This window comes from Gemmatimonadaceae bacterium (genome assembly GCA_035533015.1).
GTDB lineage: Bacteria > Gemmatimonadota > Gemmatimonadetes > Gemmatimonadales > Gemmatimonadaceae > JAGWRI01.
Window position 1 is genome coordinate 114,644 of record DATLUQ010000029.1, and the last position, 57,671, is coordinate 172,314.

The window sequence follows — 57,671 nt, forward strand, 5'->3', positions numbered from 1 at the left end:
CGGCGCCGACAGCCTCGACATCGTCGAACTCGTGATGGAATTCGAGAAGGAGTTCAACATCGACATCCCCGACGAGGACGCCGAGAAGCTGCGCACCGTGGGTGATGCGGTCGCGTACCTGAACCAGAAGGTTGGCGGCTGATGAAGCGTCGGGTCGTCGTCACCGGCATCGGGGCGATCACGCCCGTCGGCAATGACGTGGCGACGACGTGGCGGGGGCTCGTGGACGGCCTGTCGGGCGCGGCCCCGATCACGAAGTTCGACGCCTCCACCTTTCCCGTGCGTTTCGCATGCGAGGTGAAGGGGTTCGATCCGCTGACGTACATGGACCGCAAGGAAGCCAAACGCTCCGATCAGTACTCGCAGTACGCCATCGCCAGCGCCTTCCAGGCGATGACCGACGCGGGGCTGGGAGACGTGTTGAGCGGTGAACTCTCCGAGCGCACCGGCGTGATCCTCGGGAGTGGCATCGGCGGCCTCAAGAGCTTCGAGGAACAGCACGACCAGTACCGGGAGCGGGGCGCGAGCAAGATCAGCCCGTTCTTCATTCCGATGTTCATCGCCGACATCGCTGCGGGCTTGGTGTCCATGCGCTTCAAGGCCCGCGGCCCGAACTACGCCACGGTGAGCGCGTGCTCCACCGGTGCGCACGCGATCGGCGAAGCCTATCGGACCATCCAGTACGGCGACGCCGATGTGATGCTGAGCGGCGGCACCGAGGCCACGGTGACCCCGATGGCGATCGGCGGATTCGCCAACATGAAGGCGCTTTCCGAACGCAATGATTCCCCGGCCACGGCGTCGCGCCCGTTCGACCTCACGCGCGACGGATTCGTGATGGGTGAGGGATGCGGCATCGTCGTCCTGGAGGAGCTGGAGCACGCCCGGCGCCGCGGCGCCAGGATCTACGGTGAGATCGTCGGCTACGGCGCCACCGCCGACGCCCACCACCTCACGGCGCCCGCGCCCGACGGCGAAGGAGCGCAACGGGCCATGCGACGCGCCCTCGCCGATGCCGGCCTCACCACCGCCGACATCCAATACATCAACGCGCACGGCACCTCCACCCCAGCCGGCGACATCGCCGAGACGTCGGCCATCGAGAAGGTCTTCGGCTCGCATGCGGCCGGGCTCAACGTCAGCTCCACGAAGTCAGCCACCGGGCACATGCTCGGCGCGGCCGGCGCCGTGGAGTTCATCATCACCACCCTCGCCGTGCGCGACGGCATCGTGCCGCCGACGATCAATTATCAAACGCCCGACCCGGACATCAGGCTCAACATCACGCCCAACACAGCGGTGAAGCGTCCGATGACCGCGGCCCTCAGTAACAACTTCGGATTCGGCGGCCACAACGTCACGCTCGCCGTTCGCAATTGGGAGGAATGAGCCCGTGCCAGCCGACTCCGACCTCGTCATCGATCGCCACCGCATCACCGATCGCGCGCTGCTGCCCATTGCCGATAAGGTGGAGCAGGGCGCGCGGCTCACCCCGAACGACGGGCTGACCCTTTTCCGCACGCCCGATCTCCTCGGGCTCGGAACCCTCGCTGACGCACGTAATCGCGCGCTCCACGGCGACCGCGTGATGTTCGCCGCCAACCAGCACATCAACCCCACCAACGTCTGCATCCTCCGCAAGACGTGCGTGTTCTGCTCCTACGCCCGGCTTCCCAAGGAGGACGGCGCGTACCGCTACACGCTGGAGCAGGTGCTGGCCGAGTCGGACGACGCCAACAGCACGCTCACGCGAGAGTTCCACATCGTGGGCGGCCTCGACATGCAGGCGGGCCTCGCGTACTACGCCGACATGTTCCGCGCCCTCAAGGCGCGCCACCCGCACGTGCACATCAAGGCGCTCACCGCCGTGGAGATCGCCCACATCGCGCGCATCGAGAAGATGTCGGTGCAAGACGTGCTCATCGCCCTGCGCGAGGCCGGCCTCGACACCATGCCGGGCGGCGGCGCCGAAGTGTTCAGCCCCGGCGTGCGAGCGACGATCGCCGACAAGAAGCTGGCCGGCGAGGAATGGATCGGCGTGCACCGCGAGGCGCACCAACTCGGCATCCGCACCAACTGCACGATGCTCTACGGCCACGTCGAAACGCTCGAGGACCGGATCCACCACCTGTCCATGCTGCGTGAACTGCAGAGTGAGACCGGCGGGTTTCTGGCCTACATCCCCCTCGCCTACCACCCGGACAACAACGAACTGGGCGAGACGCTCCACCGCCAAGGCACCGCGACGTCGGGGTTCGACGACCTCCGCAACCTCGCCGTCGGCCGCCTGTTCCTCGACAACATCCCGCATATCAAGACGCACTGGGTGATGGTCACCCCATTCCTTTCCCAGACCGCGCTCGCCTTTGGCGTGAACGACATGGAAGGAACGATGGTCCGCGAAAAGGTCTACCACGAGGCAGGCGCCCATACGGCGCAGGCCATGCCCCTCGAGGGTCTGCTGCGCCTCATTCGAGGCGCCGGCAAAGTGCCGGTGGAGCGGGACTCGCTCTACAATGTGGTGCGCACCTTCGACGACGACCGCGTCCCCTCGGCCCACCAGGCGGCGTAGATGCGCATCGGCCGCATTCCCTACATCAACTGCTACCCGGTCTACGGGGCGATCGATCGCGGCATCGTCCCCCTGGACGGCGAATTGGTGGACGGCGTCCCCACGGTGCTCAATCGTGGCATGCGCGACGGAACGCTCGACGTGAGCGTGATCTCGGCGGTGGAATACGCCGCCGACGCATCACGCTACCTGCTGCTCCCCGATCTTGGCATCACGAGCGACGGTCCGGTGCGCAGCGTCGTCATGTTCTCCAAGCGGCCGGCCGAGGCACTCTCCGGGCAACGCGTGCTCGTGAGCCGCAGTTCCATGACCAGCGTTGCGCTCCTCGAACTGCTGTTCGAGCACGTGTGGCACGCCACCCCCCAGTTCGTACCCGCCGACGCCGAGATGTCCGACGTCGAGTCATTCGAGCGCGACCCGCACGAGGCGCGACTCGTGATCGGCGACGCCGCGCTCCTGCTCCATACCAGGCTCCACGCGCCCGGCGACGCGCCGCTCGCCCGGCCCAGCGACTACCAGCACGCCTACGACCTGGGCGCCGAATGGAAGCGGTGGACCGGCCTCCCGTTCGTGTTTGCCGTGTGGGTGGCGCAACGCACTGCCGATGTGCAACAGGCGCTGGCCGCGCACGGCCGCCTCATCACCTCACGCGACTGGGGGCTGGCCCACCTCGATACGCTCGCCGCCCAGGCCTCGCTCGCCACCGGGGTGGCGCGTTCGGTGTGCCTCGAATACCTCTCCGGCCTCGACTACCGGCTGTCGTACAGCCACCTGGCCGGCCTCACGGAATTCTTCCGCCGGCTGGTGGCGGCGGGCCGCGTCCCCGATGGCTCGCTCCGTTTCCTCCCCGCGGCCTAGACGGTACCGCTATGCGCGATCTTCTGGACTTCTATACCAATGCCCCGCTGCTCGAACTCGGCGCCGAAGCCGATCGCGTGCGGCGCCAGCAACATCCCGACGACATCGTCACCTTCATCGTCGACCGCAATATCAATTACACCAACGTGTGCGTGGCCGACTGCGGGTTCTGCGCGTTCTACCGCCGCCCCAAGCACGCCGAAGGATGGACGCTGTCGTACGAGCAGATCGGCGCCAAGATCGAGGAGGCCAAAGCCCTCGGCGCGGTGCAGATCCTCATGCAGGGCGGGCACAACCCGTACATCCCGTTCGAGTGGTACCTCGACCTGCTGCGCTACATCAAGCGGAATCACCCCATCCACATCCACGGCTTCAGCCCGAGTGAGGTGGATTTCTTCGCCAAGCTGTTCCGGCTCGACGCGCGCGACGTGATCCGCGAACTGATGAAGGCGGGACTCGACTCCATCCCCGGCGGCGGCGGCGAGATCCTCGTCCAACGGGTGCGCGACCAGGTGGCCCGCAAGAAGGCCGGCGCCGACCGCTGGCTCGAAATCATGGAGATGGCCCACGAGGCGGGGATGAGAACCTCGGTCACCATGATGTACGGCATCGGCGAGACCCTGGCCGAGCGCATCGAGCACCTGGAACGCGTGCGCGACGTGCAGTCGCGCACCCACGGCTTCACGGCGTTCATTTGCTGGCCGCTCCAGCCGGAGAACACGCCCCAGATGTCCCACATGCCCAAAACGGACGCCGTGGACTACCTGCGCACGGTAGCCATGGCGCGCGTTGTGCTCGACAACGTGCCCAACCTGCAGGCCAGTTGGGTCACGATGGGAATGAAGGTCGGCCAGATCGCCCTCCGGTTCGGCTGCAATGATTTCGGATCGCTCATGATCGAGGAGAACGTCGTCTCGGCAGCCAATACCACCTTCCGGACGACCACCGACGAAATGGAACGGCTGATCCGTGACGCCGGCTTCACTCCCGCACGACGGCGCCAGGACTACTCGATCATCCCCCTGCGTGCGGATGCCGCGGCGTAGCCGGCGCGGCCGCACCCCGCGGCCGGCCGGCCGCCGCTCCCGCTCCGTGGTCGCCGCATGACCCGCACCGGCATCGGATACGATTCGCACCGCTTCGCCCCCCCGGGACCGATGGTCCTCGGCGGGGTCACGATCGAGAGCGACGTGCGCCTCGCCGGCCACTCCGATGGCGACGCCGTGGCCCACGCCGTGACCGACGCCGTGCTCGGCGCCGCCTCGCTCGGCGACATCGGGCACCTCTTTCCCGATCACGATCCGGCCAACGAGAACCGTGACTCGATCGAGATGCTTCGCATCGCCGTCGACCGTATACACCAGGCTGGCTGGCGCGTCCAACAGGTCGACGTCGTCGTCGTCGCGGAATATCCGCGGGTAGGCCCGCACCGCGACGCCATGCGCACCTGCCTGGCCGACGCGCTCGGCGTCACCCTCGCCGACGTCAGCGTCAAGGGCAAGTCCAACGAGGGGATGGGCTGGATCGGCCGCGGCGAGGGGCTCGCCTGCATCGCGACCGCAAGCATCGTCCGCGCGGCCTGAGGCCGTGAACCCCTCGACGGTGCTCGATTGGCTCGGGGCATTGCCCCTCGGGACGTTGTACGTCGTGCTCGCCGCCTTTGCCGCCGCTGAGAACGTCTTTCCACCGCTCCCCGCCGATTCGGTGGTCGCAATAGGCAGTTTTCTCGCTGCCCGAGGTCAGGGCACCGCGTTCGCCGCCTTTGCCGCCGTCCTCGCCGGGAATCTCGCGGGCGCTATGGCCACGTACGCCGTGGGCCGGCGGTACGGAGCCGACCGGCTCGAGCGGCGGATGTTCGGCAACCGGGCGGCGGAAGTCGACGCGCAGCTCGATGCCTATTACGGGCGGTACGGGCTGGCGGCGCTCTTTCTCGGGCGGTTCATACCGGGGGTGCGCGCCCTCGTGCCTCCATTCGCGGGCGCGCTTCGCGTTCCGCCGCTCACTGCGGCGCTGCTCATCGGCCTCGCGTCCGCCATCTGGTACGGCACGGTGAGCTACGTCGGATTCACGCTCGGCGCCGACTGGCCAACCGTGGCCCGCGCCCTGTCGCGCGAGGGCAGGACCGTGGCCGCCATCGCGGCCGTGCTCGCGCTCGGACTGGCCACCATGTGGTACCTGCGGTGGAGGAAGCAGTGACGGACGAGGGCATCGCTCGAGCGTTCTTGCTGGAGCGGTTCACCGACTATCTGTCGCTGGAGCAGGGGGCCTCGCCACGCACGCAGGAGGCGTACGCCCGTGATGTGGGCCGAATGGCCGAATTCGCCACTGCCAGCGGGGCCAAACAGCCGGCCGATGTCACCCCCAAGTTGCTCCGCGAGTTCATGTACCACCTCAAGGACCTCGGGCTCGCGCCCGCATCCATCCGCCGCGGTGTGTCCGGCGTTCGCACCTACTTCCGGTTCCTGCTCGCCGACGGGCTGCTGCTCCAGGACCCCAGCGAGCGGCTGGAGACACCCAAGAAGTGGCGCACGCTTCCCGACGTGCTCACCGTGGCGGACGTCGCCAGCCTGCTCGCCGCTCCGACGATGGACGATCCGCTCTACTTCCGCGACCGCGCGATGCTCGAACTCGCGTACGGGGCGGGGCTGCGTGTTTCGGAGTGGATCACGATCGGGATCAAGGATCTGCTGTTCGACCAGGGAGTGGTGCGCGTCCTGGGCAAGGGGAACAAGGAGCGCCTCGTGCCCCTGGGCCGGAACGCGATCGCCACGCTCGCGATCTACCTCCGCGAGCTACGGCCCAAGTTGGAGCGCGGCGCCGGCAAAGGAGCGCTTTTTCTGAACGCGCGCGGCGAACCGCTCACCCGCATGGGTGCCTGGAAGATTCTCCGGAAATACGTCGAGCGGGCGGGCATAGAGAAACACGTGTCGCCCCACACGCTGCGTCACTCGTTCGCCACGCACCTGCTGGAAGGGGGGGCCGACCTGCGCGCCGTCCAGGAAATGCTCGGCCATTCCGATATCTCCACCACACAGATCTATACGCACGTCGACCGGGAGTACCTGCGGAGCGTGCACCGGCAGTATCATCCCCGGGCATGATCTCGCTCTCACCGCTGCGCCCATGATTCTCGTCATCGACAACTACGACTCGTTCACCTACAACCTCGTCCAGTATCTGGGCGAGCTGGGCGCCGACCTCGTGGTCCGCCGCAACGACGCGATCACGGTGGACGAGGTGGGCACGCTGGCGCCCACGGCCATCGTCCTGTCGCCCGGACCCTGCGCCCCCGCGCAGGCCGGCATCACGGTGGACACCGTCCGCCGCTGGGGATCGTCGATTCCGATGCTCGGCGTCTGCCTGGGCCATCAGGCGATCGGCGAGGCGTATGGGGGGCGCGTGGTGCGGGCCAGCCACGTCATGCACGGAAAGACATCGCAGGTGATTCATACCGGCACGGGAGTGTTCGTCGGACTGCCCAGTCCGTTCGAGGTCATGCGCTACCACTCGTTGGTCGTCGAGTCGGCGTCGCTCCCGGCGTCCCTCGAAGTTGTGGCCCGATCGGCCAGCGACCCGACCGAGATCCAGGGGATGCGCCACCGCGAGCACCCCGTATTCGGGGTCCAGTTCCACCCGGAATCGATCAAGACGGAGCAGGGCAAGGCGATCCTGCGCAACTTCCTCGAGCTGGCCATCGGTCGCGTGTAGAACGGAGCGCGACCGGGCCCGCGGATCGTCCAAAGTGGCGGTCCGGCCCACATTTGCGTTGCGTCGGGCGAATCGATATCTTAGCTGGCGTGAATCTTGCGGCTGATCGCGCGGTCTTGCGCCGCCCATGAGGACGCTTGCCGTCATCCCAGCTCGTCTGGGCGCGACGCGCCTCCCCCGCAAACCCCTCCGCCTCCTCGCCGGTCTCCCCCTCGTGGTCCGCGTCTGGGAGCGCGTGCGCGACACGGGATTGGCCGAGCGGTGCGTGGTCGCCACCGACAGCGACGAGGTGGCCCAGGCCGTTCAGCGGCACGGCGGTGACGCCGTGATGACTTCGCCCGACCACCTGTCGGGCACCGACCGGGTGGCCGAGGTGGCGGCGCGGGCGGAATTCGCCGCCTACGACACCGTGCTCAACGTACAAGGAGATGAGCCGTTCGTGGCCGTGGAGGCCCTGAACGGCGCGGTGGACATGGTGGAGGTGCACGGATTCCCGCTGGGGACGGCGGCGGCCATGGCGGGCCTCGAGGTTCTCCAGGATCCGAATGTGGTCAAAGTCGTCGCGGCCGACGACGGGCGGGCCATGTATTTTTCACGTGCGGCCATTCCCTTCCTTCGCGACCGCAGCGATGCCGCGCTGCTCCGCGATCGGATCTGGCGGCACGTCGGCGTCTACGCCTACTCTCGCGATGCGTTGGCGCGATGGGTGGCCCTGCCGCCGCACCCGTTGGAGCGTGTCGAACGTCTGGAGCAGTTGCGGCCTCTGGCTGCGGGGCTGGCCATGGGGGTGGCACGCATCGCCGATGCGGCATCGAGCGGTATCGATACGGAAGACGACCTGACGAGAGCGAACGTCGAGTGGACGAACACACACCCGGGGACGACCTGATGCCAGCAATCGCGACCCAGCACACCACGAAGTTCATCTTCGTCACGGGCGGAGTCGTATCGTCGTTGGGCAAGGGCATCGCGGCCGCGTCGCTCGGCCGGTTGCTCGTGGAACGCGGCCTGCGCGTGTCGATGATGAAGTTCGATCCCTATATCAACGTCGACCCCGGCACGATGTCGCCGTTCCAGCATGGCGAGGTGTTCGTCACCGACGACGGCGCCGAGACGGACCTCGACCTCGGCCATTACGAGCGGTTCATCGATCGCGCCCTCTCGCAGGCAAATAACGTCACCACCGGACGCATCTATCTCAACGTGATCACCAAGGAACGCCGCGGGGAGTATCTCGGCTCCACGGTGCAGGTCATTCCGCACATCACCGATGAGATCAAGGCCGCGATGCGGCGCATCGCCCCCGACAACGACGTGGTCATCGTCGAGATCGGCGGTACGGTGGGCGATATCGAGTCGCTGCCCTTCCTCGAGGCCATCCGCCAGTTCCGGCACGATGTGGGGCGCGAGAACGCCATCTTCGTCCACCTCACGCTCATTCCCTACATCGCGGCCGCCGGCGAACTCAAGACCAAGCCCACGCAGCACTCGGTGCGCGAGCTGATGGAGATCGGGATCCAGCCGGATCTGCTCATCGTCCGCACCGAGCGCCCCATCTCCGACGAACTCAAACGCAAGATCGCGCTGTTCTGCAACGTCGAGTTCGGCTGTGTGATCGAGAGTCCCGACGTGCGCACGATCTACCAGATTCCACTCTCTTTTCACGATCAGGGCTTCGACGAGATGGTCCTGCAGAAGCTCGGCATCGAGCGCCCCGAGCCCGACCTCTCGGCGTGGCGCGGCATGGTCGAGCGCATCCTCGCGCCGCGCGAGCGCGTGCGCATCGCCGTCGTCGGCAAGTACACCGAGTTCGTGGACAGCTACAAGAGCGTGCAGGAAGCGCTCATTCACGGCGGCATCGCCAACGACGTCGGCGTGGACATCCACTGGGTCTCCAGCGATGCCTTCACGTCGCAGGAACGCGCCGCCGAACTGCTCCACGGCTACGACGGGGTGCTCGTGCCGGGCGGGTTCGGGGTGCGCGGCGTCGAGGGCATGGTCGAGGCCATTCGGTACGCCCGCGAGTCCGGACTCCCGTTCTTCGGCATCTGCCTGGGCATGCAGGTGGCGATCATCGAGTTCGCGCGCAACGTGTGCGCGTTGGACGACAGCCATTCGTCCGAGTTCGCCCCGCAGTGCGACAACCCCGTGATCGCGCTCATGGAATCGCAGCAGCACCTCACCGACATGGGCGGTACGATGCGCCTCGGCGCCTATCCCTGCCGGCTCACGCGCGGTTCCAGGACGGCCGAGATCTATGGCGTAGCCGAGGTGAGCGAACGGCACCGGCACCGCTACGAAGTCGCGAACGCGTACCGCGACCTGTTCACGCAGAAGGGCCTCCGGCTCTCGGGGCTCAGCCCCGACGGCCAACTCGTCGAGATCGTGGAGTTGCCGTCGCACCCGTGGTTCGTCGGCTGCCAGTTCCATCCGGAGCTCAAGTCGCGGCCCATGCGTCCGCATCCGTTGTTCGCCGGATTCATCGCGGCCGCGTACCGCGCCAAACATGGCGGCGCCCAGAACACCGAGCACGGCAGGCTCGTCGAGGCGACGGACTGACGTGACGCGAGCATTCCCCGCCGACGCGTTCTTTCTCATCGCCGGTCCCTGCGTGCTCGAGGACGACGCGCTCAACCTGCGCGTCGCCGACCACCTCGCGGCGCTCGCCGAACGCGTGCCGGGCGGCATCATCTACAAGGCCTCATTCGACAAGGCCAACCGGTCCAACGCCGCGGCGCATCGCGGCCCCGGGCTCGACGAGGGCCTGGCGGCCCTCGACCGCGTGCGCCGCGCCACCGGGCTGCGTATCCTCACCGACGTCCACCTGCCGGAGCAGTGCGGCGCCGCCGCCCAGGTGGCCGACGTGCTGCAGATCCCCGCATTCCTCTGCCGCCAGACCGACTTGCTCGTGGCCGCTGGTGCTACCGGCAAGCCCGTGAACATCAAGAAGGGCCAGTGGATGCATCCCGAGGGGATGCGCGGCGCCGTGGACAAGGTCCGCGGCGCGAGCACCCCGGTGCCTGAGGTCGCGGTCACCGAGCGCGGCACCTTTTTCGGATACGGCGACCTCGTGGTAGACATGCGCGACTTCAAGCGCATGCGCGAAGCCTGCGATGCGCCCACGATCTTCGACGCCACCCACAGCGTGCAGCAGCCGGGCCGTGGGGAGGGAGGCGCCAGCGGCGGCGCCCGCGAATTCGTGCCGCCCCTCGCCCTCGCCGCCGTCGCGGCCGGCGCCAACGGGATGTTCATGGAAACCCACCCCGATCCCGATCACGCCCCAAGCGACGGCCCCAACATGATGCCCCTCGAGCAGCTCGACGCCCTCGTCGAGCGCGCCGTGGCGCTCTGGGCGCTGGTCCGCGCATGATCGACCGTGCCCTCGCGCGCCGCATCAAGCTCGTCGCCCTCGACGTCGACGGCGTGCTCACCGACGGCGGCATCTACCTCGGCGCGGTGCAGGGACAGCCCCTGGAGTTCAAGCGCTACGACATCCAGGACGGACTCGGCATCCACCTCATGCGCCGGGCCGGCCTGCACGTGGTCATCGTCACCGGCCGCGTGTCGGAGAGCGTGCGCCTGCGCGCCGCCGAGATGGAGATCGATGACGTGGCCCAAGTGGTCGACGCGCACAAGCTCCCCGCGCTCACCACGATCCTCCAGCGGCGCGCGGTCGCGCCCGCCGACGTGGCGTTCGTGGGTGACGACTTTCCCGACCTGGCCGCGATGCGTACGGTGGGCCTCGCCGTGGCCGTCGGCAATGCGGTGCCGGAGGTGAAGCGCGAGGCCGCCTTCGTCCTCGCCTGCCGCGGCGGCCACGGCGCCGTGCGCGAATTCGCCGAGGTGCTGCTCCGCGCGCGCGGCGAATGGGACGCATTGTGGGGCACCTACGTCGAAGAGCGCTCGACGCAGGGAGCCGAGGTCCCATGACGCGCGACGAGATCGTCGCCATGGGGCGGCGCGTCCTGCGCCTCGAATCGGAGGCTCTGGCGGTTGCCGAGTCCCGGCTGGGCGACACCTTCGCCGGCGCCGTGGCACTCATCGCCGGTTCCCGTGGCCGCGTGATCGTGGCCGGCGTCGGGAAGTCCGGACTCATCGGACGCAAGATCGCCGCCACGCTCACCTCGACCGGCACGCCGGCCAGCTTCCTCCATCCGGTGGACAGCGTCCATGGCGACCTCGGCATCGTCGGCGCCGACGACGTGGCCATACTGATTTCCAAAAGCGGCGAGTCCGACGAACTGCTCGGCCTGCTCGAGCACCTCAAGGGACTCGGCGTGGGGCTGATCGCCATCACCGCCGATGGCACGTCCACGTTGGCCACCCTCTCGGACCTCTGGCTCGATGGCTGGGTAAAGGAGGAAGCGTGCCCGCACGATCTGGCGCCGACCACCAGCACCACGGTGGCGTTGGCGCTCGGCGACGCGCTCGCCGTGGCGCTGCTCGACGTCAAGGGATTCCGCCGGGAGGACTTCGCGCGGCTCCATCCCGGCGGCCCGCTGGGGCGCAAGCTGCTCACGCGGGTGCAGGATGTGATGCTGCGGGACGACCTTCCGATATTACGGAATGGTGATACGATGCGGCAGGCCATCGTGATGCTGGCCGAGCGGCGCGGCATCGCGCTGCGGCTGGACGACCGCGACCAACTGGAAGGACTCATGACGGCGGGGGACCTGACGCGAATGATGGAGCGAGAAACCGACATCCTCGCGCTGCCGATCGACCGTGTGCTCACCCGCGCGCCGAAGACGGCGCATGCCGATGAACTCGCCAGCGCTGTGGTATTTCGCATGGAGCAGCACGGCATCATGGCCATGCCGGTCGTCGACGACGACCGCCGGGTGGTGGGCGTCGTCCATCTGCACGACCTCATGCGGGCCCGGGTCCGGTGAAGCGCGCCTCCGCCCTCGTCCTCATCGCGGCCGCGACCGCGGTGGTCGCCGCCGCGGGCTGCGCCCGCCCCGCCGCGCCTCCCCTCACCCACACCCCCTCGCTCGTCGACAGCGCCGAACAGGTCCTGTTCGGCGTCTCGGGCGTGCTTACCAACGAAGGCGTCGCGCGCGGCACCATGACCGCCGACACGGCGTTCGTGTTCCACGATCAGACCCAATTCGACTTCCGGAACGTCAAGGTCAACTTCCGCGATACGACCGGCAAACCCAGTGGCACCATGCGCGCCGACAGCGGGCGCTACGACATGCGCACGCAGGTGCTCGAAGGGTGGGGCCACGTCGTCATCACCAGCACCGACGGGAAGCAGCTCGACACGCCTCAGCTGCGCTACAACCAGGCGACCGACGTCATCACCAGCGATACGTCCTTCGTCCTCACCCAGGCCGACCGGGTGCAGCGCGGGATCGGTCTCGTCACCGACCCCAATCTCAACCACATCCGCATCCTCCGCGCCGCGACCCAGTCGGGCACCGTCACCAGCTTCCCCGACCATTGATGCCCGCCGTTCGGTTCGCCCTGGTCGCGGCCGCCCTCCTGTTCCCGGCCGCTGCCGCCGCACAGAATACCGGCGGTACCCGGTGCAATGCCGTGAACACGGCGAATACGCGCCAAGTCATGGATAAGCAGCCCAGCGGCAAGTACAACACGTACATGGGCGGCGGCGTGGTCGTGCACTGTCCGGCCAAGCAGATCACGCTCCGCGCCGACAGCATGGAGCAGTACGGTGACGAAGAGCGTTTCTACTTCGTCGGCCACGTGTACTACCGGGAACCGCGGTTCAACCTTCATTCCGATTTTCTCAACTACTACATGACCGAGGAGCGGATCGTCGCCACCGGAAACGTCGACGCCACCATGCCCAACGGGTCCCGGCTCCGGGGACCGGTGGCGACCTACCTGCGGCCGATCCCCAAACGGCGCCCCCTGGCGCAACTGAGCGCCGACCAACGCCCGACCATCACGCTCGTCCAGCAGGATTCCTTGGGCCGCCCGCAGCCGCCCATGCAGGTCGTGGCCAACAACGTGTTCATGAATGGCGACAGCCTCGTCTACGCCGGCGGCCACGTCGTGATCACGCGCCAGGAGTTCACCGCCAGTGGCGACTCGATGTTCCTGGACGGCCAGAAGGAGATCATGCACCTCATGCGCGATCCGAAGATCGAAGGCCGGAGCGGGACCAACCCGTTCACCCTCGTCGGGCTGCTCATCGATCTCTACTCGCGGAACCGCAAGCTCTACCGCGTCATCGCCCGGGGGAAAGGCGTGGCCACGAGTAAGGACATCGTCCTCCACGCCGACACCATCGATCTCCGCGTCACCGATGACGTGCTGCAGCGGGCCGTGGCCTGGGGCCCGGGGCGGGCCAGCGCCAAGAGCCCCGTCGACAGCCTGCGCGCCGACTCCATCAACGTCGTCATGCCCGGCCAGCAGGTGCGGGAGATCCACGCCGTGGGAACGGCGTATGCGGAGAGCAAGCCGGACACCGTGAAGTTCCGCACCAAGGAGATGGACTGGATGAAGGGCGACACGATCATCGCCTACTTCGATTCCCTCCCGCCCAAGGACACCACGCACTCACCCGCCATCCGGCGCCTCGTGGCCATCGATAGCGCGTCGGCGTACTACAACATGCCGCCGCGCGATACGACGATCTGCACGCCCGCCATCAACTACTCCAAGGGACAGCGCATCACCGTCACGTTCGGCGCCAAGGGCGTCAAGACGGTGGACGTCAGCGGCCAGACACAGGGCATCCTCGCCGAACCGGATGCTGCCGATACGCTCAACACCACCATGTGCGGCAAGCCGCCCATCAAGAAGCCGCCCGCCAAGAAGCCAGGCGGCGAGACGCCGAAACCCGCCGCCAAACGCGGGGGCGGCCGTGCGCTCGCCGCTCCCATTCCCGATCACCGCCGATGAGCGACTCCGCCACCCCCGACACCATCGCCGCGCTCGTCGAGCGCCTCGCGCACGGAGACCGCTCCACCGCGCTCGCCGTCCACGCATTGCTCAGCGCAGCCGACGATCGCGGTGCCGCCGTCTTCGACCGCGTCGCGATGGCGTACCGCGACGACCACCTGGCTGCGCTCCGCGCCGCGGGCCGCGACGCCGATCGCGAAGCCGGTCGCCTGAGCCTCGACGAGGTGCGCGAATATCTGGCCCACTCCCTCTTTCCCCGTCTGAGCGGAGAAGGGATCGTCCGCCTCCCGCCCGAAGGGCTGATCGACCCCGACGCGACGCTGCGATTCACCGACGCCGTCTGGCACGACATCGTCGCCAGCCGCGCTGAACTCACCGCCGCCATGCGACAGACGGGCGAGCAGCCAGCCGCGACCGGCGACAATGTCGCGATCCCCGTCGGTGAGCACGTCGTGCCCGGGGGGAGTCGACTCGCCGCCGAGGGACTGGTCAAGGTGTACCGCCGCCGCCGCGTCGTGAACGACGTCGCGGTGCACCTGCAGCAGGGCGAGATCGTCGGGCTGCTCGGCCCCAACGGGGCGGGGAAGACCACCACCTTCTACATGATCGTCGGCCTCATCCAGCCCCTCTCGGGACGCATCCTGTTCGACGGCGCCGACATCACCAACATGCCCATGTACAAGCGCGCGCGCTTGGGCATCGGCTACCTGTCGCAGGAGCCGTCCATCTTTCGCAAGCTGTCGGTGGAGGACAACATCCTGGCGATCCTCCAGACGCTCTCCATCTCCACCGCCGACCGCGAGCGGCGGCTCGAGACCCTGCTCGATGAACTGGGGATCAAGCACCTGCGAAAGCAGAAGGCCTACGCCCTGTCCGGCGGCGAGCGCCGCCGGCTGGAAATCACCCGCGCCCTGGTGACCGAACCCAAGTTCATGATGCTCGACGAGCCGTTCGCGGGCGTCGATCCAATCGCCGTCCACGACATCCAGACCATCGTCGCCCGCCTCCGGAACCGCAACATCGGGGTCCTCATCTCGGACCACAATGTGGAGCAGACCCTGGACATCGTCGACCGCGCGTACATCATGTTCGATGGACAGGTGAAGGTATCGGGCTCGGTCCGGGAGTTGGTGTTCGACGATACCGTGGCCGATATCTACCTGGGTCCCACCCTTACGGCGCGCCTCCGATCGCGCTTCGCCTCCGCCGGCGTTTGAGCCGCCTCCCCGAATGAAAGCAGGTCTTCACCAGAGCACGCATCTCCGGCAGGAACTGAAGATCAATCCGCGCCTCTACCAGGCGATGGACCTGCTGTACATGCCGTTGCTGGACCTGCAGCAGCACCTCAAGCAGGAACTGCTCAACAACCCGTTTCTCGACCTCGTCGAGCCCGAGGACGAGGAGAACGACGAGGTCGAGCCCGGAGAGGAACCGCCGGCGCTCGACGCCGGCGCCGAGGACGACACGGCCGAGCACGACGCCGCCAAAGACGACGCGATCGATTGGGAGGAGATCCTCCTCGACGGATTCGACCCCGGAGGCGCTCCGGTCGAATCCGAGATCCACGAGCACCGCGAGCCGGTGACCATCGCTCGCGGAGGACTTTCTGATTTCCTCATCGAGCAGATCTCCCTCCTCGACCTGAATTCCCGCCAGGAAGTGCTCGCCGCCGAATTCGTGGGCGACATCGCCGACGATGGCTACCTCACCTGCCCGGTGGACGACGTCATCCAGGGGGTCAACGACGCGATCGAGGCCGCCGCCGTCGAACAGGACCGCGACCCCGAGGCCGTGCCCCTGTTCACGCTCGAAGAGGGCGAGGCCACGCTCGACATCATCCAGCGGCTCGACCCGCCGGGCGTCGGCGCCCGCGACCTCCGCGAGTGCCTGCTCCTCCAGCTCCGCGACCAGGGCCGCGACGACAGCCTCGCCTTTCGCCTCGTGCACGACGCCTTCGACGACCTCATCGCGCATCGCTGGCCAGAACTGGCCCGCCGCTACGCCGTCTCGGCCCAGGAGGTGCAGACCGCCGCCGACGAGATCCAGAAGCTCGATCCCAAGCCGGGCCTGCGGTTCGGCGCTGCCGAAGAGAATTACATCATTGCCGACCTGATCGTCGAGAAGATCGACGCCACGTACCGCATCACCCTCAACGACTCCAACCTCCCGCGCCTGCGCCTCAGCCCGGCCTATCAGGCGATTGCCCGCGACAAGAACAAGTTCCAGGGCGAGAACAAGGACTTCATCTCCAGCAAGCTCAATTCGGCCACGTGGATGATCCAGGCCATCGAGCAGCGCCGCCAGACGATGCTCAAGGTCATGACCTACATCGTCGACCGGCAGCGCGAATTCTTCGAGAAGGGGGTTCAGTCCCTCCGGCCGTTGACCCTGCGCGAAGTGGCCGAAGCGATCGGCATGCACGAGTCCACGATCAGCCGCGTCACCAACGAAAAGTGGGTGCAGACGCCGCGCGGGGTGCTCCCCCTCAAGTTCTTCTTCTCGTCGGGCCTCACCACCACCGGCGGCGACGACGTGTCGGCGCGTGGCATCCGGGCCCAGATCGAGAAACTGATCAAGGACGAAGACGCCCGCCACCCGCTCACCGACCAGGAAATCGTGGACATCCTCACCCGCCAGGGCGTCCAGATCGCCCGCCGTACCGTGGCCAAGTACCGCGACCAGCTCGGCGTGCTGTCCGCGCGCATGAGAAAACGCGTATGACGCTCCCGCCAGCCACCCCGGCCGTGGACGTCTCGGTGCTCGTGCCGGCCAAGGACGAGGCCGACAACCTGCCGCTGTTCATGGAGCAGGCCGACGCCGTGTTCCGCACGGCCGGCCCCCGGTTCGAGGTCCTCGTGATCGACGACGGCAGCACCGACCGCACGTGGGCCGTCCTCCAGGAACTCCAGGCCCGCTACCCGTTCCTCCGCACCGTCCGCCACCGCACGCAACGCGGCATCGCCGACGCGCTCCGCACCGGCTACCTCAACGCCCGCGGCGACGTGCTCGTGTTCTATCCCGCCGACCTGCAGTTCAAACCCGAAGATATCCCGCGGCTCGTCGCGCCCATCCTCGCGGGCGACGCCGACATGGTCACCGGCTTCAAGCAGGGCAAGTACGAGAAGGCGTTCGTCTCCGGCATCTACAACGGCCTCAGCCGGCTGCTGTTCGACATTCCCGTCAAGGATCTCAATTCGGTCAAGGCCTACCGGCGCGAGATCATGGACCAACTGCCCATTCGCCCTGACTGGCACCGCTACATGATCGTCCTTGCCGCCGCTCAGGGATACACGGTCACCGAGATCCCGATCCCGGTATATCCCCGGCACGCCGGCAAATCGAAATTCGGGCTCTCTCGCATTCCCGTGGGCGTGCTCGACATGCTCTCCGTGTGGTTCGAGCTGCGGTTCGGCAAGAAGCCGCTCCTCGCCTTCGGCATGCTCGGCGCCGCCCTGTTCGGCGTCGGCGTGATCGCCGGACTCACGGCCCTCGGCTGGCTCCTCGTCAAGGGCGAGGGCGTGCGCTCGGTGTGGACCGTCATCCAGACCTGCCTCATCCTCGGCAGCGTCTTCTTTGCCACCGGACTGCTCGGCGAACAGATTGCCGGCCAGCGCGCCGAAGTGCGCGAACTGCGCCGACGTCTCGAAGAGATGGCCGCCGAGCGCGACGCCGGGGCGCCACGGTAACACGTGCGCGCCCTCTGGATCACCCATTCGTTTCCTCGAGCCGAAGGAGACCTGGCGGGCAGCTTCATCCTCCGCCTCGCTGCCGCCATGCGCGACGAGAACGTGGAGGTCCGCGTGCTCGCGCCGGCGGCGCGTGGACTCGCCAGCACGGCCACGATGGACGGCGTCCGGGTGTTCCGGTACCGCTACGCCCCACGGCGATGGGAGACGCTCGCCTACACGGGCACCATGGCCGAGCAGGTGAGCGGCTCCCTCACCGCCAAGGCCGGGCTGGCCGGCATGATCGCCGCCGGCGCCAGGGCCGCCGCCGCGCACTGCCGCACCGACCATCCCGATGTGGTGCACGCTCATTGGTGGTTTCCGTCGGGCATCTCCGCTGCGTGGGCCGCCTCGCGCGCCCACCGGCCCCTCGTCACGACCATGCACGGAACCGACGTGCGCATGGCCCGCGCCGTGCGCGCCTCGCGCGGCATGTTCGGCTTCGTCATGCGCAACTCGTCCGCGGTCACGACCGTGTCGCACTGGTTGGCGCGCGAGGTGCAGTCCCTCGCGCCGGCGGTGGAACCCATCGTCGCCCCCATGCCGGTGGCCACCGAGCTGTTCACGCCCGCGCCGCATCCCGCCGCCGGCAGCCGCCTGCTGTACGTGGGGCGGATCATGGCGCAGAAGGGAGTCGACCTCCTCATCGAAGCGCTGGCGCTCATGCGGCACCGCGTCATGCTCGACGTGGTGGGCGACGGGCCCATCCGGCCCCACCTCGAGAAGCTGGCCTCGGAGCTCGGCGTATCGGAGTCGATCACGTGGCATGGCGCGCTCCCCCAGGCCGAGATCGTTCGGTTCTACCGCGCGGCACTCACCCTCGTCGTGCCCTCGCATGACGAGGGGCTCGGCCTCGTTGCCGTCGAGGCCATGCTCTGCGGCACGCCCGTCGTCGCCTTCGACTCCGGGGGACTGCCCGACGTTGTCGTCGAGGGACGCACCGGATCCTTGGTCCGCGAGCGGAACCCGCGCGCCCTGGCCGCGGCCCTCGACCGCATGGCCCTGGCGCCCGAGCAGGCCCGGGGGATGGGCCTCCAGGCCCGGGAGATCATGATCGGGCGGTTCTCGCCGCGAGCCGTGGCTGCCCAATACGCCGATTTGTACCGAAGGGTGACGCGTGGCCCGTAAGATCTGGTTCCGCGCGGTCAGCGCCGCGCTCTCGGTGGCCGTGGTGGGCTACGTGGCCTGGGCCCTTTCGCGAAACTGGCACGCGTACGCCACGCAGCCGTTGGACGTCCACCCGCGGTGGGGCCTCGTGCTCGCGTCGGGCGCCGCCATCGTGGGAGCGTACGCGGTCCTCATCCAGACGTGGCGGATCATGCTGGTCGAGTGGGGCGGGCAGCTCCGGTTCTGGCGCGCGGCCCACATCTGGAGCGTGACCAATCTATACCGGTACGTGCCGGGATGGGTCTGGCAGATCGGAGCCATGGGCGTCATGGCGCAGCGCGAGGGGGTTTCGCCGGTGGCCGCCACCGGGTCGTCGATTCTCAGCACGATCGTGAACATCACCACCGGATTCGCCATCGCACTCGGCGCGGGTTCGGTGGCCCTCGACGCGCTGCACCCCGGCACCAGCCGGGTGGCGCTGGCGCTCACCGTGGTCGCCGTCGTGGGGCTCGTGATGCTGCCCGCGGCCATGCCGAGGGTACTGGCGCTGCTGCGGCGTGCTACGGGCCGGGAGATTCCGGACGCCACCGTGCCGCCACGTGTGATCGCCTACGCGATCGTCGGCAACCTCATCGCCTGGGTGCTGTATGGGCTCGCGCTCTATCTGCTCGTCGCCGGCGTGCTGGGCCACGCGGCTGGCGCGCTCTCGAGCTACGTCGCAGTTTACAGTGCGGCGTACGTGCTCGGGTACATCTGGGTGTTCCTCCCGGCGGGGCTCGGCGTTCGCGACGGCACCATGGCCGCGGCGCTGCCGGCGTTCAAGCTCATGACGCCGCCGCAGGCGCTCGTGATCGCGGTGTCGTCGCGACTCTGGACGTCGGTCCTGGAAGTCGTGCCCGGTGTGCTGTTTCTTGCGGTCGACGCGTGGCGTCGCCGCGCTTCTCTGTCCAAGAAATCGAATGCTTCGTCGCGATGAGACGCTCGCGGCGCCCGTGCTTCCGGCGCCGCGTTTCGCAGCCGGATGGGCCGCGCTCACCTACGCGCTGTGCACGCTCGTGCTCGCGTACCCGGTGTTCAGCGGCCAATTCCTGGTCAACCCCAACAGCGATCAGTATATCGCCGGGTACGCCTTCCGATTGTTCGGGGCCCAGTCCCTGCGGACAGGGCATGGGTTCCCGCTCTGGAACCCGTACATCATGGGTGGACTGCCCTACGTCGCCGCCATGCACGGCGACATCTTCTACCCGACGTTCCTGCTGCGGATGCTCATGCCGACCGACCTCGCCATGAGTTGGGGCTTCATCATCCATCTCTTCCTCGCCGGATGCTTCACCTACGGCTTCCTGCGCGCCTGGGGCTTCGGCTTCTTCCCGTCGCTGTTCGGCGGGGTCGGCTACATGCTGGCCGGCCAGGTGGCGTCGCTCGCGTCGCCCGGGCACGACGGCAAGCTGTTCGTGAGCGCGCTCCTGCCGCTCGCCCTCTGGATGCTGCTGCTGGGCATCCGCGACGGGCGCCAATGGGCGTGGGGCGGTCTCGCCGCGGTGATCGGGCTGGCGGTGCTGAGTCCGCACCCGCAGATGCTCCAGTACATGCTGCTCGGCTCGGGAGCATTCGCGCTGTTCGTGGCGTTCAGCGACCACGAGGGCAGGGGACGCCTGCCGCGCGACGTGGCCCTCCGGCGGCTGGCGTATGCGCTGGGCGCCGTGGTGCTGGGCCTCGTCGTCGGCGCCGTGCAGTTCCTGCCGGTCAAGGAATACGTGCCCTGGTCGCCGCGCGCCGGCGGGCGCGGCGGCTATGACTTCGCCACGCAATTCTCGATGCCGATCGAGGAATTCTTCAACACGTACCTCCCGCAATTCACCGGGATGCTCGACCACTACTGGGGCCGCAACCAGATCCACCTCCACAGCGAGTACCTCGGCGTCAGCATCCTGATCCTCGCGGGCGCGGCGTTCGGCGCCACCGCGCGGCGCGGGTTCCGCGCCTTCTGGCTTTCGACCGTGGTGGTGAGCGCGCTCTGGGCCATGGGGGGATACACCCCCTTCTACCACTTGGTGTATGCGACCGTGCCAGGCAGCAAGTTCTTCCGCGCGCCGAGCATCATCTTCTTCATGACCAGCTTCGCGATGGTCATGCTGGCCACGGTGGGGATCGAGCGCGCACTCGCGCGGCGCGTCGGCATGCGGTACATCACCGGCTGGGTCATTTTCGGAACGCTGATCGCGCTCCTGGCCAGCGGCGGCATGCTCACCAACGTGGCGCAGACTATCGCGGCCAGCTTCGCCGGCACGCAGCTCTACGAGCGCGTGCAGGCCAACAATGGCGCACTCATTCTGGGGGCGTGGCGTTCGTTTCTCGTCGTCGGGGTCACGTGCGGATTGCTGTTCGCCGTGCGGCGCGAGCGGATCTCGCTTCGCGCGGCTGCCATCTCGATCGTCGTCCTCAGTGCAGTTGATCTACTGAGCATCGACCACAACTACTGGATGTTCTCGCCGCCGGCGTCACAGCTCTTCGCGACCGATTCCGCGATCGCGTACGTGCAGCGCCAACCCCAACCGGGCCGCATCGCCCCACTCGACGTGGGAACGGACGGCATCGCGAGTTACCGGGACCCGTACTTCTACGGGGACGGATTCATGGTGGACCACATCCGGTCGATCACCGGCTATCACGGCAACGAACTCGGCGACTACGAGCAGCTCGGCGACAAGGTCGGCATGCGGTACAACAATACCGTGGCCCCGGAATTCTGGCGTCTGACCAATGTGCAGTACATCTACTCGAACATCGACGCCCCGCAGCTCGACACCCTCTACGCCACGCAGGCCAAGCGCCCCGACATCACGTTCACCCGCCTCGTCGGGCCGGTGCGCAACTCGGCCGGCTCGATGGTATTTCTCCTCAAGCCCTCGATGGACGACCCGTACGCGTGGGTCGCGCCGGCCATCGTCAAAGCCACCGAACAGCAAACGCTGCCCACGGTGCTCAACCCCAAGTTCAACCCGGCCACCGTCGCCGTGTTCGACACCGCCGCCAACGTCACCGCCGTGAAACTCACCGCCGTACCGGCACCGCTGCCCATCACCACTTCCGTGTCCACCTACGCGCCCGGCCACGTCGTGCTCGACCTCAGCGCGCCGGCCCCGCAGGGCTCGGCCCTCGTCGTGTCGGAGAATTACTACCCCGGCTGGCGCGCCACGGTGGACGGCAAGCCCGTGGCCGCCATCGGACGCGCCGACTACTCCCTGATCGGCATCGCGCTCCCCGCCGGCGCCCGGCACGTCGAATTGAACTTCGACGACGCCGCCTTCGAAACCGGCAAGAAGGTCACCCTCGTCGCGCTCGCCCTCGTGCTCCTCCTCACCGCCGGAGGCGTGGCCGCCGACCGGAGGATGCGTGGCTGAGCGCGCGCTCGTCGTCATCCCGACCTACAATGAGCGCGAGAACATCGCGCGCATCGTCGATGCCGTGCTGGGGCAGGACTCCCGGCTCGAACTCCTCATCGTGGACGACGGATCGCCCGACGGAACCGCCGACATCGTCAAAGGCATCATCGCCCGGAACCCCCGCGTCCACATCCTCGAACGGGCCAAGAAGCTCGGCCTCGGTACGGCGTACCTGGCTGGCTTCACGTGGGCCCTCACGCAGGACTTCAATTACGTGTTCGAGATGGACGCCGACTTCTCCCACGATCCGGCCCACCTTCCGCAGTTCCTCGTGGCCATCCAGAACGCCGACCTGGTCCTCGGCTCCCGCTACCTCCAGGGCCGGGTGAGCGTGGTCAACTGGCCCATCTCGCGCCTGCTGCTCAGCTACTTCGCCAACGTCTACGCTCGGTCCGTCACCGGGCTGCCGGTGTGGGACTCCACGGGCGGCTTCAAGTGCTTTCGCAGGGCCGTCCTCGAAGCGATCGACCTCGAACGCGTCCATTCCAATGGATACGCCTTCCAGATCGAGATGAGCTTCAAAGCCTGGAAGAAGGGCTTCCGCATCGCCGAGATCCCCATCGTGTTCGTGGACCGCACCGAGGGCACCAGCAAGATGTCCAAGGCTATCGTCCGCGAGGCCGTCTGGATGGTCTGGTGGCTGCGCATCAAGTCCATATTCCGCCGCCTGTGATCCCGGCCGGTCGCGAGTTCTACAAGATGAGCGGGTCGGGCAACGACTTCGTGTTCGTGGACGCCCGCACCGACCCGCCCGGCCGCCTAGGCGAGACGGCCACCATCCAGGCCATCTGCGCCCGCGGCACGGGGGTCGGGGCCGACGGCATCGTCTTCCTCGAGCCCACCACCAGCGCCTCGCTGCGCATGCGCTACCTAAACAGCGACGGCTCCGTGGCCGCCCTCTGCGGCAACGCCACCCTCTGCGCGGCCCGGCTGTTCGTCGAACTCGGAGGCGCGGCGGTAGGGCAGGCCTTCGCCATCGAGTCCGCCTCGGGCGTCCTGGGAGCCGTCGTCCACGCCAGGGGGCCGACGGTGGATATGCCCGTTGTCCAGGATCTGTCCATGGACCCGGGAACCATACTCCGTCCGGGCGAACGCCGGGCCGCGTTTGCCAAAGTCGGCATCCCTCACCTCGTTCTCCTGTGCGATGACCTCGAGGCGGTGGACGTGGTCGGCCGTGGCCGCCCCCTGCGGTTCGACCCGGCCTTTGCCGAAGGTACCAACGTAGACTTCATCGCCCGCGGCCCCGACGACCGATGGTACATGCGGACCTACGAACGCGGAGTGGAGGGCGAGACCCTGGCCTGCGGCACCGGGGCAGTGGCCAGCGCCGTGGCCCTGAACCAATGGGGCCTGGCGCCTGCGGGCGGCACGATTGTCACCAGATCTGGCCAGGAACTAGCCGTCGGAATCCGAACCCAGGACCAACGGATCAAGCCCACCTTATCCGGCGAAGCGCGCGTCGTCTACCGCGGATTCCTGGCCGAGATCTAACGCCGTTTCGGCGCGCTACACCACAACCGGCGGTCGATCGATCTGGTCAGACTGGCGTTGGAATCCTGCCTCTCTTCACAATCCAGATGACATCAAATCGCCTAAGTCGATTATGTGCAGTGGATTATATGCAAGACGGCCTTATGGAAATGCACACAGACACGGCTCTTATCCACACGTATAGTTTACATAATACATCTTATACGAACTAACTAGGCGACAGTCTGGCGCGCTCTGGACCCGATGATGGCGTCAGAACCGCCACCTTCCCAGGCCAGCGCCACTCAAACGGAAGCGCCGACCGCTACGTCCTATGCGGTCGGCGCTCCCCAATCGTCCTGCGGAATCGGCAGCCGGCCTAGCCGCCAAGGGCCCGTGGTGATGCCGGACCGGACAAGCGAACCCTACCCCTTGGCCGGCTTGGCCTCGATTTCTCCAAGCCGCACCTTGGCCTCGGCAGCCACACCCTGAGCCTTGGGATCATTGGCCAGCTTCTGCCAGATGGCCGCCGCCGAGGCCGTGTCGCCCGCCGCGAGCTGCGCCCTGGCAGCCTTGGACAGCTGGTACGCCTTGTCGGCGTCAGACCCGGATGCATCCGCGGCCTTTTGGTAGGACTTGGCGGCGTCCGCGGCCTTGTTCCCCTGCATCTGGCCGTCACCCATCAGGCTGTAGATCGAGGCCATGTCCAGCTTGGCGGAGCTCTGCAACGTCAACCCGTTCAGGAGGGTCACCCCGTCGGAAACCTTGCCGTTGTTGAAATCCATCTGGGCCAGCAGCAATCCCGCCTCGATCCCAGACTGCGTGTCGCCGTACCGGTCGACCACCTTCTGAAGGTCGCTCGCGGCCAGCGCCTGGTTCCCGGCCTGGATGGACTGGAGCGCCGTATTGAGCGCCCGCGCCGCGCTCTCGTTCTTCAATTGGACCGACCTGGCGTAGAACCAGTAGCCGCCGCCGGCGACGGCGATGACGACCACCGCGATCGTGAGGGTGCGCGCATTGCGCTGCAACCACTCGATAACGGTCTCTTCGGCACTGGGGCCGCGACTGATTGGTGCGACGGGTTCGCTCATGAGGGATTGAAAGTGGGATGCCCCTGGGGTGACTCGAACACCCGGCCAACGGTTTAGGAAACCGCTGCTCTATCCACCTGAGCTACAGGGGCAGGTGCCGACAGTCGTAACCAACTAGAACCTTTCAATTTACGAGCGGCGCCCCCTCAGGTAAAGCGCCAGGCCGCCGGTCGCGCCGACCGACCTAATGGATGTGCAGCGTGTGGATCAGCGTGACGGCAGCCACGACCAGGCCCACGAGCGAGCCGCTCACGGCCAGCGTCACCCGCGTTCCCACCGCGGCCAGCCCGCGAAGGTCCACCCCGAGACCAAGCGCCGCCATCGACAGAACCATCAGGAGCCCGGTGGTAACGCGCATGGGCTCCGCCACGACAGGCGGTACCAGGCCGGCCGACCGCGCCACGGCCAGCAGCACGAACCCGACGATGAACCAGGGCACGAACTGGCTGACCTTCAGCCGCTGCCCGCCCTCGCTTGACCGGTGCCCGATGGCCAGCACGAGCACGACGGGCCCGAGCAGCAGCACGCGGGCCAGCTTGACCAGGGTGCCCACCTGCCCCGACAGCTCGCTGACCGGAAACGTGGCAGCCATGACCTGCGGAACCGCATAGACCGTGAGCCCCGCTACCACGCCGTACTGATACAGCGAGAGCCCCATCATTCGGCCGGCGATCGGAAGCACCAGCACGAGCACCACGCCGAGGATGGCGGTGAAGGCGATGGACGACGCCACGTCCTTTCCATCGGCTCGGATCACCGGGGCCACGGCGGCGATGGCCGAGTTCCCGCAGATGGAATTTCCACACGCCACGAGCAGCGACATGCGGTGGGTGAGGCCCAGCGCCCGCGAGATGCCATAACTTGCAATGATGCCAATAGTCACGGTGAGGGCGATGCCCACGAGCAGCGTCGGTCCGGCATGCAGCAGGGCCGGGAGGTTCACCGAGGCACCGAGAAGCAGCACGGCCACCTCGAGCAGCGTCTTGGCGGCCAGGTGAATGCCCGGCGCCCACCGGGTGTCGAGCGGGCGCACGGCCCGTACGACGACGCCGAACAGGATGGCGAGCACGAGAGCTTCGAACAGGGCGTGCCCGAGCAGGCGGTTCTCGAGCGCCTGGCCGCCGTAGGCCGCGCCGGCGATGGCGACGCAGAGCGCGAGGCCGGGCGCGACGCCGGCGCCCCAGCGGACCGCCCTCGCAGGGCGCGAGGGAGCGGATCCGGCGACGGCCGGAGCGGACGGGTTGGCGGTAGGCATGGCGCGAAGTGTGCACGCGGGCCGCATCGCGGGCCATGGACCTTGCGACATAGATGCCATAACTTAATCCTATGGTTCGACCAGACGTGCCCGCCGCGCCTACAGCCAATCTCGACCTCCTCGTGGTGCTCGCCGTCATCGCCCGTGAGCGATCGTTCACCCGCGCCGCGTCGGTGCTCGGCATCTCACAGCCATCCATCTCGGCCCGCATGCGCCGCCTCGAGCAGCGCCTGGGTGAACCGGTATTCGAGCGCCTCGGCCGTGGCGTGCGCCTCACGCCTACCGGCGAGGCTCTCCGGCCCGCCGCCGAACGCGCCCTCGCGCTCGCCCAAGATGCCGACCAGCTCTGGATCGGGCTGGGCACCCGGCAGCGCGGGTTCGTCCGGGTGGCCGCCAGCACGACCGTGGCCGGATACGTGCTCCCTACCGCCATCGCTCGCTTTCGCCGCCGGCACCCAGACGTGGACCTCGACGTGCGCGTCGGCAATACGGCCGATGTGGCCCAGCAGGTGGCGACCGGCGAACTGCCCTGGGGGCTGGTCGAGGGCCCGGTGGACACGATCAACCTCGTGGCCCGCACCTTTCTCGAAGACGACGTGATCCTCGTCGTTCCTCCGCGGCACCCCTGGGCCCGACGACGCCGCATCGCTCCGCAGGAGTTGGAAGCCTCCGATTTTCTCGGGCGTGAAGCGGGTTCCGGCACCGGCGAGATCTACGAAGCGGCGCTGGCCGCGCACGGGGTGCGCCTTCGGCCCCGCGCGCGCATTGCCCATTCGCGCGCCATCGTAGCCGCCGTGGCCGCGGGCGCCGGCGTCGCCATCGTCTCGTCGCTCGTCACGCGGTCGTTCCTCGACGCAGGCCGCGTGGTGCACGTTCCCATAGACGGTGTGGAGATGCGGCGCGCGTTCGCCACGATCCACCGGCCCGGTCGCAGCCTGGCCACGCTCGATCGGGCGCTGCTCCAAGCGGTCGTGCCACCCGGGCGCCGGTAGCCCCTCGCATCGCGGTCCCCCGGCGGCGCTCCCGCCCTATACCGTCACGATCGTCTCGACGCGCCGCCCCTTCAGTTCGTTTGCTCCATGCAGGAACGCGAGCGCCATGAGGAAGCTCAGCCCGGCCACCTCCCCACCCACTCGCTCCACCAGCCGGCACGCGGCGGCCGCCGTGCCGCCCGTGGCGAGCACGTCGTCCACCACGAGTACGCGAGCGCCGGGCGGGATGGCGTCCGCGTGCACCTCGAGCGCGTCGCTTCCGTACTCCAGCGCGTATTCCTCGCGTTCGCACGCCGCGGGAAGCTTGCCCGGTTTGCGCACCGGCACCAGCGCGGCGCGGAGCCACTGGGCAACGGGCGCCCCGAGAATGAAGCCGCGGCTTTCGATGGCCACCACGTGACTTACCCCGCTCGCGGCGAACGGACTCGCCATGGCGTCGGTGACGCGCTGGAACAACGCGGCGTCGAGTAGCACCGGCGTGATGTCCTTGAACACGATGCCCGGCTTCGGAAAGTCGGGGACGTCGCGAATGGTGCGGCGGAGGTCTTCGGCGAGAGACATGGCGGGGCGCGGCGAAGGTTCGGTCACGGTCACGGAACCACGGTGAAACGATCGGGCAAGGGTGAGTGGTCCGTGCGTTCCCTCACCAGCACGTCCGCCACGGCGGCGCCGGGCGGGCCGACCCGCAACTCCGCGGTGAACTCGTCGACGATCGACTCGGGAGCCATGATCTCGAGCACCACCGTACCGTCGGGCATATTGCGCACCCATCCGACCACGCCCAGCATGCGGGCCACCTCGCGCGCGAACCAGCGGTACCCCACGCCCTGCACCCGCCCGGTGACGACGATGCGGCGCTCGGCGGACGCGCCCGACGGGTCTACGGTTTCCATCCGTGGATTCCGAGGAGCGGCACGAACCGTACGGCATCCAGTTCTTCGCGGTCGAATGCCTCGCCGCGACGCGTGAGAAGCACCAGCGTCTGCTCGGCGCGTCCGCCCACCGGGGCGAGCAGGCGGCCCCCGTCGGCCAGCTGTTCGAGCAACGGCGCCGGCACATCCGGAGACGCGGCACTCACGAGAATGGCGTCGTAGGGCGCGTATTCCCGCCAGCCCACCGTGCCGTCGCCGGTGAGCAGTGAGACGTTCTTCACGTCGAGGCGGTGGATGACCTGCCGGGCACCGTCCATGAGCGCGGCCACGCGCTCGATCGAGAACACCTGGTCCACGAGGTGCGACAGGAGCACCGTCTGGTAGCCAGAACCCGTGCCGACCTCGAGCACGCGCTCGCGGCCGGTGAGTTTGAGCAGTTGCAGGTAGCGGCCGTGGATGGACGGCTGCGAGATGGTCTGGCCATTGCCGATCGGCAGCGCCGTGTCTTCATAGGCGCGGTGCCGGACGCCGGTGGGCACGAACACGTGGCGCGGCGTGCGTTCGAACGCGCGCAGCACCGCGAGGTCGTTGATGCCCTTGTCGCGGAGCGTCTCGACCAGCCGCCCCCGCGGGCCACGCAGTTCCAGTTCTACGGGAGTTCGCGCCACCATTCGCTCGCCGTCCGGAGGATGTCGTAGTTGGTGACGTCCAGGTGCAGCGGCGTCACGGAGATGTAGCCGTCCTCGATGGCGCGGAAGTCTGAATCGTCTTCCCCGCTCCAACTGATCGAGCCGCCGCCGATCCAGTAGATCGGCCGGCCCCACGGATCCTGCATCGGCTTGAGCGAACCAGAATAGGCGCGGCGGCCGAGCCGCGTGAGCTGCACGCCCTTCACGCCGTCGGGCGCCAGTGGCGGCAGGTTCACGTTGAACAGCGTGTGGGCGGGAAACCGCGGCAGCGACGTGAGATGCCGCAGCAGCCGGGTGAGCCCCGGCACCTGCGCCTGGAGATGCGACAGGTCCGCGCGCAGGTCGCCCCCCGCGAACGACACGGCGATCGACGGGATGCCGAGCGACAGCCCTTCCATGGCGGCGGCCACCGTGCCCGAGTACAGCACGTCCTCACCCATATTGTGGCCGTGGTTGATGCCGCTGATCACGAAGTCCGGACGCTCGGGCAGCAGCGATTCCACGGCCAGCATCACGCAGTCGGTGGGCGTGCCGTCCACCTGGTACCGTCGCTCGGCGAGTCGCACCGGGCGCAACGGATGGTGCAACGTGAGCGAATGGCTGGTGGCGCTCTGTTCGCGATCCGGGGCCACGACGGTCACCTCGCCGATCGGCTCGGCCGCCTGCTGGAGGCAGTCCAGTCCGTGGGCCAGGATGCCGTCGTCGTTGGTGAGCAGCAGCCGCATTAGGCACTCCCCTCCACCCCATCCTCGTCGTGCAACAGGTCGTGCAGCTCGCGCAACGCGATTTCGAGGCCCGCCAGGGCCTCCACGTTCAGCGCCCCGAACGCGAGGTCGCGCAGTTCTCCGGCCTTGCGCTGTTCCTCCACCTTCCGGCGTGCCCCGTCGATCGTGTACTTCTCCTCGTACAAGAGATGCTTGACGAGCAACACCAGCTCGATCTCGCGGCGCTGATAGACGCGATTGCCCGACCGGTTCTTGGCCGGACTGAGAAACTTGAACTGGCTCTCCCAGTACCGGAGCACGTGCGGCTTGAGCCCGGTAAGTCCGCAGACTTCGCCGATGGAGAAGAATTCCTGGATCGGATCAGGTGTATTCATCGATCTTGCTCCGCGCGCAATTCGCGCGCCATGAGTTCGCGCACGGCCGCCTTGGCGGTCTCCCCCTCGAACAGAATGCGGTACACGCCGGCAGCGATCGGCATCTCCACTCCCTCGCGCTTGGCCAGCTCCACGGTACTGGCCGTGGTCTCCACGCCTTCGGCCACGGTCTGCTTGCCTTCCAGCACCTCGGCCAGCGACCGCCCGCGGCCAATCTCCACCCCCAACGCACGATTGCGGCTCAGCGCCCCGGTGCACGTGAGCACCAGATCGCCCAGCCCGGCCAAGCCGGAGAAGGTCGCGGGGTTCGCGCCCAGCGCCACGCCCAACCGGGTCATCTCGACCAACCCGCGCGTGATGAGCGCGGCGCGCGAGTTGTTCCCCAGCCCAACACCATCGTGGATGCCGGTGGCCACCGCCATCACGTTCTTGAGCGCGCCCCCCAACTCCACCCCTACGAGGTCGTCGTGCGTGTACACCCGGAAGGTCGCGCCCGCGAACGCCGCCTGCACGGCTGCCGCCGCTCGGGGGTTGCGTGCCGCCGCCACCACGGCCGTTGGCAGCCCGGCGGCAACCTCGGCGGCGAAGCTCGGCCCGGAAATCGCCACGACGTCGTGACCGGGTACTTCCTGCTCGATCACGTCCGACATCAGAGCGAGTGTGCCGCGCTCCACCCCTTTCGACGCCACGACCAGCGTGGCGCCCGGCTCCACGTAGCGTGCGCCCGCCGCCGCGATGCCGCGCAGGTGCTGAGCCGGCGTGGCATACACCACGAGCGCCGCGCCCTCCAGCGCCGCGCGGTGGGAGTTCGTGGCCACCACCCGCTCGGGCAGCGGCGCACCAGGCAGGAACCGCACGTTCTCGCGTTGATGGTTGATCGCCTCCACCACGTCGGACTCGTACGCCCACAGCCGAACGTCGTGCCCGTTGAATGCCAGCAGCCGCGCCAGCGCCGTACCCCAAGCGCCCGCGCCCACCACGGCGCACCGCATCAGCGCGCACTCCGCATGATCCACGCCAGGCCGCCGGCGGCGACGAGCGCGCCGATGAAGAGTCCGGATGGCACGCCCAAGGCACCCATCTTCGAGAACCGGTGCTCTTCCCTGCGCCACAGCCGCTGCATGTTGGGCCGGTGGGTCCAGAACACGAACGCCGCGATCAACACGGCCACCACGAATACCGGCTGCCGCCACCCGATGGCTGCTGCCACGAGCGGCGGCAGTGCCGCCGCCGCGGCCAGCGATCCGAGCGAGACGTACCCCGTGGCTCCGAACACAACCAGGAAAACGGCCAGGGCGAACAACGTCGGCTCCGGGGTCAGCGCCAGAAAGACGCCGCACGCCGTGGCCACGCCCTTGCCGCCCTTGCCGAACCTCAGCCACACCGGACGGACGTGGCCCAGAATTGCCGCGCCGCCGTAGATGATGGCCATCCACGGCCCCGCGGGCCCTCCGGTCGTGACCGCCGGCAGGAACCCCACGGGTACCGCCCCTTTCGCCATGTCCACTGCGAACACTACCAGTCCGACCTTCAGCCCGAGCACGCGCACCACGTTGGTCGCGCCGAGGTTGCCCGACCCCTTGGTCCGCAGATCCACCCCCGCCGCCCGGCCGGCCAGGTAGGCAGCGGGAATCGAGCCCGCCGCGTACGCGATCAGCACACCGAGAAGCGGATGCACGTCAACTCGCCTTGCGCCGCATCACGATCCGCAGCGGGTTGCCCGTGAATCCCCATGACTCACGGAATCCGTTGTGCAGGTAGCGGACGTAGTGCTCTTCCACGAGTTCCGGGTGGTTGCCGAACACGGCGATGGTCGGGGGCGCGACCTCCACCTGCGTGGCATAGTTCAACTTGATCTCGAACCCCGCCGCCTGCGGCGGCTGAAGCCGGGCCAGCAACTCCTGCAACCGCTGGTTCACCTGCGCGGTTGTCACGCGCTTGTTGCGCTCCTCGGCCACCGTGAGCAGCAGTTCGAGCAGCCGCTGTACGCGCTGCCCGGTGAGCGCCGACGTGAACACGAACGGCACGAAGGTGAGGTACGGCGCCTTCTCGCGACACGACTTCTCGAAGCGGGCGGTGGCCTTGTCGTCCTTCTCGGCCAGATCCCACTTGTTGACCACGATGACGAGGCCGCGACCGGCGTCCCAGGCCAACGTCGCGATCTTCAGGTCCTGATTGTGCAGGCCTTCCACCGCGTCGATGACGAGCACACAGATATCGGCGCGCTCGATCGCCCGCCGGCTGCGCAGCGACGAGTAGAACTCGATGCCATCCTCGATCTTGGTCTGCCGGCGGAGACCGGCCGTGTCGATGAAGACGAGCGTACGCCCGTGATACGTCATCGGCGTGTCGATGGCGTCGCGCGTCGTTCCCGCCTCTTCGGACACGACCAGACGCTCGGCGCCGAGCAGCCGGTTGACGAGCGACGATTTCCCGACGTTGGGCCGGCCGACCACGGCCACGTGCAACGCGTCGTCCGCGGCCTCGTCGCGCTGCGGGAGGTGCGACACCAGCACGTCGAGCAGGTCGCCCGACCCCTTGCCGTTGAGCGCCGACACCGGTACGGGCTCGCCCGCGCCGAGTTCGTAGAACTCGTAGTAGTCCGTGGCCCGCGGGTCGTCCACCTTGTTGACCACGAGCATCCACGGCTTACCGCTTCCGCGCAGCAACTCCGCCACGCGCGCGTCGTTGGGGTGGAGCCCGGCCTTGGCGTCCACCAGGAACACCAGCAAGTCGGCTTCTCCGATCGCTACCTCCACCTGGCGGCGGATCTCGCGGTCCATCGGCAAGCGGGGGTCGTCGGTGAGTCCCCCCGTATCGACCAACCAGAACTGTCGGCCGTTCCATTCCGCGCGCGCGAAGTGCCGGTCGCGCGTCGTGCCGGCCTCTTCGGACACGATGGCCGTGTTGGTGCCCACGATGCGATTGAACAGGTGCGACTTGCCGACGTTCGGTCGGCCCACCAGCGCCACCACGGGGATGCTCATGCGACGTGCGCTCCCCGCGACCGCGCGGTGCCTTCGGGCACCAGCGCATCAATGAAGTCGTATGACGGATAGACGGGAATGGGCAGTTCCTCGCGTACGGAGATGAACCGTTGGTCGTCCAGGAACAGGCCGTCGTCGTTGATCGTCTCGGCGGGAATCAACGCCAGGTCGAGGTCCCCGCGCCCCTGGAGCGTGCGGCGAATGTCGGCGCCCACGAGCAGCCCGGCGGTGGTCGTGGTGGGCCCGAACAGCGAATTCTCCGCCACGATCAGCTCGAACGCCGCTCCCGTCCGCGCCGAGAGCTGGTCGAGCAGCGGCGGCATGAGATCCCGCATCGAAACGCCGGTCACCACGCCGATGCGCCGGCCGTCGAGGCGCGGGAGCGAGTCCAATCCGTCCTGCACGCGCTGCCGCAGTGCGGCCACCGCCCCCACCCCATTCTCGATCTGCACGAAGTCTCCGTAGTGGTCGGGGCCCGGCAACGGACGCCCCGCCAGCAGGTACAACTCGTCCGACCCGAACACCCATGGATCGCCCCGCTCGGCCCCGGCACGCGTGGCCCACCGGGCCAGATGGTCGAGCAGGCCGGCGGCCGCGGCCGCGCCCATCGACTTCCCGGTGTACAGGTGGGAGAACCGGGTGAGCCCCACGGGCACCACGGCCACCGACATCACCGCCTCACCCAGCGCCCACAGATCGGCCAGCGATTGCTCGAGCACGTCGCCGTCGTTGAGCCCCGGCACGATCACCATCTGCGTGTGGAACTGGATGCCCCCGGCGGCGAGCCGCGTAAGCTGCTCCACCACGTTCGGCACGCGCGGGTTGTTGAGCATCACCTTGCGCGCGTCCCACGGCGTGGCGTGCACCGAAACGTAGAGCGGCGAGAGACGGTACTCGAGAATGCGCGCGATATCGCGGTCCTTGAGGTTGGACAGCGTCGCGAAGTTGCCGTAGGCGAACGACAACCGGTAGTCGTCGTCGCGCACATAGAGCGGCTTGCGCAGTCCCTTGGGCAACCCCTCGATGAAGCAGAACTCGCACCGGTTGGCGCACCGCCGTACGCTGGGCGGCTCCAACTGCACGCCCAGCACCTCGCCCTCGGGACGCTCGATTTCGTACACCACGTCCTGGCCATCTGGCTGCCGCGCTTCGATCACCAGTTCATCGTCCGCAGTCAGGAACTCCCAGTCCAGGAAGTCCCCCAGCTCGCGCCCGTTGACCGTGAGCAACTCGGTGCCGGGCGCGATGCCCAGCTCCTCAGCGACGCTACCGGATGTGACGTTGGAGACTCTGACCATCGGGGCACCATGACGGGCGGGGGGTGGGACCGTGAGCAGCCCACATCCCCGTCGACGGACCGCGCCGGCACGCGCTCGCGGCCAAGCTCATGCAACTTAGGAAGTCTGAACACGGAAATCAAGAAAACATCGTGACTTCCGCATGCAACATTCGCCGCAAAAACGAAGGGCCCGCCCTGCGGCGGACCCTTCACCCCGAACGCACTTCCGGAGGCTCAGTTGTCGAGCGGAGCGTACCGGAACGCGGTGATCCCAACCCCAGCGGCCGTCACGCTGAACGGGCCGCTTCCGTGGCCCGCCACCGGCCCAACGGTTGCCTGCTGCGACGCCACGACGTTCCCCTTGTTGTCCAGGAAGTCGACCTTGAGCGTGTACGTCTTGGCGGCATCCGTCCGGTTGTTGATCGTCCCGGCGAGCGTGACCTTGTTGTCGACGTTGCTGAACTGCGAGAATCGGACCATTACCGGCAGGCTGTCCGAGGCCAGGTTCGTGTTCACGGCCAGATCCGTGTACACCTTGTTGGAATCCGTGGTGAGCGCGGCGGAATCCGTGAGCACCTTCCGCAGCTTCGCGTCCTTGGACTTGTTGTAGCGCGCCACGATGCTGTGGTTCAGGTCCGCGAACTTCTTGGCCAGCCCGGCGTACGTGAACACGAACAACCGCGAGTTGTCGCCGTTGGGATCCACGGCCTTGAGCCGGTTGAGCAGGACGAGGGCGGTGTCGTACTTCTGCGCCTTCATCTCGATCAGCGCCAGGTTCGAGAGCGCATCCCGGTGATATGGGTTCATCTCGTACGCAGCGTGGAACAACTTGGTCGCGGCCACGGAGTCGCCGACGTTGGTGGCCCACACGCCGGCCTGGATGACGTCGTTGAACGGGAACGCCGACGGGTTATCGAGCTGGCCCTTGTACACCGCCCGGACCGCCGCCGAATCGCCCATCGCGAGTTCGACGTTCACGACCCCGTTCACGCCATCGATGTGGTACCCCGCTGACGCCGTCGAGTCGGCCGCCAGCGTCTGGTACGCACGCAACGCGATGGGGTTGTACTTGGAGGCTTTGGTCGAGTCTTCAGCCGCCGCTTGCCGCGCGAGGTTTCCCAGGTTGAGCAGCGAGTTGGCCTTCACCTCGTTGTACAGCGTGTCGGTCGACGCGATGTCGATCGTGCGTTGGAAGAGATCGATGGCCCTGTCCACTTGGTTGCGCCGCTGCGCCACCTGGGCCAGCACCATGTTGCCGTAGGGAGCCTTGCGATTCAGCAACAGGGACTCCGTCGCATGTTTCTCGGCGGAATCGACGCTTCCCGCGTTCAACTCCTGAACCGCCTTGTTGACGAGGTTGCTCCAGACCTTCTGGCTGCGCCACTTATCCGTTTCGGTCGCGCACTCCGGCTGGGCGGTTTCGACTACGGTGAATGCCGAGTCGATCGCCGCTGGGAGGCTCACGGTGTCCTGGGGATTCGTCGCGAAGCCGAGTGCGCCGCGAGTCGTGGTGAGCGGCACGTCGGGCTGCTCGCTCCACAGCACCAGCAGCTTGCCGAGCTCGTAGGCGTGCCCGACCGGGTTCTCAACTTTCCCCGGGTTACCGGTGAGCAGTTGGACCGCGTCGGCCAGCTTCTTCTTGAGGGACGCCGGATCGGCTCCCTGGGGGTTCGCCACCTGAGAGATGGTGAGGAACGCCCGCGCGACTTCAGACGGCGTGCCCTCGTCCACGGAGCACTGCTTGGGCTGCTGCGCCGCCAAGGGGAGCGCGAGCACGATGGCGAACAGGGACGAGCTGATGGTCGTCGAACGGATGACCAGCATCGGAATCTCCAGGGAATTTTCGGGTGCAACTTTGGGAATGGAGGACCCCGTCGGGCTGGACCGGGGGGGAAACGGTGGTCAGGCTCGAACCGCCAGATCGGCGGCCTCGAGAAATATATCTCTCAGCGTCCGCCCTGTCGCCAGGGCGACCCGCGCCACGTCGTCGTATTCCGGCTTGGCGCGCCGTGTGCCGGCCCCCAAAAGGGCGACCTTGACGCGGATCTCGTGCCCCTCGACTCGCACCATGAGGGTTTCGCGCGGGGCCGCGTGGCGCACCACGGTCGTACACCGTACCCCGAGCGTCGTGCTTTCATCCAGCAATACGCGCTCCAGGGTCCCGGCGCTGGCGGCCTGACACAGTACCTCGATCCGCGTGCCCGGGCGTCCCTTCTTCATGATCGTCGGGATGATGACGACGTCCAGCGCGCCTGCCGCGCGGAGCCGGTCGGCGGCCCCGGCCACGTACTCACCGGCCAGATCGTCGAGATCGCACGCCAGCTGAACCAGGTACTCCACCGCCATGCCGGCCGGGCCGTCGTCGTCGGCAAGCACGATGCGCAAGGCGTTGGGCCGCCCTTCGAACTCACGGGTCCCCGCCCCGAATCCGCTGCGGCGGGGCGTGTACTGTCCGGATATCGGCCCCGACGACAACACGCGCACCAACGCCGCGCCCGTGGGAGTCACCAGTTCACCCGAGCCCTCGGGCCCCGGCCGCACGCGCTGCCCCTCGAGCAGCCGCATGGTGGCCGGCGCCGGCACCGGCAGCCGCCCGTGCGCGGCCTCCACGAACCCGTCGCCCAGGCTGATCGGACCGCAATAGACCCGGTTCACGCCCAGCTGCTCGAACCCCCAGATGGCCCCCACCACGTCGAGGATCGCGTCCACCGCTCCCACCTCGTGCAAATGCACCCGCTCCACCGTCGTGCCGTGGATCGCCGCCTCCTGCTCGGCAATCGCCGTGAACGCCGCGTCGGCACCGGCCTTCACGCCGTCGGGTGCGTCGCTCCGCTGCACCAGCTCGCGGATCTGCTTCAGGTGGCGGCCGTGCGGCTGCGACGGGATGTCGAAGTCCACCTTCACGCAGGCGATCGACGCGCGCTGGACGTCGGCGATGCGCACACCCACCCCCTCCAGCCCGAGGCGCCCGGGAAGTGCCCGCAGCCAGTCGCGGTCCAGGCCCACGGCCACCAGCGCCCCGAGCGTCATGTCGCCCGAGATCCCGCTGAACGGATCCAGAATCGCCAGGGTCATATCAGAACCTGTATGATGCGCCGCTGCCGGTGTTGAACACCACGACCTCGGAATCCGCGCCGATGCGGCCGGCCCGGACGAGCTGCTCGGCCACGGCAAAGGCACACCCGCCCTCGGGGCACACGTCCATTCCCGACCCCCGGGCCAGCCGGGCCGTGGCAACGCGGATCACGTCGTCGCTCACCGCGTGGGCATCGCCCCCACTCTCGCGCAAGGCGCGGAGAATGAGCCGGTCGCCCAGCGGGCCGGGCACCCGTAGTCCGCTGGCGTACGTCTCGGGGTTCTGCCACGGTGTGGCATGGTCGGCGCCCGCCTCGAATGCGCGCACCATCGGCGCGCAACCCGCCGATTGGGCGACGATCATCCGCGGATACGCCTCATCAGGCGCCAGCCATCCGTACGCCCGCAACTCGGCGAACACCTTCCACATCCCGATCAGCCCGGTGCCGCCGCCGGTGGGATACACGATGTGCGTGGGCAGCCGCCAGCCCAACTGCTCGGCGACCTCGATGCCCATCGTCTTCTTGCCCTCGATCCGGTACGGCTCGCGCAGCGTGGACACGTCGAAATACCCGCTCTCCGCGGCGAATGCCTTGGCCTGCTTGCCGGCGTCGCCGATGTGGCCGTCCACCAACTGCAGGTCGGCCCCCAGGGCGGCAATCGTGTCGAGAATCGGTTTGGGAGTGCTGCGCGGTGCGTACACCCGCACCGGCAGCTTGGCGGCCGCCCCGTACGCGGTGAGCGCCGCGCCCGCGTTGCCCGCCGTGGGCACCACCAGGCCCGGCACCGCGTGCCCCGCGGCCCGCGTCACCGCCGCGCTCATCCCGCGCGCCTTGAACGACGCCGTGGGGTTGAGGCCCTCGTCCTTGACCCAGAGCCGGCGCACCCCGATCGCACGGGCGAGTTCAGGCAACTCCATCATGGGCGTCGTACCCTCTCCCAGCGACACCGGCTCCTCGTCGGCCAGCACGGGCAGGATCGACCGGTAGCGCCACATGTCCCAGCGCTGGGCAATCGCGTCGCGGCGCGGCGACGGCATGTCGTAACGAACGAGATACGGCTGCCCGCACGCGGGGCAGACGGTGGCGAGACTATCGCCCGGCGCCGTGTGCGAGCAGGCCGAGCACTCGAGGTGCCAATGCGTCACGAGGATTCCTCGGTGAAACGTGGCGCCGCCGGGGCTTCCGGCGGCGGTGCGGTGGGCGATGAAGCCCGGAGCGCGGCGAGCACGCGCTGGGCGAATTTTTCACTGAATCCCGGCAGGGCGGCGATCGCCTCGGGCGTGGCGTCGCGCACGCCCTGCAACGATCCGAACGCCTGCAGCAGCTGCCGCCGCTTCGACGGCCCGACTCCCGGGATGTCGAGCAGCGCCGACGTGACGGTGCGCGCCTTCCGGCGATTCCGTTGAAAGCTAATCGCGAATCGGTGGGCTTCGTCCCGCGCCTGCTGCAGCATGCGCAGCGCCGGCGATCGGCGCGGCAGGCGCAGCGACTCGCCGCGCCCGATGACGAAGATCTCCTCCTCGCGCTTGGCCAGGCTGATCATGGGCATCTCGCCCAGACCGAGCTCCACGAGCGCGTTGTGCGCGGCGCCAAGCTGTCCCTTCCCGCCGTCAATGACCACCAGATCGGGCAATGGCTTTTGGTCTTCGGCGCGCCGGGCGAAATACCGGCCCACGACCTCGTGCATCGACGCGAAGTCATCGATCCCGTTCACCGACTTCACGTTGAACTTGCGGTACTCCGCGCGGTTGGGCCGGCCGTTCTGGAACCAGACGCACGAGGCGACCGTGTCCGTGCCCTGGGCATGCGAGATGTCGAAGCAGACGAGCGTCCGCGGAAGCTTCTGCAGCCCCAGTTGCCGCTGCAGTTCGTATACCGGATCGCCGGCACGCTCGGTGGTCTCATCCCCTTCCAGCAGGGCTTCTTCGAGCAGATGGCGTGCGTTCTGCTCGGCGAGCGCCACCAGCTCGCGTTTGGGGCCCCGTTGCGGCACGACGAGGCGCACCGGCGCCAGCGAGACCTGCGTCAACTCCGGATCCTCGCTCGCGAACGGGAGGAACGCCTCGGGGGCGTGATCGTCGAGCGGCAGGTATCCGCCCACCAGATAGGCCGACAGTGCGGCCGCGTCGCTCTCCCCCTCCACGTGCTCCACGAACTGGTGCTCGCGGCCGAGCAGCTTGCCGCCGCGAATGCGCAGCAGCACCACGCACGCGTCGTCGCCGTCGCGCGCGAACCCGATCACGTCGCGGTCCCCGCCCTCGACCTCGAGCATGACCGTCGGCTCTTCCATCCGGTCCAAGTGTTTGAGCGCATCGCGCAACTCCGCCGCACGTTCGAAGTCCAGCGCCGCCGCGGCCGCGTCCATCCGTTCCTTCACGCGGCGGATGACCTCGTCGGTCCGGCCGTCCAGGAACACCAACACCTCGTCGATCATCGCCCGGTAGTCGGCCTGGCTCTGCAGGAACACGCACGGCGCCTTGCACCGCTTGATGTAGTAGTCCAGGCACGGCCGTTCGGGCATCTGACGGGGCATGTCGTAGTTGCACGACCGCACCGTGAACAAGCGCTTCACCACGTTGAGCGCTCGGCGCATCGCGCCCACGTCGGTGTACGGGCCGAAGTAGCGGGCACCGTCGTCGAGCAGACGCCGCGTGACGAGCACCCGCGGGAACGGCTCGTGCACCGCCACCTTGATGTACGGGTACGACTTGTCGTCGCGCAATACGACGTTGTACCGCGGCCGGTGCTCCTTGATCAGATTCGATTCGAGGATCAGCGCCGCCGGCTCCGTGGGCACGACGATCGTCTCGAGGTCGGCCACCTGCCGCATCATGACGCGGGTCTTCGGATTCTCGAGCCGCTCCGCGGCCAGGTAGCTGCGCACGCGCGAGCGCAGCCGCTTGGCCTTGCCCACGTACAGCACCTCCCCGCGGACGTCCTTCCACAGGTAGACGCCCGGAGACTCGGGGAGGTGGCTCACCCGATCGAAGAGGCTCGCCGGCAGGGTCACGGGTGAATTATATCGTCCGCCGCCAGCGCCCGGGGCGGCTCAGCGTCCGGGCCGGAACCGGCGCGTGAAACCCGAGACGATGCCGTGCGCCTCGGGCACGCGAAGAAGCATCGCGCCGCCCATGTACGCCGTGCCGTACACCGCGATCACGGCCACCCCGGCCGCCATCCGGCGCCAGTCGCCGGTTGAGCGCTGCACCAGCAGCGCGAGGACGGCGCTCGCCGCGGCCAGCCCCCACAACGTAATCGTGAACCGGGCCGGCAGTCCGGTCTCGCCGATCCGCGCGTTCAGGCGGCGGCGCAGGAGCGTGAACTCCACCCACGCCGCGAGCCCGGCCGACGCGGAGAGTCCGGCCGCCCCCCAGTGCGGATCGAGCCCGAACCATCGCGGCACGCCGAACGCGAACGTCGCGCCGAGCACCATGGTGAGCGCCACGCGAATCACCGCGAACCGCAGCGGCGTCCGCGTGTCGCGGAGCGCGTAGTAGGTGGACGAATACAGCCGCCCCAGGGTGCCGGCCAGCAGCCCGACGGCCGAGCCGCACAACACGGCCCAGGTGTAGACGGCGTCGATGGCGGTGAAATGCCCGTGCTCGTACACGACGCGGATGAGCACGTCGCCCAGCGTGACGAACGCCACGGCCGACGGCACAACGAGGAAGGCGATCCGCCGCAGTCCGGCGTCGATGCGCGGCCGCAGCGTGCCCCCGGCCTCGTGCTCCTCCGCCGTGGCCCGCGACATCTCGGGCAGCTCGGCGACCGAGATTGCGGCGCCGAACATGCTCACTGGAAGCAGATACAGCGTGTTAGCGAACCCGAAGACCGCGGGCATGCCGATGGGCAGGAAGCTCGTGAGGATCTGGTCGATGAAGCTGCTGATCTGCACCACGCCGCGGCTCACGAAGGCCGGTCCGAAGTTCCGGATGATCTCGCGCACGTTGGTGCTGGTCGCCTCGAACGCCACGCGCAACCGCGGCGCCACCTTCCGCACGGCGGGCAGCTGGACCGCGAACTGGAGCATGCTGCCGCACACCGACGCCCAGGCCATCACCGTGACCACATGCGCCTTGTCAGCCCCCGGTCCCCACCAGAGCAGCGCCACGATCAACGACAGATTCCATGCGATCGGGGCCGTATACGCAATCAAGAATTTTCGATGGCTGTTCAGCACACCGAGGCACCACGCCGACAGCGCCAAGAAGCCGGCCCCCGGAAACAGGATGCGTGTGAGCGTCACGGTCAACGCGCGCCGCGCGCCGCTGAACCCCGGGGCAATGGCGTAGATCAACTGCGGCGCGGCGAGAATGCCCACCAGCACGAACACCGCGATCGTCAGCCCGAGGATCGCCGCCACGGCGCCGGCGACCCGGTCGGCCTCGGCATCCTCGCCGGCACCGAGCAACCGCGCGTAGACCGGCACGAACGCCGCCGAGAGCGCGCCCTCTCCGAACAGATTCTGAAGGGTATTAGGAACCTTGAATGCCGCGGTCCAGGCGTCCGCCGCCACCGTGGTCCCCAGGTACCGCGCGATCAGCGAGTTGCGGATCAGGCCCAGCACCCGCGAGGCCAGGATGCCCGTGGCCACCAGGGCCGCCGCCGCTCCGGTGTGCGTGCGCGGCGCGCGATGGTCCGCCGCCCCGTGGGGCCGCGGTTCACGCACCACGCGCCGCTCCCCCGCTCACCATCCCCGCCGCATGGTCGGCAGCCGCCGTCTGCATCGCGCGCCACAGATCGTCGCCGTGCCGCGCGAGAAACGGAATGAAGTTGAGCGTCCGCTCCTGCCGGTGCCCCTCGGGCCGCGTGAACGCCTGTGCCAGGCGCAGGTCCCGGAGCGCATCGCTCCCCCGGCGCTTGGCTGCCGCCACAACCCGCCGCTCCAGGCGGTCCACGCGGAACGTCAGCTGGCGTTTCGCTCCCTCGAGCACGTCGGGGCGCAGCAGCGCCCCACCGGCCGACGCCGCGTCGGCGTTGCCCACGCCAGCCAATCCCCGGTCGATCGAGCCCCGCAGCACCTCGAGGGCCTGACGGACGGTACCGGGAACCGCCGCGCCCGCCACCCGTCGTTCCAGACCTTCCGCATCCCCCAATTCGTCGAGCCCGATGCCCAGCCGCGCCAGTGCGCGATCCACCGCGGGCTCGACGATGGTGCACGACCACCGCGGCACCGCCAACGGCTGTGGCGCCGCCAGCGCGCTCGCCACCGCCGACACCTGCGCGAAGTAGGCGAGTTCCCCGGGGCCGCCGAGGTAGCATACCGCCGGGAGGATCGCGCGCTCGAGTACCGGGCGCAGCACCACGTTCGGGCTGAGGCGGTCCGGCGCGACCGCCGCGGCCACCGCGGCCGCCTCGCTCAGCGGCACGCGCCGTTTGATGCCCGCCTCGTGCACGAACACCGTGGACAGTCCCGCGACGTGGGCCACCTGGGGATCGAATTGGTGCGCAACCAGCCAGGCGCCGCGCGCTGCCAGCGCGGCGTCGACGGCGGCTGCACGTTCCAACGCCCCGCGTAGCACACCCGCACCCGCATGCCGCACGGCCGCGTGGGACGAGTCGAGCACGGCGATGCCCAGCGGGTCGAGCAGAGCGCGCAGCAGATGCACATACGCGCCGCCCACCGTGGCCCCGTCCGCGTAGGCCGAGGCCGCCGCCTCGTAAGCGGCCGCGTAAGCCATGGACCCGCAGGCCGTCCGCAGCAGTTGGAGCAGCGGCTTCACCGCACCCAGGGGCGCGCCCGCCATCGGCGTGCCCGCCGGCGGTTCCGCGCTCGTAGCCAGCACGCGGACCGCGTCGTTGTCCACGACGGTGGTGTGGTTCGCTTCCGAGTAGTCCGCATCGTCGGTGGCGGCCCAGAACACCGGCGCCGCCGGCACGCCCGTCTCACGCTCGATCGCGTCGGCCATGGCCAGCGCACCGATGGCCTTCGACCAGGTGTACACGGGACCGCCGAACAGCCCCGGCTGTTGTCCTGTCGTCACCACCACGCCGCCGGCGCGCGCCACCCGCTCCAGACGCGCCATGGCAATTCCGGGCGCGCCGAACGCGTCGCGCACTGCCGGCAGCCAGGTTGCCCCGGCGGCACTCCCGATCGCGAGCGCCCTCGCGCGCCAGGCTTCGGCGTCGGCCGGTGCCGGCGGTACGATCGCCGCATCCACGCGGCCCGCCTGCACGGCGCGCGAGAGGGGCGAGCCGCCCAGCGGGTCGGTGACCACACGCGGTTCACTCATCGAATGATCGGGGCGCGCATGTCCACCAAGATAGCGGCCGCGTGTGGACATGGGCCACGTGCCGGCGCCCACGCCTCCGCGATCACTTGTGGTACGGTTCGCCGCGGACGATCGTCCCCGCCCGGTACAGTTGCTCGGACAGCACCAGCCGGGCCATCTCGTGCGGCAGGGTCCACGACGCCAGCGCGAGGCGCTTGGAGGCTCGGTCGCGCAATACGGGCGCCAGGCCGTAGGCTCCGCCGATGACGAACGCGACATCACGCGCCCGCTCGCGCGCTGCCTGGAGGTATCGGGCGAATGCCTCCGATGTCATCGCGTCGCCCCGCTCGTCGCACACCACGAGATCGGCGGCGCCGACTTTGGCCGCGAGACGCTCGCCCTCGCGGGCCAGGACCAGATCGGGGGGCGCCGACCGCGCCGGCTCCTCCCGGACTTCGTGCACCACGAGCGGCCAGTATCGGCCGGCGCGCATCTCGTAGAACGCGATCGCCGCCGCCAGCGCCGCATTGCGCGGCTTGCCGACGGCGGCGAGGATCACCTGCACGCCGCGCGACCGTGCGCCGGGTTCACGCGTACACGCCGCGGAGCCGGTGCACCGTGGCCACACGGCTGATCGCCAGCATGTAGGCCGCCGTGCGCATGTTCACCTTGTGCGTGGTGGAGAGGCGCAGGACGTCGGCGAAGCTGTTCCGCATGATGTCGTTCAGCCGTTCGTTCACCACATCCTCGGTCCAGAAATAGCCGCCGCGGTCCTGCACCCATTCGAAATACGAGACCGTCACGCCGCCGGCGTTGGCCAGGATGTCGGGGATCACAAACACGCCCTTCTCATCCAGAATCTCGTCGGCCTTCGCCGTCGTCGGCCCGTTGGCGCCCTCGCAGATGACTTTTGCGCGGATCTTATCGGCGTTCTTGCTCGTGATCACGTTCTCCAGCGCCGCCGGCACCAGCACGTCCACGTCCAGCGTCAGCAAGTCGGCGTTGGAGATCGCATCGCCTCCTGCGAACTTCTCGAGCGACTTGTGATCCTGTACGTGCTTGATGGCCGCGGCGACGTCGATGCCCGCCTTGTTGTAGTAGGCGCCGGTGCGATCGCTGATCGCTTGGATCTTACACCCTTCTCGCGCCAACAGATCCGCCGCCACCGAACCCACGTTGCCGAAGCCTTGCACGGCCACGGTCGCGCCCTTGATCTCCATCCCGAGATGCTTGAGCGCTTCCTTGATCACGATCATGCACCCGCGCCCGGTTGCTTCCCGGCGGCCCAGCGAGCCGCCCATCTCCACCGGCTTGCCCGTCACCACCGCGGTGACCGTGTGCCGCATGTGCATCGAGTACGTGTCCATCACCCACGCCATCACGCGCTCGTTCGTGTTCACGTCGGGCGCTGGAACGTCGGAGTCCGGCCCCAGGGTGCTCATGATGCCCGAGGTGTAGCGCCGAGTCAGCCGCTCCAGCTCGCCCACGCTCATCTTGAGAGGGTCGCAGATCACGCCCCCCTTGGATCCCCCGAACGGCAGATTGACTACCGCGCACTTCCAGGTCATCCAAGCCGCCAGCGCCTTGACCTCCTCCAGCGTCACGTGTTCGTCGAAGCGAATCCCGCCCTTGGCTGGCCCGCGTGACGTGTTGTACAAGACACGATACCCCGTGTACACCTCGACTTCACCACTGTCGAGCATCACGGGGATCGAGATGATGATCTGTTTCTCAGGATGCCGCAGGACCTTGTACAGCCCGGGCTCGAGGTCGAGCAGTTCCGCCGCGCGATCGAACCGCGACATCATCGCCTCGAAGGGATTGTCCTCGTCGAGAAAGCGGTCCTTGTCGGGACGGACGATTTTATGTGTTGGCAGTCTCAGATCAGTCGCCATGAGAGTCGGATGTGAGTCGGCGCTAGCCGGCGGTTGGAGGGTTGGATCGGGTCGCGGCGGCCGCGGCGTCAATCAGACGCTCCAGGTGTTCCCTCCCCTGGTCGACGGTCAACCGTTGTGAAACATACCATAGCGGCCCGGGACCGGGCCACCGCGGCAATACCTTGACGGCGTCCTTGAGGGTGCAGACGGCCAGGGCGTCGCCGCGCGAGGCCTCCGCGGCCGCCCGCGCCAGTTCCGCGTCGCTGAACGCGTGGTGGTCCGGGAACGCCAGCAGCTCCACGTCGGCCCCGGCGCGGCGCAGCTGCGCGGCGAGCAGTTCGGGTTCCCCGACCCCCGTGATCAGCACGACGCGCCGCCCAACCGCCGCCGACAGCGGGAGCGACGCGCCCGACACGGCCGCCTCGATGGAGGCGGCCTCCAGATGCACCACGGCGCCCGGGGTTCCCGAAATCTCGGTTGCCCCCGCCAGCACCTGGGCCGCCTCGGCGGCGCTCGCCGTCTTCCGGGTCACCACCACAAGGGCTGCCCGGCGCAACGCCGACGGCGGCTCGCGGAACGGCCCCGCCGGCAGCATCCGCCACCCGCGCAGGCCCCGTTCCGCCGAGACGAGCACCACGTCCGCGAGGCGCGTCACTCCCCGGTGCTGGAACGCGTCGTCGAGCACCGCGATCGTGGCTCCGAGTGCGCGGGCCCGCGCTAGCCCGGCCGCCCGGTCGGCTTCGACCACCACCGGAATGGCCGGATTGAGCCGCTCGTGCACTTGCGGCTCGTCGCCGCCATACCCCCGCAGGACGATGGCTGGCGCCGCGCCGCGGCGGGCCAACTCGCCGGCCATCCAGGCCGACACCGGGGTCTTGCCGGTGCCCCCGACGGTCAGATTGCCGACGGCGATCGCCGGGATAGCCCCGGGGCGCACCGGAAGCGCTCCAAGGTCGTACAGGGCGTTCCGGGCCGCCACGACGGCCCGGAAGACGGCCGCGGCGGGCCACAGGCCGAGCCTGGCGGCTCCCGCAGCACCGCCGCGATCGAACCAGAGCCGGTGCAGCATGGAGTCGCTCACGCGCCCCCCGCTGCCCCCGCGGCCACCGCCACGGCCGCGTCCAGCGCCGCCCGGTAGCTCGGCGTCAGGGCGGCGAGGTCGCGCGGATTCCCGGCCGGCGGGCTGATGAAATCGCCGTAGGCGATCGTCACGCGGGCAAACGGCTTCGGAATCGTGAATCGGTCCCAACTCTTCAGGTGCCACGCACGCGAGGCATGGGCGCCGAACGGCACGACCGGCCGGCCGGACCGCTGCGACACGAGGAGCGTTCCCGCGGCGAAGCTGTGGTCCGGCCCCCGCGGTCCATCGGGCGTTATCCCCACGTCGAACCCGGCATCCAACTCCCGCGTCATGCCGACGAGCGCCCGGCTGGCGCCCCGCGTCGTCGAGCCGCGCACGGTGCGGTATCCCAGCGCCTCGGCGATGCGGGCGATCAACTCGCCGTCGCGGTGCTCGCTTATCAGCACACTGATATTCTGCCCCCGGTGCGCCCACAGCTGCGCCAGCAGTTGCCCGTGCCAGATCACGATCAGCACGGGCTCCCGGCGACGCCGCGCTTCCCGGAGGGCGGCATCATGCACGTAGCGCACGCGCCACGTACGCGCCAACAACCACACCACGGCGACCCCCAGACGCGCGGTCCACCGCGTGCGCCAATCCGCCGCGCTGCGATCGCTCATCGCCGACCAGGGGTTGCGGCCAGCGCCGCCGCCATGTCGGCCACCCGCCCTGCGGCGCCCGCCGTGCCCAGCGCCCCGCGCACCTCGGCCAGCCCGGCCAGCATGGCATCCCGCCCCGGATCGCCGCGTCGCAACAGCGGCTCCAGCGCGTCGGCCACCGCTGCCGGACGCAACGCGCTCTGCACGAACTCGGGTGCCAGCTCGCGCCCCGCAACCACGTTCACCAGTCCGATGTGCGGGATGCGCACCAGCCGCCGGGCGAGGGCGTAGGTGACCCTGCTCGTGCGGTACGCCACGACCAGCGGGCAACCGGCCACCGCGGCTTCGAGCGTGGTCGTCCCACTCTTGCACATCGCGGCGTCGGCCGCGCGCAGCACGGTGAACGACGCCCCGCGCACCATGGGGTACGGGCACTGGCCGGTATCGAGGTTCACCGTGGGCGCGACGCTCACGACCACCTGTAGACGCGGGTCGCGAAGGCGCAGTTCGTCGGCCACCCGCACGAAATCGTCGAGGTGCCGCAGGATCTCCTGCGCCCGGCTGCCCGGAAAGAGCGCGAGCATCGGAGCGTCGGCCCGCACGCCGAGCGAGGCGCGCGCCTCGGCCTGGCTCGGCAGGGCCGCCACCCGGTCGAGCAGGGGGTGTCCCACGAACGTCGCGTCGATTCCGTGCTCGGCCAATAGGGCCTGCTCGAACGGCAGGATGACCGCCGCCTTCGTCACCCACCGGGCCAGCTTGTCCAGACGCCCTGCGCCCCATGCCCAGACCTGCGGCGTGATGTAGTACAGCACCGGGACACCGGCGTCGGCCGCCGCCCTGGCGACCTTCATGTTGAATCCTGGATAGTCGATCAGGATGACCAGCGCCACGCGGCCCGACCGGATGCGCGCTTCGAGTTGCCGCAGCAGCGCCCAGTGCTTGGGCACGTGGCGCAGCACCTCGACGAACCCCATCACCGCCAATTGGTCGGCGTGTTCGAGCAACGCGACGCCGGCCTCGCGCATCTGATCTCCGCCGATGCCGACGAGCGCGAAGGGCGCACCTCGCGCCTTGAGTTCGCGGGCCACCCCGGAGGCGTGCAGGTCGCCGGAGGCCTCCCCGGCGACGAACACGATCTCACGCACGCGCGTGGTCTCCGGCGCCTTTGAGCGCCGGCAGCGTCCGTTCGATCTCGCCCACGATGCGCAGCGCCACGGCCAGCGCCTCGCGCCCATCGTGGCCGCTCACGACCACCGGTGCCGTGCCGCGCACCGCCTCCAGGAAGCTCTCGAATTCGAGCCGCAAGGGCTCCCCTTCAGGCGCCTCCAACGGCACACGTTCCACGAACGCGTCCACCGACGCCGCGGCCTTGGCCAGCGCCGCGAGATCCACGTCGGTGCGCAACCGATAGAACTCCCCCACGCCGGCCGCCAGGTCGAGCGACAGATACCCGCTCCCCTGGAAGATGCGCAGCTTGCGCATCCGGTCGCGCGACACGCGGCTGGCCGTGATGTTGGCCACCGCCCCCGACGCGAATTCGATGCGCGCGTTGGCGATGTCCACGAATGGTGTGAGCACGGGAATGCCCACCGCCGTCAGCCCCGACACGCCGCTCCCCACGAGCGTGCGCACCAGGTCGATGTCGTGGATCATCAGGTCGAGCACCACGGCTACGTCGGATCCGCGTGGATTGAACGGCGCCAGCCGGTCACTCTCGATGAACCGGGGCGCTTCGACGTACGGCAGAGCCGCGCGGATCGCGCGATTGAACCGTTCCACGTGGCCGATCTGGATGAGCGCCCCGGTGCGCTTGGCGGTCGCCACCAGTTCGTCCGCTTCGGCCAGCGTGGCGGCGATCGGCTTCTCGATCAGCAGGTGCTTGCCACGTTCCAGCGCCGTCTTGGCCACGGCGAAATGGGCTGGCGTGGGGACGACGACCGTCGCTGCGTCCACAACGTCGAGCAGTGCGTCGATGCTCGGGAACGCCGGAACACCCAGCTCCTTGGTCACGTGGGCCGCCCGCGCCGCATTGGCTTCGTAGAATCCGGCAAACGCCACGCCCGGCATCTCGCGCATGATGCGCACGTGATGGAATCCGAGCGCCCCGGCCCCAATCACTCCCACACGGATATCGCTCACACCACCACTCCCCGGTCGCTCTCGTCGAAGAATTGCAGGAACGCCTCGACCTCCGGGAACATCTGGAGGTCGGTCCGTGCCTTGGCTCGCGCCTGCGACACGTTCAGTTCGGATTTGAAGAACATGCGGTACGCCCGCTTCAGTTCCCGCACCACCGGCTCGGAAAAATTGTTGCGCTGCAGCCCAATGCTGTTCAGTCCGAACAATTTGATCGGGTTGCCCACGGCCTTCACGTATGGCGGGACGTCCTTGGCGATCCGCGAACACCCCCCCACGAATGAATAGGCGCCGATCTTCACGAACTGGTGCGCCGCGCTCTGACCCGACACGATCGCCCGGTCGTGGACGGTCACGTGCCCCGCGAATTGCACGTTGTTGCCCAGGATCACGTTGTTCCCGATGTGGCAGTCGTGCGCCAGGTGGACGTACGACATCACGAAGCAGTCGCGCCCCACCGTCGTCTTGTAACTCTGGCTCGTGCCTCGATTGATCGTCACATACTCGCGGATCACCGTATTCTCGCCGACTTCGACGGTGGTCCGTTCGCCCTTGAACTTGAGGTCCTGAGGCGCGCCACCGAGGATCGACCCGATCCCCACCGTGACGCGGGGGGCCAGCGTGACGTGCCGCTCCAACACCGTGCGCGCGGCGAGCTTGCAGCCGTCGCCGATGACGCAGTCCTCGCCCACGATCGCCCAGGGTCCGATCTCGACGCCGCGGCCGAGCTTCACGCCGGGATCGACGATCGCTGTTGGATGGATGATCGCGCTCATTTGTCGCGCACCATGGCGCCCATCTCCGCTTCCGCCACCATTTCTCCGTCCACCCTGGCCACGCCTTTCATTTTGCACATCGCGCCGCGGATCTGAACCACGTCGAGTTCGAACCGCAACTGGTCGCCCGGACGCACGGGCCGCCTCCACTTCACGTGGTCCAGCGACGTGAAATACACGACCTTGTTCTGCGGGTCCGGGAACGTGCCCATCAAGAGCATGCCCCCCACCTGCGCCATGGCTTCGATGATCAGCACCCCCGGCATGATCGGATGGCCCGGGAAGTGTCCCTGGAAGAACGGCTCGTTGATCGTGACGTTCTTGAGTCCCACGATGCGCTTCCGCGGCTCCATCTCCAGAATGCGATCCACCAACAGGAACGGATACCGGTGCGGCAGCACCTTGATGATGTCGTCGATCTCCAGCACGGTCGTCTCCTTCTTGAGCGCCTCACGCATCGCCCGCACGAGCTTCACGGTGCCGCGGTGGCTCGGCTTCACAGCCACCACGCGCGCCCTCACCCGCGCCCCGGCGAGCGCCAGATCTCCCACACAGTCCAGCGCCTTGTGGCGCACGAATTCATCGGACCACCGCAAGACGTTATCCACCACCGCCGACTCGTCCAGCACCACCGTATTCTGGGTCGACGCCCCGCGAATCAGCCCCATCGCCCGCAGCGGCTCCACCTCACGCGTGAAGCCGAAGGTGCGCGCCGATGCCAGCTCAGAAACGAACACCGATTCGTTCACCCCCGACGCCCACCGCTGCCGCCCGATCAGCGGATGCGGAAAGTCGATCGTCACGTCCAGCTCCAGATCCGAGGCCGGGTACGCCTCGTACACCGAGTCGCCGTCGGCTACCCGCACCGCCTGGCGCAATTCCCAAAACTGGACGATTCCGGGCTGCGGCGCGATGCCTGCCCGTTTGAGTGCCTCCACGAACGGCGCCGCGCTGCCGTCCACGATCGGCGGCTCCGGTCCGTCCAGGTCGATGATCACGTCGTCGATGCCAAGCGCCCCCACCGCCGCCAGCACGTGCTCCACCGTGTGCACCGACACCGGGTCCTCGCCGATCTGGGTGCGGCGGTCGCTGAGCACCGCGGTATCGACGGTGGCTGCGATCAGCGGCTCGCCGGGCAGATCGGTACGCCGGAACGCGACGCCCTGCCCACTCGGCGCCGGCTGGAACGTCAGCCGGCAGGCAACGCCGAGGTGAAGCCCCACGCCCTCCATGCTCACTGGCCTGGCGACCGTGCGCCGCCTCACGCGTCTTCCTCGGACCGCGCCAGCAGCCGCTCGATGCGTCGTAGCAGGCCGGGCAGCTTGAACATCGCGGCCTGCGCGCGGAGCGCTTCCTTGTGCGGCCGAGCCGGGTAGCCCGACCAGGTCTCTCCGGCCGGGATGTCACCGAATACGCCGGCCTGCGCGGCCAGCGTCGCCCCCGCGCCGATCGTGAGGTGGCCCGCCACCCCTACCTGTCCGGCCAGGATGCACCCGTCTTCGATGTGCGCCGATCCGGCAACGCCCACCTGCGCCATGAGCAGGCACAACCGGCCGATCCGGACGTTGTGCCCCACCTGCACCAGATTGTCGAGCTTCGTTCCAGCGCCTATGACCGTGTCGTCGATGCTCCCGCGATCGATCGTCGAATTGGCGCCGATCTCGACGTCGTCCTCGAGAATGCATCCGCCCACGTGCGGGATCTTCTCGTGGCGGTCGCCGCGGAACACATACCCGAACCCGTCGGCGCCGATCCGGCCCCCCGACTGCACGATCACACGCCGGCCCAGTTGCGCATTGGCATACACGGTCACGCCGGCGTAGAGCTGCACGTCGTCGCCCAAACGCGCGCCCGCCCCCACAACGGTCTGCGCACCGACCGTCACGCGATCGCCGAGCATGGCCCCGGGTTCGATCACCGCGTACGGTCCGATGCTCGGCGCCTCGCCGATCCGCACGCCGGAGCCGATGATCGCCGTGGGATGGATGCCGGGCGTCCGCCCCGGCGCCCGATAGAACCGTGGGATGAGCGACAGCAACGCGTCGTGTGGCTTCGCGACCACGATACGCGCCCCCGCCGCCGACGGCAGCCCCGCCAGCTCCGGCGTCACGAGCACGACGCCGGCTGCCGACGACTCCAGGAACGGCGCGTACTTCGCCGACGCGCAGAAGCTCAACTCGTCGGCCCGCGCACGGTCGAGCGGGGCGATGGCGCGCACCACCACCGCCGCGTCGCCCTTCAATTCACCGTGGACCAACTGGGCGACGTCAGCCGCGGTGAGAACGAGTCCGTCCTCACCGCCTCCGCCACGCGCCGCCCGCTCCGCCGTCACTCGTTGGGTGGGGTGTCCAGCTTCTTGATCGCCTTGGCGGCCGAGTCCCTCTTGGCGGCCGCGGCGATTTTCAACCGGGCGATCACCTTGTCGGTGATGTCGAGGTTCTTGTCCGAACTCAGCACCGCCTGCGAATCGATGATCAGCTCGTAGCCGTTGTCGACTCGGACCTTGTCGAGCATGTCGCGCACGGCCTGCATCACGGGGCCCATCAGCTCGGTCTGCCGCGACTGGGCCTGCTGATTGATCGCGCTCTGACGGTCGGCGTACTCCTGCTGCTTGGCCTGGATGGCCTTCTGCCGCGCCTGCTTGGCCGCGTCGGTCAGCGTCGCTTCGGCCTTCTGGTAGTCGCTGATCATCGTCTGGATGCTCGCGCTGAGCGTGCTCAACTCGGTGGTCCAGGCGGCCGATTCGGCGTTGTATGTCGACTCTGCCTGGGCGCGCCCCGGCGCCACGTCGAGCAGGGCCTGCGTGTTCACGTAGACGATCTTGGGTACCGCCGGCTGCTGGGCGCGGGTCGGCATCGCGCCGAGCACGAGGCCGGCGGCCGCGATGGTCGTCGCACGAAAAATGGAATTCATGAGCGCTCCGTTTAGTAGAACTGACCGAACTTGAAGTGAACCTGCCATTTGGGCGCCTTGACCCCGTTGGCGTCCACACGATCCAACCCATACCCCAGATCGATTCCGAGCGGCCCGAGCGGCGTCACCACCGACCCGCCCACGCCTACGCCGCGAAACAGGCGCGTGGGGTTGAAATCGGCCGGCCGCGCAAAGACGTTTCCCCCGTCGTAGAACGCGTCCAGGAAGAGCTGCTGGCTCACCCGGATTCCCAACTGCGCCGTCGCGCTGAAGAACGCATTGCCGAACGAAGCGCGCTGCGCCGAGTACTGGCTGGTCGCGTCCACGTAGCCCAGTGGCGTGATCGAGAATTCGTTGTAGCCGCGGAGCGGTTCCCCATACTGCACGCCGCCCATCGAGAATGCCTGCGACACGAAGAACGGCCCCGGGTTTCCGAAGATCGCTCCCCATAATGTGGAGAGGCCCAACACCACCGGCATCCCCGAGCCCATCGCCGGCCCCGCGCCCACGGTCCCGATCGTAGCATAGGACCGCATCTCGCCGGTCGCGCGCGTGAATGTCGCCGACCCGCCCAGCGGCCCCCCGTTGTACTGAACACTGAACGACTCATGCACGCCCGAAGTCGGGAACGGCATGCCCAGTCGCGTGTCGTGATCGAGCGTGGCCCCCAGACTGGACCGGAAACAGGTCGCCGATTGCCCTGACGCGTTGGTACACGCCGAGATCGTGCCCACGAGCCCGTCGTTTCCGTACTTCACCGACTCGGCGCCGTAGTTGAGGAACAGCCGCGTGAAGCGGGAACCGCGAACCGGTAGGCCAAACTGGATCTGCGCGCCCGTCGTCGTACTCTGCCCGATGTTCTGGATCGTGAACCGCGACTGGGAATGGTACGCGGTGAGGGTGCCGGAGTAGTTGGACTCCTCGATCGCCGGATCCGTGTACGAGACGTTGAAGTCGTTGATGTACTGCCCCTTCTGCCACTGGATCGAGCCCTTCTTGCACTTGCCGAACAGATTCGGCTGGTCGAATCCGATGAACCCGCCGAGCCCGGTGCCCTGACCCACCGACGCGCCGAAGTTGACGTTCCCCGTGCGCTTCTCTTTGACGTTGAACGTGATGTTCACGTCCCCCTGGTCGTCGGCCTGGGCCACTTGCGGCTCGGGCAACGGCGAGTCGAAGAACCCAAGGTTGGAGATGTTCTGGTAGCTCTGGATGAGGCGCGACTTGTTGAACACGTCGCCGGGGACCACCATCAGTTGCCGCCGGATGCAGGTCTCGTTGGTGATGTCGTTACCGGCGATGTCCACCCGGTTGATGATCGCCGGCGATCCTTCCTGGATCTCCCACCGCAGGTTGACAGTGGGGGCGGAGTCAGCCGAGATCGACCGCTCGACAACCGGATTGATCTGGGCGTACAGGTACCCCTCGTCGGCATACGCGTCCTGCACCTTCCCTGTTGCCGCCTGCCATTCGGACCGGTCGAAGATCGTCCGGTCCTGGTTGGCGCCGCGATGCAGCATCCCCTTGAGCGTCTCCATCAGCGTCTTCGGACGCGGCGTGAACGGATATAGCGTGGCGATCTGCTGGCTGGAGAATTGCCGCGCCCCCTCCACCGAGAAATCTCCCACGTGGTACTGGGGGCCCTCCTTCACCTCGAGGCTCACCATCGCCTTGCCCGCCTTCCGATCGAGCAGCGTGGTGTCCTTGATCACCTGCATGTCGATGAACCCGTGGTCGGCGTACAGCCCCGGAACGTGCTCGGTGATGTCGGTGGCCAGCTTGGCGTTGTCCAGCTCGCCCTTGTCCCAGAAGAAGAATCCTTCGGGTTTCGTGTCCATGGCCCCGACGATCTGTTTGGCGCTGATCGCCTTGTTCCCCGTGACGCGAACGCCGGACACGGCCGTGCGGTGCCCCTCGTCGATGTGGAACATGATCCGGGCCGATGCGCTGTCCACGTACGTCGTCTCGGCACGCACCTCCGCCACGGCGTACCCGGCGGCTTCGTAGACCGAGTCGATCTTCACGATGGTCTGGGTCACCTGCGCGGGATCGATCGGCCGACCGACGAGTAGGTCCACCTGGTCGCGCACCGTGCTCGGCGAAACCTTGTTCGCTCCCTGGACGTCCACGTCGATCAGCATCGGGCGTTCCTTGAGCTGGAACACGAGCATCGACTTGCCTCCGGGGAGCGGCTCGCAGAGCGCCCGCACGTCCTGGAACTGCAGGGTACCATACAGCGCCTTCACGGCGCGCTGCAGGGCCCGGTAGTTCAGGGTCGCCCCCGTGGTGATCCCGGCGTCGCTACGCAGCAGCGCATCCCCGAGGCGGGTATTGCCTCGGAATGCGATGGAATCCGGTTGTGAACACGCCCCGACCGCGCTGGCGTCCTGCGCGGCCGCCGCGGATGCCGTCGCGAGGAGGGCGATGAAAGGTAGGACCAGTCTACGCATGGGAATCCTAAATATACACAATGCGGCCGGCCTGGCCCGGAAGGGGTCGGCCGGCCGTGGCGGTGCGGATTATGCCTTGGTCGTGCCCGTCAATACCCGAAAATCCAGTTTGGTTCCATCGGGCGCGACGTCCACTTCCAGTTCCTCTCCGCGCGAGAACTCACCAAGGAGAATCTTCTCCGACAGCGGGTCCTCGATGTACCGCTGAATGGCGCGCTTCAGGGGGCGCGCGCCGTAACTCTCGTCGTACCCGTGCTTCACCAAGAAATCGGTTCCCGCGTCGGTGAGGCTCAGCGTCAACTCCTCCTCGCTCAGCCGCTTCCGCACGTCCTTCAACATCACCTGGACGATCTGCGCGATATGCGTGCGATCCAGCGGATGGAACACGATCACGTCGTCCAGCCGGTTCAGGAATTCGGGATTGAACACGTTCTTCAACTCCTCCCGCACCCGCTCGGCAATCCGGTCGAAATTCGACTGGACGTCCCCCACGGCGAATCCCAGCGCCTTGCCTTTCGTGATGTCCCGCGCCCCGACGTTCGAGGTCATGATCACCACGGTGTTCTTGAAGTCGATCACCCGCCCGTAGTTGTCGGTAAGATGACCTTCGTCCAGCACCTGGAGCAGGATGTTGAACACATCGGGGTGCGCCTTCTCGATCTCGTCGAGGAGGATCACGCTATACGGCTTGCGACGCACGGCCTTGGTGAGCGTGCCCGAATCCTCGTACCCCACGTACCCTGGCGGCGCGCCGATCAGCCGCGACACGGAGAACTTCTCCATGTACTCGCTCATGTCCACGCGAACCAGCGCCTGCTGGTCGGCGAACAGGAACTTGGCCAGCGCTCGCGCCAACTCCGTCTTGCCCACGCCCGTGGGGCCGCTGAAGATGAACGATCCGATCGGCCGATTGGGATCCTTGAGGCCCGCCCGGCTGCGCCGGATCGAGCGCGCCAGGGCCCGGATTGCTTCGTCCTGGCCGATGACCGATTCGTGCAGTTCGTCCTCCATCCGCAGCAGACGCGTCGTCTCGGCTTCCTGGAGCCGCGTGACCGGGATGCCCGTCCACCGGCTGACGATGAACGCGATCTCTTCCTCGCCGAGCACCGGGCGGTACGACTGGCGCCGCTTCTCCCATGCTTCCTGCTTCTGTCGGATGTCGCCCTGCAGTTCGCGTTCCTGGTCGCGGAGGCCGGCCGCGCGCTCGAAATTCTGGTCGCGCACCGCAGCTTCCTTGTCGGCGCTCACCTTTTCCAGCGCCTGTTTCAGTTCCGCCACTTCCGGCGGCGGCGCCTGTGCCGCCAGCCGCGCCCGCGCCCCCGCCTCGTCAATCACGTCGATTGCCTTGTCGGGCAGGAAACGGTCGGTGATGTAGCGCTCCGACAGCTTGGCCGCCGCCGTCAGCGTCGGATCGGGGATCGTCACGTGGTGGTGATCCTCGTACTTCTGGCGCAGCCCCTTGAGGATCTCGATCGTCTCGTCCACCGTCGGCGGATCGACGATCACCGTCTGGAACCGGCGCTCGAGCGCGCCGTCCTTCTCGATGTACTTGCGGTACTCGTTCAGCGTCGAGGCGCCCACGCACTGCAACTCCCCGCGGGCCAGCGCCGGCTTGAGCATGTTGCTCGCGTCGATGGCGCCTTCGGCCGCCCCCGCCCCCACCAGCGTGTGCAGTTCGTCAATGAACAGGATCACGTTCTTGTTCTGCGCGATCTCGTTCATCACCGCCTTGAGGCGCTCCTCGAACTGGCCGCGATACTTGGTGCCGGCGATCACCGCCGCCATGTCGAGCGACAGCACCCGGTTCTCCCGCAGCGACTCCGGGCACTCGCTGTTCGCGATCAGCTGCGCGAGCCCCTCGACGATCGCCGTCTTGCCCACCCCAGGCTCACCGATCAGCACCGGATTGTTCTTCTTGCGGCGCGTCAGCACTTCCATGACGCGCTGGATCTCCTTGGCGCGGCCGATCGTCGGATCGAGTTGCCCCTCCGCCGCCAGCTGCGTGAGGTCGCGGCAGAAGTGGTCGAGCGCCGGCGTCTTGGACTTCTTGTCGCCTTTGGGCGCCGCCGTCTGCGGCTGCGGGCCAGTGCCCTGCTGGGCCGTCGCTCCCGCCTGCACGTCGGTGCCCAGAATGCGGAGCGTCTCGGCGCGCGCCGCTTCGAGGCTCACCCCCGCCTCGCTCAGCACCTGGGCGGCGATCCCCTTCTCCTCGCGGAGAAGCCCGAGCAGCAGATGTTCGGTGCCCACATAACTGTGGTTCAACTCGCGCGCTTCGGCCATCGCCAACTCGAGCACCTTCTTGGCACGCGAGGTGTACGGCAGATCCGGCCCTGTGGCCTGGACGGCCTTCCCCTTGCGCACCGTGTCCTCGATCTTCTGCTGCACCTCATCGAGTTCGACGTTGAGGTTCTGCAGCACCGTGGCCGCCACGCCCTCGCCCTCGCGAATGAGACCGAGCAGGATGTGCTCGGTGCCCACGTATTCGTGA

At 68.1% G+C, this 57,671-nt stretch carries 54 protein-coding genes and 1 tRNA gene (2 of these 55 running past the window's edge); 25 read left to right on the plus strand and 30 right to left on the minus strand.

Annotated elements, in window-relative coordinates; translation table 11 throughout:
- The 24 genes from VNF92_06325 to dapF all read left to right on the plus strand — a co-directional run.
- Positions 1-142, plus strand: the 3' portion of a protein-coding gene (locus VNF92_06325) for an acyl carrier protein (GenBank protein ID HVA57488.1). 98 nt of this gene lie to the left of the window's left edge; 142 of the gene's 240 nt are visible here — the last part of the coding sequence; the start codon falls outside the window, past its left edge; its stop codon occupies positions 140-142.
- Positions 142-1,389, plus strand: a complete 1,248-nt coding sequence (gene fabF, locus VNF92_06330) for a beta-ketoacyl-ACP synthase II (protein ID HVA57489.1) — start codon at positions 142-144, stop codon at positions 1,387-1,389. Before VNF92_06325 ends, fabF begins: the two co-directional genes overlap by 1 nt.
- A gap of 4 nt (positions 1,390-1,393) precedes the next feature.
- Positions 1,394-2,572, plus strand: coding sequence for an aminofutalosine synthase MqnE (gene mqnE / locus VNF92_06335; GenBank protein HVA57490.1), 1,179 nt, complete (start codon positions 1,394-1,396; stop codon positions 2,570-2,572).
- On the plus strand, positions 2,573-3,430 hold the full coding sequence (locus VNF92_06340) for a menaquinone biosynthesis protein (protein HVA57491.1): 858 nt from the start codon (positions 2,573-2,575) through the stop codon (positions 3,428-3,430).
- A gap of 11 nt (positions 3,431-3,441) precedes the next feature.
- Positions 3,442-4,476, plus strand: a complete 1,035-nt coding sequence (gene mqnC / locus VNF92_06345) for a cyclic dehypoxanthinyl futalosine synthase (GenBank protein HVA57492.1) — start codon at positions 3,442-3,444, stop codon at positions 4,474-4,476.
- A gap of 57 nt (positions 4,477-4,533) precedes the next feature.
- A complete protein-coding gene (ispF, locus tag VNF92_06350; protein ID HVA57493.1) occupies positions 4,534-5,013 on the plus strand; it encodes a 2-C-methyl-D-erythritol 2,4-cyclodiphosphate synthase in 480 nt (159 codons plus the stop codon).
- 4 nt (positions 5,014-5,017) lie between these two features.
- Entirely contained in the window at positions 5,018-5,626 is a 609-nt protein-coding gene (locus VNF92_06355; protein ID HVA57494.1) for a DedA family protein, read from the plus strand.
- Positions 5,623-6,531: a site-specific tyrosine recombinase XerD gene (xerD, locus tag VNF92_06360; protein ID HVA57495.1), complete on the plus strand. Its 909-nt coding sequence runs from the start codon at positions 5,623-5,625 to the stop codon at positions 6,529-6,531. Before VNF92_06355 ends, xerD begins: the two co-directional genes overlap by 4 nt.
- A gap of 22 nt (positions 6,532-6,553) precedes the next feature.
- Positions 6,554-7,138: an aminodeoxychorismate/anthranilate synthase component II gene (locus tag VNF92_06365; protein ID HVA57496.1), complete on the plus strand. Its 585-nt coding sequence runs from the start codon at positions 6,554-6,556 to the stop codon at positions 7,136-7,138.
- Positions 7,139-7,265: 127 nt separating this feature from the next.
- Positions 7,266-8,027, plus strand: coding sequence for a 3-deoxy-manno-octulosonate cytidylyltransferase (kdsB, locus tag VNF92_06370; GenBank protein ID HVA57497.1), 762 nt, complete (start codon positions 7,266-7,268; stop codon positions 8,025-8,027).
- Positions 8,027-9,697: a CTP synthase gene (locus tag VNF92_06375; protein HVA57498.1), complete on the plus strand. Its 1,671-nt coding sequence runs from the start codon at positions 8,027-8,029 to the stop codon at positions 9,695-9,697. The genes kdsB and VNF92_06375 overlap by 1 nt, the downstream gene beginning before the upstream one ends.
- A 1-nt stretch (position 9,698) precedes the next feature.
- Positions 9,699-10,508 carry a 3-deoxy-8-phosphooctulonate synthase gene (gene kdsA / locus VNF92_06380; protein HVA57499.1) on the plus strand — a complete coding sequence of 270 codons (810 nt, stop codon included), beginning with the start codon at positions 9,699-9,701 and terminating at the stop codon, positions 10,506-10,508.
- Positions 10,505-11,068 (plus strand): HAD hydrolase family protein, encoded by a 564-nt coding sequence (locus VNF92_06385; GenBank protein ID HVA57500.1) that lies wholly within the window; start codon positions 10,505-10,507, stop codon positions 11,066-11,068. The genes kdsA and VNF92_06385 overlap by 4 nt, the downstream gene beginning before the upstream one ends.
- Entirely contained in the window at positions 11,065-12,030 is a 966-nt protein-coding gene (locus VNF92_06390; GenBank protein HVA57501.1) for a KpsF/GutQ family sugar-phosphate isomerase, read from the plus strand. The genes VNF92_06385 and VNF92_06390 overlap by 4 nt, the downstream gene beginning before the upstream one ends.
- Positions 12,027-12,587: an LPS export ABC transporter periplasmic protein LptC gene (gene lptC / locus VNF92_06395; protein ID HVA57502.1), complete on the plus strand. Its 561-nt coding sequence runs from the start codon at positions 12,027-12,029 to the stop codon at positions 12,585-12,587. The genes VNF92_06390 and lptC overlap by 4 nt, the downstream gene beginning before the upstream one ends.
- Complete coding sequence (locus VNF92_06400; protein ID HVA57503.1) at positions 12,587-14,011, plus strand: hypothetical protein; 1,425 nt, start codon at positions 12,587-12,589, stop codon at positions 14,009-14,011. Before lptC ends, VNF92_06400 begins: the two co-directional genes overlap by 1 nt.
- On the plus strand, positions 14,008-15,228 hold the full coding sequence (gene lptB, locus VNF92_06405; GenBank protein ID HVA57504.1) for an LPS export ABC transporter ATP-binding protein: 1,221 nt from the start codon (positions 14,008-14,010) through the stop codon (positions 15,226-15,228). The genes VNF92_06400 and lptB overlap by 4 nt, the downstream gene beginning before the upstream one ends.
- A 13-nt stretch (positions 15,229-15,241) precedes the next feature.
- Positions 15,242-16,732: an RNA polymerase factor sigma-54 gene (gene rpoN / locus VNF92_06410; GenBank protein HVA57505.1), complete on the plus strand. Its 1,491-nt coding sequence runs from the start codon at positions 15,242-15,244 to the stop codon at positions 16,730-16,732.
- Positions 16,729-17,697: a glycosyltransferase gene (locus VNF92_06415; GenBank protein ID HVA57506.1), complete on the plus strand. Its 969-nt coding sequence runs from the start codon at positions 16,729-16,731 to the stop codon at positions 17,695-17,697. The genes rpoN and VNF92_06415 overlap by 4 nt, the downstream gene beginning before the upstream one ends.
- 3 nt (positions 17,698-17,700) lie before the next feature.
- Positions 17,701-18,864, plus strand: a complete 1,164-nt coding sequence (locus tag VNF92_06420) for a glycosyltransferase (protein ID HVA57507.1) — start codon at positions 17,701-17,703, stop codon at positions 18,862-18,864.
- Positions 18,854-19,819: a lysylphosphatidylglycerol synthase domain-containing protein gene (locus tag VNF92_06425; GenBank protein ID HVA57508.1), complete on the plus strand. Its 966-nt coding sequence runs from the start codon at positions 18,854-18,856 to the stop codon at positions 19,817-19,819. Before VNF92_06420 ends, VNF92_06425 begins: the two co-directional genes overlap by 11 nt.
- Positions 19,803-22,247, plus strand: coding sequence for a hypothetical protein (locus VNF92_06430; protein ID HVA57509.1), 2,445 nt, complete (start codon positions 19,803-19,805; stop codon positions 22,245-22,247). Before VNF92_06425 ends, VNF92_06430 begins: the two co-directional genes overlap by 17 nt.
- Positions 22,240-22,962 carry a polyprenol monophosphomannose synthase gene (locus VNF92_06435; protein ID HVA57510.1) on the plus strand — a complete coding sequence of 241 codons (723 nt, stop codon included), beginning with the start codon at positions 22,240-22,242 and terminating at the stop codon, positions 22,960-22,962. The genes VNF92_06430 and VNF92_06435 overlap by 8 nt, the downstream gene beginning before the upstream one ends.
- Positions 22,959-23,780, plus strand: coding sequence for a diaminopimelate epimerase (dapF, locus tag VNF92_06440; protein ID HVA57511.1), 822 nt, complete (start codon positions 22,959-22,961; stop codon positions 23,778-23,780). Before VNF92_06435 ends, dapF begins: the two co-directional genes overlap by 4 nt.
- A gap of 404 nt (positions 23,781-24,184) precedes the next feature.
- On the opposite strand, the gene VNF92_06445 is transcribed toward dapF, so the two are convergent.
- The 3 genes from VNF92_06445 to VNF92_06455 form a co-directional block, all read right to left on the minus strand.
- Positions 24,185-24,850: a tetratricopeptide repeat protein gene (locus VNF92_06445; protein ID HVA57512.1), complete on the minus strand. Its 666-nt coding sequence runs from the start codon at positions 24,848-24,850 to the stop codon at positions 24,185-24,187.
- 18 nt (positions 24,851-24,868) lie between these two features.
- A tRNA-Arg gene (locus VNF92_06450) sits at positions 24,869-24,942 on the minus strand.
- A 92-nt stretch (positions 24,943-25,034) separates the two neighbouring features.
- The gene (locus VNF92_06455) at positions 25,035-26,105 is read right to left on the minus strand and encodes a putative sulfate exporter family transporter (GenBank protein ID HVA57513.1); all 1,071 of its coding nucleotides are present in this window, start codon (positions 26,103-26,105) and stop codon (positions 25,035-25,037) included.
- 71 nt (positions 26,106-26,176) lie between these two features.
- Between VNF92_06455 and VNF92_06460 the strand changes: the two genes are divergently transcribed.
- On the plus strand, positions 26,177-27,097 hold the full coding sequence (locus VNF92_06460) for a LysR family transcriptional regulator (protein ID HVA57514.1): 921 nt from the start codon (positions 26,177-26,179) through the stop codon (positions 27,095-27,097).
- Between the two features lie 36 nt (positions 27,098-27,133).
- Here the strand turns inward: VNF92_06460 and VNF92_06465 are convergent, their stop codons facing one another.
- The 27 genes from VNF92_06465 to VNF92_06595 all read right to left on the minus strand — a co-directional run.
- Positions 27,134-27,658, minus strand: coding sequence for an adenine phosphoribosyltransferase (locus VNF92_06465; protein HVA57515.1), 525 nt, complete (start codon positions 27,656-27,658; stop codon positions 27,134-27,136).
- A gap of 29 nt (positions 27,659-27,687) precedes the next feature.
- A complete protein-coding gene (locus VNF92_06470; GenBank protein ID HVA57516.1) occupies positions 27,688-27,990 on the minus strand; it encodes an acylphosphatase in 303 nt (100 codons plus the stop codon).
- Positions 27,978-28,640 (minus strand): protein-L-isoaspartate(D-aspartate) O-methyltransferase, encoded by a 663-nt coding sequence (locus tag VNF92_06475; GenBank protein HVA57517.1) that lies wholly within the window; start codon positions 28,638-28,640, stop codon positions 27,978-27,980. The genes VNF92_06470 and VNF92_06475 overlap by 13 nt, the downstream gene beginning before the upstream one ends.
- A complete protein-coding gene (gene surE, locus VNF92_06480) occupies positions 28,619-29,383 on the minus strand; it encodes a 5'/3'-nucleotidase SurE (GenBank protein ID HVA57518.1) in 765 nt (254 codons plus the stop codon). The genes VNF92_06475 and surE overlap by 22 nt, the downstream gene beginning before the upstream one ends.
- Positions 29,383-29,757 carry a MerR family transcriptional regulator gene (locus VNF92_06485; GenBank protein ID HVA57519.1) on the minus strand — a complete coding sequence of 125 codons (375 nt, stop codon included), beginning with the start codon at positions 29,755-29,757 and terminating at the stop codon, positions 29,383-29,385. Before VNF92_06485 ends, surE begins: the two co-directional genes overlap by 1 nt.
- Complete coding sequence (locus tag VNF92_06490; protein ID HVA57520.1) at positions 29,754-30,749, minus strand: NAD(P)H-dependent glycerol-3-phosphate dehydrogenase; 996 nt, start codon at positions 30,747-30,749, stop codon at positions 29,754-29,756. The genes VNF92_06485 and VNF92_06490 overlap by 4 nt, the downstream gene beginning before the upstream one ends.
- A complete protein-coding gene (gene plsY, locus VNF92_06495) occupies positions 30,749-31,435 on the minus strand; it encodes a glycerol-3-phosphate 1-O-acyltransferase PlsY (protein ID HVA57521.1) in 687 nt (228 codons plus the stop codon). The genes VNF92_06490 and plsY overlap by 1 nt, the downstream gene beginning before the upstream one ends.
- Position 31,436: 1 nt before the next feature.
- The gene (gene der, locus VNF92_06500) at positions 31,437-32,744 is read right to left on the minus strand and encodes a ribosome biogenesis GTPase Der (protein HVA57522.1); all 1,308 of its coding nucleotides are present in this window, start codon (positions 32,742-32,744) and stop codon (positions 31,437-31,439) included.
- Positions 32,741-34,042, minus strand: coding sequence for a DUF512 domain-containing protein (locus tag VNF92_06505; protein ID HVA57523.1), 1,302 nt, complete (start codon positions 34,040-34,042; stop codon positions 32,741-32,743). Before VNF92_06505 ends, der begins: the two co-directional genes overlap by 4 nt.
- 215 nt (positions 34,043-34,257) lie before the next feature.
- Positions 34,258-35,847 carry a tetratricopeptide repeat protein gene (locus tag VNF92_06510; protein ID HVA57524.1) on the minus strand — a complete coding sequence of 530 codons (1,590 nt, stop codon included), beginning with the start codon at positions 35,845-35,847 and terminating at the stop codon, positions 34,258-34,260.
- A 78-nt stretch (positions 35,848-35,925) separates the two neighbouring features.
- Positions 35,926-37,098, minus strand: coding sequence for a nickel pincer cofactor biosynthesis protein LarC (gene larC / locus VNF92_06515; protein HVA57525.1), 1,173 nt, complete (start codon positions 37,096-37,098; stop codon positions 35,926-35,928).
- A 1-nt stretch (position 37,099) separates the two neighbouring features.
- Complete coding sequence (locus tag VNF92_06520; GenBank protein ID HVA57526.1) at positions 37,100-38,245, minus strand: threonine synthase; 1,146 nt, start codon at positions 38,243-38,245, stop codon at positions 37,100-37,102.
- Positions 38,242-40,110: an excinuclease ABC subunit UvrC gene (uvrC, locus tag VNF92_06525; protein ID HVA57527.1), complete on the minus strand. Its 1,869-nt coding sequence runs from the start codon at positions 40,108-40,110 to the stop codon at positions 38,242-38,244. The genes VNF92_06520 and uvrC overlap by 4 nt, the downstream gene beginning before the upstream one ends.
- A 39-nt stretch (positions 40,111-40,149) precedes the next feature.
- Positions 40,150-41,769, minus strand: coding sequence for a murein biosynthesis integral membrane protein MurJ (gene murJ / locus VNF92_06530; protein HVA57528.1), 1,620 nt, complete (start codon positions 41,767-41,769; stop codon positions 40,150-40,152).
- On the minus strand, positions 41,762-43,333 hold the full coding sequence (bshC, locus tag VNF92_06535) for a bacillithiol biosynthesis BshC (GenBank protein HVA57529.1): 1,572 nt from the start codon (positions 43,331-43,333) through the stop codon (positions 41,762-41,764). Before bshC ends, murJ begins: the two co-directional genes overlap by 8 nt.
- An 82-nt stretch (positions 43,334-43,415) precedes the next feature.
- Entirely contained in the window at positions 43,416-43,871 is a 456-nt protein-coding gene (locus tag VNF92_06540) for a 23S rRNA (pseudouridine(1915)-N(3))-methyltransferase RlmH (GenBank protein ID HVA57530.1), read from the minus strand.
- Between the two features lie 28 nt (positions 43,872-43,899).
- Positions 43,900-45,207, minus strand: coding sequence for a Glu/Leu/Phe/Val dehydrogenase (locus VNF92_06545; GenBank protein HVA57531.1), 1,308 nt, complete (start codon positions 45,205-45,207; stop codon positions 43,900-43,902).
- Positions 45,208-45,229: 22 nt separating this feature from the next.
- On the minus strand, positions 45,230-46,270 hold the full coding sequence (gene lpxK, locus VNF92_06550; GenBank protein ID HVA57532.1) for a tetraacyldisaccharide 4'-kinase: 1,041 nt from the start codon (positions 46,268-46,270) through the stop codon (positions 45,230-45,232).
- The gene (locus tag VNF92_06555) at positions 46,267-46,929 is read right to left on the minus strand and encodes a lysophospholipid acyltransferase family protein (protein HVA57533.1); all 663 of its coding nucleotides are present in this window, start codon (positions 46,927-46,929) and stop codon (positions 46,267-46,269) included. Before VNF92_06555 ends, lpxK begins: the two co-directional genes overlap by 4 nt.
- Positions 46,926-48,053: a lipid-A-disaccharide synthase gene (lpxB, locus tag VNF92_06560; protein ID HVA57534.1), complete on the minus strand. Its 1,128-nt coding sequence runs from the start codon at positions 48,051-48,053 to the stop codon at positions 46,926-46,928. The genes VNF92_06555 and lpxB overlap by 4 nt, the downstream gene beginning before the upstream one ends.
- Positions 48,046-49,047 carry a Gfo/Idh/MocA family oxidoreductase gene (locus tag VNF92_06565; GenBank protein HVA57535.1) on the minus strand — a complete coding sequence of 334 codons (1,002 nt, stop codon included), beginning with the start codon at positions 49,045-49,047 and terminating at the stop codon, positions 48,046-48,048. The genes lpxB and VNF92_06565 overlap by 8 nt, the downstream gene beginning before the upstream one ends.
- Positions 49,044-49,820, minus strand: coding sequence for an acyl-ACP--UDP-N-acetylglucosamine O-acyltransferase (gene lpxA / locus VNF92_06570; GenBank protein ID HVA57536.1), 777 nt, complete (start codon positions 49,818-49,820; stop codon positions 49,044-49,046). The genes VNF92_06565 and lpxA overlap by 4 nt, the downstream gene beginning before the upstream one ends.
- The gene (locus VNF92_06575) at positions 49,817-51,085 is read right to left on the minus strand and encodes a bifunctional UDP-3-O-[3-hydroxymyristoyl] N-acetylglucosamine deacetylase/3-hydroxyacyl-ACP dehydratase (GenBank protein HVA57537.1); all 1,269 of its coding nucleotides are present in this window, start codon (positions 51,083-51,085) and stop codon (positions 49,817-49,819) included. Before VNF92_06575 ends, lpxA begins: the two co-directional genes overlap by 4 nt.
- On the minus strand, positions 51,082-52,152 hold the full coding sequence (gene lpxD, locus VNF92_06580; protein HVA57538.1) for a UDP-3-O-(3-hydroxymyristoyl)glucosamine N-acyltransferase: 1,071 nt from the start codon (positions 52,150-52,152) through the stop codon (positions 51,082-51,084). The genes VNF92_06575 and lpxD overlap by 4 nt, the downstream gene beginning before the upstream one ends.
- On the minus strand, positions 52,149-52,733 hold the full coding sequence (locus VNF92_06585) for an OmpH family outer membrane protein (GenBank protein HVA57539.1): 585 nt from the start codon (positions 52,731-52,733) through the stop codon (positions 52,149-52,151). Before VNF92_06585 ends, lpxD begins: the two co-directional genes overlap by 4 nt.
- 11 nt (positions 52,734-52,744) lie before the next feature.
- The gene (gene bamA, locus VNF92_06590) at positions 52,745-55,183 is read right to left on the minus strand and encodes an outer membrane protein assembly factor BamA (GenBank protein ID HVA57540.1); all 2,439 of its coding nucleotides are present in this window, start codon (positions 55,181-55,183) and stop codon (positions 52,745-52,747) included.
- Positions 55,184-55,252: 69 nt separating this feature from the next.
- Positions 55,253-57,671 carry the 3' portion of an ATP-dependent Clp protease ATP-binding subunit gene (locus VNF92_06595; protein ID HVA57541.1) on the minus strand. The gene runs 29 nt beyond the window's last position, so 2,419 of the gene's 2,448 nt are visible here — the last part of the coding sequence; its start codon lies beyond the right edge, outside the window — the gene reads right to left on this strand; it ends in the stop codon at positions 55,253-55,255.

Bases quoted from the DNA above. Each gene is read 5' to 3' on its own strand.
- fabF (HVA57489.1), top strand. From the start codon at position 142: ATGAAGCGTCGGGTCGTCGTCACCGGCATCGGGGCGATCACGCCCGTC.
- VNF92_06340 (HVA57491.1), top strand. From the start codon at position 2,573: ATGCGCATCGGCCGCATTCCCTACATCAACTGCTACCCGGTCTACGGG.
- mqnC (HVA57492.1), top strand. From the start codon at position 3,442: ATGCGCGATCTTCTGGACTTCTATACCAATGCCCCGCTGCTCGAACTC.
- ispF (HVA57493.1), top strand. From the start codon at position 4,534: ATGACCCGCACCGGCATCGGATACGATTCGCACCGCTTCGCCCCCCCG.
- VNF92_06365 (HVA57496.1), top strand. From the start codon at position 6,554: ATGATTCTCGTCATCGACAACTACGACTCGTTCACCTACAACCTCGTC.
- kdsB (HVA57497.1), top strand. From the start codon at position 7,266: ATGAGGACGCTTGCCGTCATCCCAGCTCGTCTGGGCGCGACGCGCCTC.
- VNF92_06375 (HVA57498.1), top strand. From the start codon at position 8,027: ATGCCAGCAATCGCGACCCAGCACACCACGAAGTTCATCTTCGTCACG.
- VNF92_06385 (HVA57500.1), top strand. From the start codon at position 10,505: ATGATCGACCGTGCCCTCGCGCGCCGCATCAAGCTCGTCGCCCTCGAC.
- VNF92_06390 (HVA57501.1), top strand. From the start codon at position 11,065: ATGACGCGCGACGAGATCGTCGCCATGGGGCGGCGCGTCCTGCGCCTC.
- VNF92_06400 (HVA57503.1), top strand. From the start codon at position 12,587: ATGCCCGCCGTTCGGTTCGCCCTGGTCGCGGCCGCCCTCCTGTTCCCG.
- lptB (HVA57504.1), top strand. From the start codon at position 14,008: ATGAGCGACTCCGCCACCCCCGACACCATCGCCGCGCTCGTCGAGCGC.
- rpoN (HVA57505.1), top strand. From the start codon at position 15,242: ATGAAAGCAGGTCTTCACCAGAGCACGCATCTCCGGCAGGAACTGAAG.
- VNF92_06415 (HVA57506.1), top strand. From the start codon at position 16,729: ATGACGCTCCCGCCAGCCACCCCGGCCGTGGACGTCTCGGTGCTCGTG.
- VNF92_06430 (HVA57509.1), top strand. From the start codon at position 19,803: ATGCTTCGTCGCGATGAGACGCTCGCGGCGCCCGTGCTTCCGGCGCCG.
- VNF92_06445 (HVA57512.1), bottom strand. From the start codon at position 24,850: ATGAGCGAACCCGTCGCACCAATCAGTCGCGGCCCCAGTGCCGAAGAG.
- VNF92_06455 (HVA57513.1), bottom strand. From the start codon at position 26,105: ATGCCTACCGCCAACCCGTCCGCTCCGGCCGTCGCCGGATCCGCTCCC.
- VNF92_06460 (HVA57514.1), top strand. From the start codon at position 26,177: ATGGTTCGACCAGACGTGCCCGCCGCGCCTACAGCCAATCTCGACCTC.
- VNF92_06465 (HVA57515.1), bottom strand. From the start codon at position 27,658: ATGTCTCTCGCCGAAGACCTCCGCCGCACCATTCGCGACGTCCCCGAC.
- VNF92_06470 (HVA57516.1), bottom strand. From the start codon at position 27,990: ATGGAAACCGTAGACCCGTCGGGCGCGTCCGCCGAGCGCCGCATCGTC.
- VNF92_06475 (HVA57517.1), bottom strand. From the start codon at position 28,640: ATGGTGGCGCGAACTCCCGTAGAACTGGAACTGCGTGGCCCGCGGGGG.
- surE (HVA57518.1), bottom strand. From the start codon at position 29,383: ATGCGGCTGCTGCTCACCAACGACGACGGCATCCTGGCCCACGGACTG.
- VNF92_06485 (HVA57519.1), bottom strand. From the start codon at position 29,757: ATGAATACACCTGATCCGATCCAGGAATTCTTCTCCATCGGCGAAGTC.
- VNF92_06490 (HVA57520.1), bottom strand. From the start codon at position 30,749: ATGCGGTGCGCCGTGGTGGGCGCGGGCGCTTGGGGTACGGCGCTGGCG.
- der (HVA57522.1), bottom strand. From the start codon at position 32,744: ATGAGCATCCCCGTGGTGGCGCTGGTGGGCCGACCGAACGTCGGCAAG.
- VNF92_06505 (HVA57523.1), bottom strand. From the start codon at position 34,042: ATGGTCAGAGTCTCCAACGTCACATCCGGTAGCGTCGCTGAGGAGCTG.
- VNF92_06510 (HVA57524.1), bottom strand. From the start codon at position 35,847: ATGCTGGTCATCCGTTCGACGACCATCAGCTCGTCCCTGTTCGCCATC.
- larC (HVA57525.1), bottom strand. From the start codon at position 37,098: ATGACCCTGGCGATTCTGGATCCGTTCAGCGGGATCTCGGGCGACATG.
- bshC (HVA57529.1), bottom strand. From the start codon at position 43,333: ATGAGTGAACCGCGTGTGGTCACCGACCCGCTGGGCGGCTCGCCCCTC.
- VNF92_06545 (HVA57531.1), bottom strand. From the start codon at position 45,207: ATGGCGACTGATCTGAGACTGCCAACACATAAAATCGTCCGTCCCGAC.
- VNF92_06555 (HVA57533.1), bottom strand. From the start codon at position 46,929: ATGAGCGATCGCAGCGCGGCGGATTGGCGCACGCGGTGGACCGCGCGT.
- lpxA (HVA57536.1), bottom strand. From the start codon at position 49,820: ATGAGCGCGATCATCCATCCAACAGCGATCGTCGATCCCGGCGTGAAG.
- VNF92_06585 (HVA57539.1), bottom strand. From the start codon at position 52,733: ATGAATTCCATTTTTCGTGCGACGACCATCGCGGCCGCCGGCCTCGTG.
- bamA (HVA57540.1), bottom strand. From the start codon at position 55,183: ATGCGTAGACTGGTCCTACCTTTCATCGCCCTCCTCGCGACGGCATCC.